This window comes from Bradyrhizobium sp. AUGA SZCCT0182 (assembly GCF_018130185.1).
GTDB lineage: Bacteria > Pseudomonadota > Alphaproteobacteria > Rhizobiales > Xanthobacteraceae > Bradyrhizobium.
The window spans coordinates 1-57,671 of record NZ_JAFCLY010000022.1 but is presented as its reverse complement, the minus strand read 5'-3'; the positions used below and the strand labels follow the sequence as shown (position 1 = coordinate 57,671).

47 protein-coding genes, 1 tRNA gene and 2 pseudogenes (1 of these 50 running past the window's edge) are annotated in these 57,671 nt (G+C 59.7%); 24 read left to right on the top strand and 26 right to left on the bottom strand.

The annotated features are described in order from the left end of the window. The 3 genes in view from glpK to JQ611_RS22825 are tightly spaced (each overlapping or abutting the next) and all read left to right on the top strand, a layout consistent with a single transcriptional unit that may run on beyond the window. On the top strand, nt 1-1,439 hold the 3' portion of the coding sequence (glpK, locus tag JQ611_RS22835) for a glycerol kinase GlpK (RefSeq protein WP_212264997.1). Its footprint begins 64 nt before the window's first position; 1,439 of the gene's 1,503 nt are visible here — the last part of the coding sequence; the start codon falls outside the window, past its left edge; its stop codon occupies nt 1,437-1,439. After that, on the top strand, nt 1,439-1,897 hold the full coding sequence (locus JQ611_RS22830) for a lipocalin-like domain-containing protein (protein ID WP_212466665.1): 459 nt from the start codon (nt 1,439-1,441) through the stop codon (nt 1,895-1,897). The genes glpK and JQ611_RS22830 overlap by 1 nt, the downstream gene beginning before the upstream one ends. Beyond that, a complete protein-coding gene (locus JQ611_RS22825; protein WP_212466664.1) occupies nt 1,894-2,487 on the top strand; it encodes a GNAT family N-acetyltransferase in 594 nt (197 codons plus the stop codon). Before JQ611_RS22830 ends, JQ611_RS22825 begins: the two co-directional genes overlap by 4 nt. A 131-nt stretch (nt 2,488-2,618) precedes the next feature. Here the strand turns inward: JQ611_RS22825 and JQ611_RS22820 are convergent, their stop codons facing one another. Further along, nucleotides 2,619-2,996, bottom strand: coding sequence for a DUF6636 domain-containing protein (locus JQ611_RS22820; protein WP_212466663.1), 378 nt, complete (start codon nt 2,994-2,996; stop codon nt 2,619-2,621). A 210-nt stretch (nt 2,997-3,206) separates the two neighbouring features. On the opposite strand from JQ611_RS22820, the gene JQ611_RS22815 reads away from it, so the two are divergent. Further along, on the top strand, nt 3,207-3,833 hold the full coding sequence (locus JQ611_RS22815; RefSeq protein ID WP_212466662.1) for a glutathione S-transferase family protein: 627 nt from the start codon (nt 3,207-3,209) through the stop codon (nt 3,831-3,833). 1,734 nt (nt 3,834-5,567) lie between these two features. On the opposite strand, the pseudogene JQ611_RS22810 reads toward JQ611_RS22815, so the two are convergent. Then, nucleotides 5,568-7,174 (bottom strand): annotated as a pseudogene (locus JQ611_RS22810) (GMC family oxidoreductase). 302 nt (nt 7,175-7,476) lie between these two features. On the opposite strand from JQ611_RS22810, the gene JQ611_RS22805 reads away from it, so the two are divergent. After that, nucleotides 7,477-7,553 (top strand) — tRNA-Met (locus JQ611_RS22805). A 919-nt stretch (nt 7,554-8,472) separates the two neighbouring features. Here JQ611_RS22805 and JQ611_RS22800 read toward each other — a convergent pair. Further along, nucleotides 8,473-8,640, bottom strand: a complete 168-nt coding sequence (locus JQ611_RS22800) for a hypothetical protein (RefSeq protein ID WP_212466661.1) — start codon at nt 8,638-8,640, stop codon at nt 8,473-8,475. Nucleotides 8,641-9,144: 504 nt separating this feature from the next. Here JQ611_RS22800 and JQ611_RS22795 point away from each other — a divergent pair. After that, nucleotides 9,145-9,516, top strand: a complete 372-nt coding sequence (locus JQ611_RS22795) for an H-NS family nucleoid-associated regulatory protein (protein WP_212267186.1) — start codon at nt 9,145-9,147, stop codon at nt 9,514-9,516. A gap of 165 nt (nt 9,517-9,681) precedes the next feature. On the opposite strand, the gene JQ611_RS22790 is transcribed toward JQ611_RS22795, so the two are convergent. Both JQ611_RS22790 and JQ611_RS42525 read right to left on the bottom strand, forming a co-directional pair. Beyond that, nucleotides 9,682-9,834 carry a hypothetical protein gene (locus tag JQ611_RS22790; protein ID WP_212267189.1) on the bottom strand — a complete coding sequence of 51 codons (153 nt, stop codon included), beginning with the start codon at nt 9,832-9,834 and terminating at the stop codon, nt 9,682-9,684. Nucleotides 9,835-10,479: 645 nt separating this feature from the next. Next, the gene (locus JQ611_RS42525; protein ID WP_283813447.1) at nt 10,480-10,605 is read right to left on the bottom strand and encodes a hypothetical protein; all 126 of its coding nucleotides are present in this window, start codon (nt 10,603-10,605) and stop codon (nt 10,480-10,482) included. A 230-nt stretch (nt 10,606-10,835) separates the two neighbouring features. Between JQ611_RS42525 and JQ611_RS22785 the strand changes: the two genes are divergently transcribed. Both JQ611_RS22785 and JQ611_RS22780 read left to right on the top strand, forming a co-directional pair. Then, nucleotides 10,836-11,252, top strand: coding sequence for a hypothetical protein (locus JQ611_RS22785; protein WP_212466660.1), 417 nt, complete (start codon nt 10,836-10,838; stop codon nt 11,250-11,252). Nucleotides 11,253-11,543: 291 nt separating this feature from the next. Next, on the top strand, nt 11,544-11,924 hold the full coding sequence (locus JQ611_RS22780; RefSeq protein ID WP_212466659.1) for a hypothetical protein: 381 nt from the start codon (nt 11,544-11,546) through the stop codon (nt 11,922-11,924). Between the two features lie 95 nt (nt 11,925-12,019). Here JQ611_RS22780 and JQ611_RS22775 read toward each other — a convergent pair whose 3' ends face one another. The 3 genes from JQ611_RS22775 to JQ611_RS42520 form a co-directional block, all read right to left on the bottom strand. Then, nucleotides 12,020-12,253, bottom strand: a complete 234-nt coding sequence (locus JQ611_RS22775; protein WP_212466658.1) for a hypothetical protein — start codon at nt 12,251-12,253, stop codon at nt 12,020-12,022. A 138-nt stretch (nt 12,254-12,391) separates the two neighbouring features. After that, nucleotides 12,392-13,132 (bottom strand): metallophosphoesterase family protein, encoded by a 741-nt coding sequence (locus tag JQ611_RS22770; protein ID WP_212267204.1) that lies wholly within the window; start codon nt 13,130-13,132, stop codon nt 12,392-12,394. A 576-nt stretch (nt 13,133-13,708) separates the two neighbouring features. Then, nucleotides 13,709-13,843 carry a hypothetical protein gene (locus tag JQ611_RS42520; protein ID WP_283816773.1) on the bottom strand — a complete coding sequence of 45 codons (135 nt, stop codon included), beginning with the start codon at nt 13,841-13,843 and terminating at the stop codon, nt 13,709-13,711. Nucleotides 13,844-14,043: 200 nt separating this feature from the next. Here JQ611_RS42520 and JQ611_RS22765 point away from each other — a divergent pair, with 200 nt between their 5' ends. The 4 genes from JQ611_RS22765 (at nt 14,044) to JQ611_RS22750 (ending at nt 18,721) form a co-directional block, all read left to right on the top strand. Continuing rightward, nucleotides 14,044-15,363: a UDP-glucose/GDP-mannose dehydrogenase family protein gene (locus tag JQ611_RS22765; protein WP_212267208.1), complete on the top strand. Its 1,320-nt coding sequence runs from the start codon at nt 14,044-14,046 to the stop codon at nt 15,361-15,363. 76 nt (nt 15,364-15,439) lie between these two features. Beyond that, a complete protein-coding gene (gene galE, locus JQ611_RS22760) occupies nt 15,440-16,453 on the top strand; it encodes a UDP-glucose 4-epimerase GalE (protein ID WP_212267291.1) in 1,014 nt (337 codons plus the stop codon). Between the two features lie 375 nt (nt 16,454-16,828). Next, nucleotides 16,829-18,262, top strand: coding sequence for an undecaprenyl-phosphate glucose phosphotransferase (locus tag JQ611_RS22755; protein ID WP_212391989.1), 1,434 nt, complete (start codon nt 16,829-16,831; stop codon nt 18,260-18,262). Nucleotides 18,263-18,337: 75 nt separating this feature from the next. Continuing rightward, a complete protein-coding gene (locus JQ611_RS22750) occupies nt 18,338-18,721 on the top strand; it encodes a hypothetical protein (RefSeq protein ID WP_212391990.1) in 384 nt (127 codons plus the stop codon). On the opposite strand, the gene JQ611_RS22745 is transcribed toward JQ611_RS22750, so the two are convergent. The 6 genes from JQ611_RS22745 to JQ611_RS22720 form a co-directional block, all read right to left on the bottom strand. Continuing rightward, a complete protein-coding gene (locus tag JQ611_RS22745) occupies nt 18,648-19,538 on the bottom strand; it encodes a hypothetical protein (protein ID WP_212466657.1) in 891 nt (296 codons plus the stop codon). The two genes, JQ611_RS22750 and JQ611_RS22745, sit on opposite strands and share 74 nt — an antisense overlap. Further along, entirely contained in the window at nt 19,522-21,774 is a 2,253-nt protein-coding gene (locus JQ611_RS22740) for a polysaccharide biosynthesis tyrosine autokinase (protein WP_212267222.1), read from the bottom strand. The genes JQ611_RS22745 and JQ611_RS22740 overlap by 17 nt, the downstream gene beginning before the upstream one ends. A gap of 8 nt (nt 21,775-21,782) precedes the next feature. Further along, nucleotides 21,783-22,349, bottom strand: coding sequence for a hypothetical protein (locus tag JQ611_RS22735; RefSeq protein WP_249133380.1), 567 nt, complete (start codon nt 22,347-22,349; stop codon nt 21,783-21,785). A gap of 440 nt (nt 22,350-22,789) precedes the next feature. After that, nucleotides 22,790-23,437: a transglutaminase-like cysteine peptidase gene (locus JQ611_RS22730; RefSeq protein WP_212466656.1), complete on the bottom strand. Its 648-nt coding sequence runs from the start codon at nt 23,435-23,437 to the stop codon at nt 22,790-22,792. A 160-nt stretch (nt 23,438-23,597) separates the two neighbouring features. Then, nucleotides 23,598-24,236, bottom strand: a complete 639-nt coding sequence (locus JQ611_RS22725) for a hypothetical protein (RefSeq protein ID WP_212415735.1) — start codon at nt 24,234-24,236, stop codon at nt 23,598-23,600. A 42-nt stretch (nt 24,237-24,278) separates the two neighbouring features. Beyond that, the gene (locus tag JQ611_RS22720; RefSeq protein WP_249133379.1) at nt 24,279-25,562 is read right to left on the bottom strand and encodes an O-antigen ligase; all 1,284 of its coding nucleotides are present in this window, start codon (nt 25,560-25,562) and stop codon (nt 24,279-24,281) included. A gap of 555 nt (nt 25,563-26,117) precedes the next feature. On the opposite strand from JQ611_RS22720, the gene JQ611_RS22715 reads away from it, so the two are divergent. The 6 genes from JQ611_RS22715 (at nt 26,118) to JQ611_RS22690 (ending at nt 32,874) form a co-directional block, all read left to right on the top strand. Beyond that, nucleotides 26,118-27,308 (top strand): acyltransferase, encoded by a 1,191-nt coding sequence (locus JQ611_RS22715; RefSeq protein ID WP_212267230.1) that lies wholly within the window; start codon nt 26,118-26,120, stop codon nt 27,306-27,308. Continuing rightward, nucleotides 27,305-28,657 carry a hypothetical protein gene (locus JQ611_RS22710; RefSeq protein WP_212466655.1) on the top strand — a complete coding sequence of 451 codons (1,353 nt, stop codon included), beginning with the start codon at nt 27,305-27,307 and terminating at the stop codon, nt 28,655-28,657. Before JQ611_RS22715 ends, JQ611_RS22710 begins: the two co-directional genes overlap by 4 nt. Nucleotides 28,658-28,751: 94 nt before the next feature. Beyond that, complete coding sequence (locus JQ611_RS22705; protein WP_212392011.1) at nt 28,752-29,810, top strand: acyltransferase; 1,059 nt, start codon at nt 28,752-28,754, stop codon at nt 29,808-29,810. A 124-nt stretch (nt 29,811-29,934) separates the two neighbouring features. Then, complete coding sequence (locus tag JQ611_RS22700; RefSeq protein ID WP_212267236.1) at nt 29,935-31,389, top strand: lipopolysaccharide biosynthesis protein; 1,455 nt, start codon at nt 29,935-29,937, stop codon at nt 31,387-31,389. A gap of 12 nt (nt 31,390-31,401) precedes the next feature. Continuing rightward, the gene (locus JQ611_RS22695) at nt 31,402-31,974 is read left to right on the top strand and encodes a serine O-acetyltransferase (RefSeq protein ID WP_249133378.1); all 573 of its coding nucleotides are present in this window, start codon (nt 31,402-31,404) and stop codon (nt 31,972-31,974) included. A 165-nt stretch (nt 31,975-32,139) separates the two neighbouring features. Next, nucleotides 32,140-32,874 carry a methyltransferase domain-containing protein gene (locus tag JQ611_RS22690; RefSeq protein WP_212267238.1) on the top strand — a complete coding sequence of 245 codons (735 nt, stop codon included), beginning with the start codon at nt 32,140-32,142 and terminating at the stop codon, nt 32,872-32,874. Nucleotides 32,875-32,977: 103 nt separating this feature from the next. On the opposite strand, the gene JQ611_RS22685 is transcribed toward JQ611_RS22690, so the two are convergent. Together JQ611_RS22685 and JQ611_RS22680 are read right to left on the bottom strand one after the other, a co-directional pair. After that, nucleotides 32,978-37,351: an RHS repeat protein gene (locus JQ611_RS22685; RefSeq protein WP_212466654.1), complete on the bottom strand. Its 4,374-nt coding sequence runs from the start codon at nt 37,349-37,351 to the stop codon at nt 32,978-32,980. After that, on the bottom strand, nt 37,335-37,760 hold the full coding sequence (locus tag JQ611_RS22680; protein WP_212466653.1) for a hypothetical protein: 426 nt from the start codon (nt 37,758-37,760) through the stop codon (nt 37,335-37,337). Before JQ611_RS22680 ends, JQ611_RS22685 begins: the two co-directional genes overlap by 17 nt. 210 nt (nt 37,761-37,970) lie before the next feature. Here JQ611_RS22680 and JQ611_RS22675 point away from each other — a divergent pair, with 210 nt between their 5' ends. Both JQ611_RS22675 and JQ611_RS22670 read left to right on the top strand, forming a co-directional pair. Continuing rightward, nucleotides 37,971-39,104 carry a glycosyl hydrolase 53 family protein gene (locus tag JQ611_RS22675; protein ID WP_249133377.1) on the top strand — a complete coding sequence of 378 codons (1,134 nt, stop codon included), beginning with the start codon at nt 37,971-37,973 and terminating at the stop codon, nt 39,102-39,104. Nucleotides 39,105-39,296: 192 nt separating this feature from the next. Further along, nucleotides 39,297-40,502, top strand: a complete 1,206-nt coding sequence (locus tag JQ611_RS22670; protein WP_212466652.1) for a glycosyltransferase family 4 protein — start codon at nt 39,297-39,299, stop codon at nt 40,500-40,502. A gap of 28 nt (nt 40,503-40,530) precedes the next feature. Here the strand turns inward: JQ611_RS22670 and JQ611_RS22665 are convergent, their stop codons facing one another. The 10 genes from JQ611_RS22665 to JQ611_RS22620 form a co-directional block, all read right to left on the bottom strand. After that, nucleotides 40,531-41,733 carry a hypothetical protein gene (locus tag JQ611_RS22665; protein ID WP_312012117.1) on the bottom strand — a complete coding sequence of 401 codons (1,203 nt, stop codon included), beginning with the start codon at nt 41,731-41,733 and terminating at the stop codon, nt 40,531-40,533. 304 nt (nt 41,734-42,037) lie between these two features. After that, a complete protein-coding gene (locus JQ611_RS22660) occupies nt 42,038-43,249 on the bottom strand; it encodes a glycosyltransferase family 4 protein (protein ID WP_212466650.1) in 1,212 nt (403 codons plus the stop codon). 58 nt (nt 43,250-43,307) lie between these two features. Further along, nucleotides 43,308-44,504, bottom strand: coding sequence for a glycosyltransferase family 4 protein (locus JQ611_RS22655; RefSeq protein WP_212267251.1), 1,197 nt, complete (start codon nt 44,502-44,504; stop codon nt 43,308-43,310). Nucleotides 44,505-44,779: 275 nt separating this feature from the next. Beyond that, nucleotides 44,780-45,979, bottom strand: a complete 1,200-nt coding sequence (locus JQ611_RS22650; RefSeq protein WP_212466649.1) for a glycosyltransferase family 4 protein — start codon at nt 45,977-45,979, stop codon at nt 44,780-44,782. A gap of 74 nt (nt 45,980-46,053) precedes the next feature. Next, nucleotides 46,054-47,241, bottom strand: coding sequence for a glycosyltransferase family 4 protein (locus JQ611_RS22645; protein WP_212466648.1), 1,188 nt, complete (start codon nt 47,239-47,241; stop codon nt 46,054-46,056). Nucleotides 47,242-47,593: 352 nt separating this feature from the next. Continuing rightward, nucleotides 47,594-48,814 carry a polysaccharide biosynthesis/export family protein gene (locus JQ611_RS22640; protein WP_212267257.1) on the bottom strand — a complete coding sequence of 407 codons (1,221 nt, stop codon included), beginning with the start codon at nt 48,812-48,814 and terminating at the stop codon, nt 47,594-47,596. A 534-nt stretch (nt 48,815-49,348) separates the two neighbouring features. Then, nucleotides 49,349-49,624, bottom strand: a complete 276-nt coding sequence (locus JQ611_RS22635) for a hypothetical protein (protein ID WP_212466647.1) — start codon at nt 49,622-49,624, stop codon at nt 49,349-49,351. A gap of 517 nt (nt 49,625-50,141) precedes the next feature. Beyond that, nucleotides 50,142-51,290, bottom strand: a complete 1,149-nt coding sequence (locus JQ611_RS22630) for a glycosyltransferase (RefSeq protein WP_212267261.1) — start codon at nt 51,288-51,290, stop codon at nt 50,142-50,144. Nucleotides 51,291-51,434: 144 nt separating this feature from the next. Continuing rightward, on the bottom strand, nt 51,435-52,523 hold the full coding sequence (locus JQ611_RS22625) for a glycosyltransferase family 1 protein (protein ID WP_212466646.1): 1,089 nt from the start codon (nt 52,521-52,523) through the stop codon (nt 51,435-51,437). Nucleotides 52,524-52,762: 239 nt separating this feature from the next. Beyond that, complete coding sequence (locus JQ611_RS22620; protein ID WP_212267298.1) at nt 52,763-53,041, bottom strand: hypothetical protein; 279 nt, start codon at nt 53,039-53,041, stop codon at nt 52,763-52,765. On the opposite strand from JQ611_RS22620, the gene JQ611_RS22615 reads away from it, so the two are divergent. The 4 genes and pseudogenes from JQ611_RS22615 to JQ611_RS22600 all read left to right on the top strand — a co-directional run. Continuing rightward, nucleotides 53,013-54,656, top strand: coding sequence for a type I secretion system permease/ATPase (locus tag JQ611_RS22615; RefSeq protein WP_249133376.1), 1,644 nt, complete (start codon nt 53,013-53,015; stop codon nt 54,654-54,656). The genes JQ611_RS22620 and JQ611_RS22615 overlap by 29 nt on opposite strands. A gap of 11 nt (nt 54,657-54,667) precedes the next feature. Next, nucleotides 54,668-56,047, top strand: coding sequence for an HlyD family type I secretion periplasmic adaptor subunit (locus JQ611_RS22610; RefSeq protein WP_212267267.1), 1,380 nt, complete (start codon nt 54,668-54,670; stop codon nt 56,045-56,047). 102 nt (nt 56,048-56,149) lie between these two features. Then, a pseudogene (locus JQ611_RS22605) lies at nt 56,150-57,180 on the top strand (NAD-dependent epimerase). 243 nt (nt 57,181-57,423) lie between these two features. After that, a partial coding sequence (locus tag JQ611_RS22600) for a phosphoenolpyruvate carboxykinase (ATP) (RefSeq protein ID WP_212466645.1) occupies nt 57,424-57,671 on the top strand: 248 nt, incomplete at its 3' end.

The following is a 57,671-nucleotide window of genomic DNA, read 5'->3' as shown; positions in this document are numbered from 1 at the left end:
ACATTTCGATCGCAGCCACCGCGCAGCAGGAATTCCCGCAGCATTTCCCGGCCTCGGGCTGGGTCGAGCACGAGCCGGAGGATATCTGGACCTCGACGGTGATGGTCTGCCGCGAGGCGCTGGAGAAAGCCGGCCTGAAGGCGAAAGACATCGCCGCGATCGGCATCACCAACCAGCGCGAGACCACTGTCGTGTGGGACCGCGCCACCGGCCAGGCCGTGCACCGCGCCATCGTCTGGCAGGACCGCCGCACCGCCGACATCTGCGCCAAATTGAAGAGTGAAGGCCATGAGCCTGCGATCTCGGCCAAGACCGGCCTGATCATCGATCCCTATTTTTCGGGCACCAAAGTCGCATGGATCCTCGACCACGTGCCCGGCGCGCGTGAACGCGCCGCGCGCGGCGAGCTGATGTTCGGCACCGTCGATTGCTATCTGCTGTGGCGTCTGTCAGGCGGCAAGGTGCATGCCACCGACGCCACCAACGCCTCGCGCACGCTGCTGTTCAACATCCACACCGGCGAATGGGACGACGAGCTCTTGAAACTGCTGCGCGTGCCGCGCTCGATGCTGCCCGAGGTGAAGGATTCCTCCGCCAGGTTCGGCGAGAGCGAACCAGATCTATTCGGCGGCGCGATCGCGATATCAGGCATCGCCGGCGACCAGCAGGCTGCCACTATCGGCCAGGCCTGCTTCACGCCCGGGATGATCAAATCGACCTACGGCACCGGCTGTTTTGCCCTGCTCAACACCGGCACCACGCCGGTGGCCTCGAAGAACAAGCTGCTCACCACCATCGCCTATCAATTGAACGGCAAGCGCACCTACGCGCTGGAAGGCTCGATCTTCGTCGCCGGAAGCGCGGTGCAATGGCTGCGCGACGGCCTCGGCATCATCAAGCAGGCGTCGGAGACCGGCCCGCTCGCCGACAAATCCGATTCCATGCAGAGCGTCTATCTGGTGCCGGCCTTCGTCGGCTTGGGGGCGCCCTACTGGAATCCGCGCGTCCGCGGCGCGCTGTTCGGCCTCACCCGCAACACCGGCCCGGCCGAACTGGCGCACGCCGCGCTGGAGAGCGTCTGCTACCAGACCTACGATCTGCGCGAAGCGATGCGCGCCGACTGGCCGGGCGAAAAAGCCGCCAACGTGCTCCGCGTCGACGGCGGCATGACCGCCTCCGACTGGACCATGCAGCGCCTCGCCGATCTGCTCGACGCGCCGGTCGATCGCCCGATGATCCAGGAAACAACGGCGCTCGGCGCCGCCTATCTCGCGGGTCTGCAGGCGGGTGTCTATCCCGAGCCCGCGAAGTTTGCAGACAATTGGCGGCTGGAGCACAGGTTCAAGCCGGCGATGAGTGCGGCGACGCGGGAGCGGAAGCTCGCCGGGTGGTCGCGGGCGGTGAAGGGATTGCTGGCGAGCGATGAGGGGGAAGGCTAATGGCGCAAGGTGCCGCCGGAAGACCGCTCAACGAGCAGCTTGCCGGCGCCTGGACCCTTGTCTCATGGGAGCAGACCAACGGTGATGAAACCAAACTGGAGCAGTTCGGCGAGAATCCCCAAGGCCTGGCCTTCTTCGATACGGCCGGCCACTACATGATTTCGGTCATGCGCTCGGATCGCGTCAACTACCAGATCGAGAACTTCGGCCAGATCGCGCAGATATCGGCGGAAGAGGCAAAAAAGACCGCACTTGGAACCATCACCTATTTCGGCACCTACGTCATCGACGGACCCCGCCGGGTTCTTGCTATCCACGTTGAAGCCAGCTCCTTTCCGAATTGGAACGGGACTGATCAGGAGCGGTTCTTCGAACTTTCTCAGGATCGACTGACATTGACTGTCCGCCTCCCGCGTGGCGGGCAGGTCGATGTGCTCTGGCAGCGAGCGAACGCATGATCCTCCCCGACGGCGACTTTGACGTTCCTCCGGGCAAGATCGCCACCGTCGTTACGCATCTGGAGATGACCGAACTCCCCGCGATCCCGTCCGACCCCAAGGGCGCCTGGACGCTGCGCCGCGCGGAGGCCCCCGGCCTCGACTGGTATCGCGAACTGTTCCGCCGCGTCGGCGAGGAATGGCTATGGATTTCGCGGACGCGGATGCCGGATGCCAGGCTCGCCGCGATCGTCCATTCACCGTTGGTGGAAGTCTACGCGCTCGAACATGAGGGCCGCGACGAAGGCCTGCTGGAGCTGGATTTCCGCGAGGCCGGCCAGTGCGAGCTCGCTTTTTTCGGCGTCACCGCAAAACTGATCGGCAGCGGCGCCGGCCGCTGGCTGATGAACCGTGCGCTGGAGCTGTCCTGGTCGCGGCCGATCGCACGGTTCTGGGTGCACACCTGCACGCACGATCATCCATCAGCGGTGGCGTTCTATCAGCGCTCGGGCTTTCGCGCCTTCCGGCGGCAAATCGAGATCGAGGACGATCCGCGGCTTGATGGGTCAGCGCCGCGTGACGCGGCGAGGCATGTGCCGGTGATTGAGTGATGGTGCGAACGCTCTCGCAACTCGTCATCACCGGGCTTGTCCCGGCGATCCACGTCTTGCTTACCTCTGCGCAACCAAAGACGTGGATGGCCGGGTCAAGCCCGGCCATGACGATGGAGTGATGCTTGGAGTCAAAACAAATCCTGCTTCGCCCGCGAAAGCGAAAACCCGCGCCTGTCCGCGTTGAAACACGTCACGCCCGTCTGCTCCGACGTGCAGGTAAAGCCACCGCGCTGCCAGACCTCGCCATAGGCCAGCATCGGCATCTTGGGGTCCATCACTGTATCGCCGTAGCAGAGGCGCACGGCGCTGCCCCTGGATCGCATCTCGAACGCCTTGCCCCATTCGAGATCGCAATCGGCCGGCCGGTGCGCCGTCACGGTGGCTTCCATGATGTCGCAGCGGAGCGTGTTCTGCTTGTCGTAGTCGAAATAGGCGCAGGCGATGTTTTTCGATGGCGACTGGAAGCCGGCGGGGCCGCTCTGGGCGTTGGCTGCGGCGGCGAACAACGCTTACAGCGTCAGGACGGTGAGGGATAGGCGCATGTCGGTCCTTCGGTCTCGAATGTCATGCCCGGACTTGATCCGGGCATCCACGTCTTTAAGGTCTGGCAGTAAGAAAGACGTGGATGGCCGGGAGCGCAGACAAGTGTACGCAGTCTGCGCAAGGCAGACTACTATGCCCGGCCATGACGAATAGCGAAAGGACGCAACGGCAACATGTTCCTGATCGGCCAATACGACTCCCCCTTCGTCCGCCGCGTCGCCATCGCGCTGCGGCTTTATGGCTTGCCGTTCGAGCACAGGCCGTGGTCGACCTTCGGCGATGCGGACAAGATCGCGCCGTATAATCCGTTGCGCCGGGTGCCGACGCTGGTGCTTGCCAGCGGCGAGGCTGTCATCGAGAGCGCCGCGATCCTGGATGCGCTCGACGAACTGGTCGGCCCGGAACAAGCGATGATGGCCGAGCGCGGCGATTTGCGCCGCCGGCAATTGCGGATCTGCGCGCTCGGCAGTGGCCTCGCCGACAAGGCGGTCAGCCTGATCTATGAGCGGGTGCTGCGCAAGGAACAGCTCGCGCTTTGGGTCGAGCGCTGCCAGACGCAAATCGGCGGCGTGCTCGAGATGCTGGAGAAAGAGCGCGAGGCGATCCCGACGCCATACTGGTTCGGTGAGCGAATCGGCCACGCTGATATCATGATCGCCTGCGCGTTGCGCTTCACGAGCGAAGCGCATCCCGCGCTGTTCGATGCGCGCTATCCGGCGCTGCAGGCCCACGCCGCGCGCTGCGAAGCGCTGCCGCCATTCCAGGAAATCCTGCAGCGACTCGACCCGCCGAAGGGATGAAGTTCGCTGTCCTTCCGGGCGCCATCATTTGCAGTCGCGGCAGATCGTCAGCTTGCGCCTGAGCTGCACATCTTCCGCGGAATCGGCCCACGGTTGCCCCGAGATGCTATCGGGCTCTTTCATGGGCTTCGACCGTTTGGCTGCGCGCGACAGGTCCGGTAACTTTGGAGCGGGCTCGTCCTCGATGCTTGTGATGAAGCCGTCGTGGTCGGCGGCTGGTTTCGGCGGCGGTGTCTCCCTCGGGGCCGGCGGCGCCGTGCGCTTGGCGGTCGCCCTCGGTGGAGGAGCGTCCTCGGTTGCCGCTGGCGGTGACGCGTCCCTGGCCACCGGCGGCGGCGCGCGCTTGGCCGTTGGCTTTGGTGGAGGAGCTTCGTCGGTTGCCGCTGGCGGGAACGCGTCGCTGGCGACCGGCGACGCCGCGCGTTTGGCGGTCGCCCTCGGTGGAGGAGCGTCCTCGGCTGCCGCTGGCGGTGACGCGTCCCTGGCCACCGGCGGCGGCGCGCGCTTGGCCGTTGGCTTTGGTGGAGGAGCGTCCTCGGTTGCCGCTGGCGGGAACGCGTCCCTGGCCACCGGCGGCGCCGTGCGCTTGGCGGTTGGCTTTGGTGAAGGAGCGTCGTCGGTTGCCGCTGGCGGTGACGCGTCCCTGGCGACCGGCGACGCCGCGCGCTTGGCGGTTGCCCTCGGTGGAGGCGCGTCCTCGGCTGCCGCTGGCGGCGAAGCCAGGATGACAGCCGGAGGCGGCGGCACAGCCTCGTCCGGCGATGGTGCCGGCCGGGCAAGCGAAAGCGGTGGAGCAAGCGAGGTTTGGCATCTCGCGCTGTCTGGCAGCCAAAAACTGACGGACAAAAATCCGATGGCAAACAGTGCCGCGGCGTTTTTTATTCGCATACCGAAAACCGCCGATCTGAAATCAATGATCGCGGGCCTCCGAGGGCACGCTTCGTATAAACTACCGATCCTATCATGGCGGTCAAAAATGACGGAAGTTCGATCCGTACTGCGAGGTCTTACCACCGTTCCCGGAGATCTTGCAGAAGGGATGAGCTTCTTTCTTACCCTTCAGGGGAGGGTAAGTGATCGCGCTGCGACAAATTAACCCGACGGGCAAAGTTCCGCTTCCCTCGTCGGGCAAATCAGCGGTTTGAATCGTCGCGTCCCGCCCGACAAGAGGGGCGTGCGCACGTCACGAACGCGCGGCGGGATGCGGTGGACGCTGGTTCACGTCTGACGACGGCGTGGATTAAGCGTACGGCAAAACCGTGTGGTCCTGGCGCCCGTTGCCGGCGTCAAGCTGTCGGAGAAGCGTGAGCGGAAACGATAGCGACGGAGTCAACCCAGAACTCGTCTCCGGGGAGATCACGGCATAAGCCGTAAAGCCATTGCGCAGGGAAGGCCGGGTGTTCTCCGCTGCCCTGTATGCTCGTGTGCACCTTGTTTTGTGCAAACCGCACGCGAGACCGCGGGTGCAGCGCGCACCCGGTCTTCCCTGCGCCCTCTCATTTGGGGAGGGCGGGAAGTTTCTGGCAAAGCTCGGGCGCAATGCGTCGCGAGAATAATTTTTGTCGTCCCGGCGAAGGCCGGGACCCATAGGCCGCGGCCCCTGTTATTGAAAAAGGAAGATGACGACCAGCGTGCAAAAGCAATTACCGCCTGTGGTTATGGGTCCCGGCCTTCGCCGGGACGACGGATAGTGATTGGCATACTGGAGCGCCTGTGGTGATGGCAGCTGATGGCTCACCCCGCCCGCATCTCGGCCTTGATCATGTCAGCCGCCTTCTCGCCGATCATGATCGTCGGCGCGTTGGTGTTGCCGCCGATCAGGGTCGGCATCACGGAGGCATCGACGATGCGCAGGCCTTCCATGCCGTACACTTTCAGCTTGGGATCGACCACCGCCATCGGATCGCCAACGCCCATCTTGGCGGTGCCGACCGGGTGATAGACGGTGTCGACACGGGCGCGCAGAAGCTTGCGGATGTCGTCGTCGGTGTGCACGCCCTCGGTGAACATGTCCTGTTTCTGCAGCGCGCGCAGCGCCGGCGTGTCCAGCAACCGTTTTGTCACCTTGTAACCGCCGACCATGGTTTCGAGATCGTCGGGATGGCCGAGGAAATTCGGATCGATCAACGGCGGCGCAAAAGGATCGGCGCTGCCGAGCGCGACATGGCCGCGGCTCTTCGGCCGCAGCTGGCAGACATGGAGCGAGAAGCCCGTGCCCTTGTGGCGCTTGCGGCCGTGATCGTCGGTCAGCGCCATGCCGAAATGCAATTGCACGTCGGGCACGTCGAGGTCAGGCCGTGTTTTCAGGAAGCCGCCGCATTCGGCGAAATTCGACGTCATCGGCCCGCGGCGCTCGCGCCGGTACTGGCGAATCCCCCGCAACAGGCGCGGCAGGGCCTTGAGCGAAAGGCCGTAAAAATTCGGATTGTCGGACAGGTAGCCGAACACGAAGTCAGGATGGTCCTGCAAGTTCTGTCCGACGCCGGGCAAATGATGCACGCTTGCGATGCCGTGCTTGCCCAGCGCCGCGCTGTCGCCGACGCCGGACAGCATCAGCAGCTGCGGGGTCTGGAACGCGCCGGAGGCGACGATCACCTCGCGCCGGGCGCGGAGCTGCTTCAACTCCTTGCCCTGGCGGTATTCGACGCCGACCGCGTGCTTGCCCTCGAACAGGATGCGCGTGGCTTGCGCGCCGGTCTCGACGCGCAAATTGGCGCGGCTATTCATATGCGGATGGATATAGGCGCGCGCCGCGCTCCAGCGTTCGCCGTTCTTCTGCGTCACCTGGTAGATGCCGAGGCCTTCATGGTCCTCGGCGTTGAAATCCTCGCGGATCCGGAATTGGCCTTCCTGCGCTGCCTGCAGGAAGATCTGCTGCACCGGATTTTCGGTGCGCAGTTTGTTGACGGCGAGCGGGCCGTCCTTGCCGTGATACTCGCCGTCGAAATCGGCGTTGTTTTCCGAGCGCTTGAAAAAAGGCAGCACGTCGGAGAACGACCAGCCGGCATTGCCGAGCGAGGCCATTGGTCGTAGTCGCTGCGGTGGCCGCGGATATAGACCATGGCGTTGATCGCGGACGAGCCGCCGAGCCCCTTGCCGCGCGGCTGATAGCCGATGCGGCCGTTGAGGCCGGCCTGCGGCACGGTGTTGAAGGCCCAATTGTTGATGGTGCCGGTCACCATCAGCGCCAGCGCGAACGGCGTGGTGACCACCCAATTGTCGTTCTTGCCGCCGGCATCCAGCAACGCCACCGACGCCTTTGGGTCCTCCGAAAGCCGTCCCGCCACCGTGCAGCCGCCGGAGCCGCCCCCCACCACCACGAAATCGAATATGTCCGTCACGCGCCGCCCCCGATAATGATGTTTTTGTGGACTTTTGTTGCGTCAAAGTTCCGCTTTTGCGCCTTTGATGGCAAGGGCGGCTTCCCGAGGCCGTTTCGTGCCGTTTTTGGCGTCACAAAAACCTCAAAAACTGCACCATGGGCCTTTCCAAAGCAGGCTTGCGTTGATACATACCCCTCGCACCCAGGGGCATTGCCCGGGTTGCCTTCTCAGGAAGCCTCTGGACGGGAACGATCGACGCCGAAAAGCGTTGGCCGCTTTCGCTTCGGGTTCGGTTTTGGGGAAGGCGCGCAACGGTTTAACGCGGGGTGGAGCAGCCCGGTAGCTCGTCAGGCTCATAACCTGAAGGTCATAGGTTCAAATCCTATCCCCGCAACCAAGTTAGCCCTTCCAGGTCATCGACCTGGAAGGGTTTTTCTTTGGGGTCGCCGATCCCGGCCATCGGGCCAATCCCGTGCGGGCGAATCGCGCGGCGTCAAATCGGTGGCTTCGATGCGCAGGCGATTGGCGGAAGGTCTCAACGCCTGCCTGATGTGTGCCGTGTGCCGCCACGGCGTTCCGACTCTCAACGAGCGAACGAATAGCGCCGGCCGATCTTCGCGCATATACGCTGTCGTGCTGCACCCGACAACTGTACTGCAAACCCCATCGCTATGAGTACTCAGTAAGCAATGCGCTGCCTAAATCTTCCGACGACAGACAATTCTTTCACCACGAAAGCGAAACGTGAAAAGGTTAGCATCACGCGGGGCCGCTTGGTGGGAGTGGTGCACGTGAGTTGTGAACGAAGAATCTTTCCAAGGCGATATCAGGCAAACATCGCACAGCCTTACACCCTCATCGGGTTGACGGTAGAGGAGACACGTGAGTTCGAACGGCTGGACCATCTTTCTATCGAAGGCGATTCAGGCAACGCCACCTGGACTCCGGATGGCGAGCCAACGACGCCCGAAGAAAGGCGATGGTTCGAGCTTTATCGCAAACACGAACTTGGCTGGAGTGCCTGGTTCGCAGCCGAAGGTGGGTCGACAGCGGCATTTCCCATTCGAGATCGCTCGGTGCTCTAGCATTCCGATTTGGATCTGGTGTCCCCGCGCATGGGGCGATTCGTCGGCTCTTATTTGAGTATGTCTGTTATTCATTGATTGCATGGGTCGGTTGCGTTGTTGCAGAAGCTCGCCGGGTGGCACGCCTTGTTGCTTTTTATTTTCTGTGCGCTGGAACCGCGCGCTTGTCGCTTTATTGTCGCAACTCTGCGCCAATACAGCCCGCCAAACAAAGTGGAATAGAAGATGAGTTCACCAATGCGATGTGATGACGATCAGGATTTTTCCGCCGGTGAACACCTTGGACGTGAAATTCAGCTGCAGGATTCCTCCCTCCGCAATATCTACGAGACGCGTTTGCAACTCGCCCAGCAGCTTGAGGAGAATCTGGCCTTGCGCCGCGCGATAACGCTTCGGCAACGGCAGTCACTGGCGCCCCTGGAGCCCAGCAGGGTTCGCGCAAACGGGCGAATGCGTTAGGGCATCGTTCGATCGTCGCTGTCGCTTGAAAACTCGGGAATGCGCGTTTCCGCACCCGATTGCGAGGTGCATGCCGACAGGTCCCATCACATGGGCGCCCAACTTTGCAGCGCTTCTTTTCGGGGGGGGCGCACATCGGTCGCGTACGCCGAAATGCCGGTGCCGGCTCACTGGCATTCAAAAGGTCCCGATCGGGAAGATGCCGAGCCCGATTCCGATTTGCACCGGCTCCGGCCAACTTCAAAAGATTGTATCAATAATAGGAGGCAACCATTGGATGTTGTGGCGGGCAAATTTGTCCTCCAAATTGCCTCCTGCGCGAAATTTTTTTGATGCGAACCCGTATTTCCCCTAATCAAATGTGGTAATTTTGCGAAGTATTGAATGGGAATACAACCTGAGCGAACAAATAAGTCGCCAGAAAAAATATTGCAGGGAGAAGAAATGAAGTTTCGCAAATTCAATCTCTCGTCATTTTCCATGGATGAGTTGTGGGCCCTCCATGAGCAAGTCGGCAATATCCTGGCCGAAAAAATAACGAGTGAAAAACGTGAGCTGGAGCAACGCCTTGCGAAGCTGAACAGCGGCATGATGGCGAAAATCAAACGGCCGGATCGGCAAGTGGCGGAACGGCGAGCCGCTCGCCGAAAATATCCTCCGGTGCTTCCCAAATTCCAGAATCCATCTGACCCGTCCGAAACGTGGGCCGGTCGAGGCAAGCAGCCGCGCTGGATGGTATTGCAGCTCAAGGCCGGCAAGAAGATGAATGATTTTCTGATTGATCGCGTCAAGCGCAAGCGCGCGAGCACCCGGTAGACCGCAGAAGTTCGGCCCCAACGCACGTTCGCCGCCGCGGACGTCATTCAGCGCGCCGCAAATCGGCCGGGCCATACGCTGGGCCTGCCGCGCAAGGGTGACTGCCTCGAGCGCGCGGCGGGTGGGCGCGCTGGAAGTCGTCTTCCCGCTTCGCCGGTCGACGGCCTAGCCGGCCAGTGCCACCTCGGCCAGTTCGAGCCATTTGGTTGCCATCTCGCGCAGCATCCGGCGCGATTGTTCATCGGTCGTCGTGGCGGCCAGCTGCAGGCAGTGATTGGCAAAATCCACATATCTGTCGCTCAGAGAAGCCTGCTGCATGATCGATCCGCGAATATCAGGAAGTTTTGTCCGTCGAGGAGAAGGCCAAACGGACTGAGATGCCATCTCGCGAGAGTTATCTTGCTGCCGGCATTTAAATAGATATTACTCCGATCAAATTTTAAAATTCAACTGCCCAAGCCACATTTGGATTAGGAATCAGATTTTATTTGATCACCGAGCTGATCGACATTTACTGAACACAGTGCGCCACTAGAGGGTGTGCCACGAGCTGATCAAGTTCAGCACCTCGTTCTCATTTCTCCAAACAAGCAGAGCGCGCCAAAATGCTGCAGCGGCCGGAAAGAATCCCGTTTGTTGTCAGGGCCAAAGAGAAGTTTTTCACGGGAGGATTCCTAGGGCTGATACTGCTGGTAATGGCGGTGTGGATGTACTTTCTGGGCTCCATCTTTTTGAACCTGGTGACCTGGTTTCTTTCCTGACCGACGGGATGCAGGGCCCGGTGAATTCGGATTCGATCGAATCGCTTTCCATGGGCGTCACGGGCGCGAGCGGCAGGCAATCAACAATCAAAGTGTCGGTGCCGCAAGACCGGCTGCACGGGCGATCGGAATTATGGGAGCGTAAATGGCGGACATTTTCCTGGCTAAGCTGTGGGACGGTGCGGTCGCGTCCTTTGTTCGCTCAGACGGTGAACACTTGATCGTCCGCGTCGAAGGCCATGAACGAAAAATTTCGCGGGACGTATGGCGAGAGCTCCCCGAGCAGCAGGATCGCGTCCATCATCGCGAGCATGGGCATGGACGGCACGGACCGGCAGATCCTGGCTTGCGCAGATCCGAGCAATGAATCGACGAGTGCCTTGAGTGGCATCGGTGCTTGCCGCGATCGTGCGAGCCGGACCTCAGATCAACGACATTTGAAGGGAAGATGCCCGATGCCCGCAGAGCTGTCCGCGAAATTAAATAATTATTAACCAGGTTCGAGTGACCTAGGGCATTATGCTGCCGTGGCGGCGCCAACGGGACGGGCATTAAACGATGTTTCAGCTGCTCTCACGGACTCGCGCGCAAAAGCATGCTGGCGATCGATCGGGCGACCGGGATTTCAGGGTTCGGTCGGCCGGACGTGATCTCGACACCGACCGGTTACGGGTGAGCTCCATTCTGGGCGCGCTGGATGCTTCCATTCGCGAGGCGGAGCAGGAGCAATCGGGCCTCAGCGGGCGCGTCGAAGACGTCCTTGCCCGTGCTGCGGTGACATTCGGAAATGGCACCGACGAGTACCTTGAGCGCGACGCACTCGACAGCCACCACCAGACCTTGTTCGGCAACGAGATCTCCAACGGACAGCGCCGGCTTCAGGAACTTGCGACAACGATAGCCCACTTCAAGTTTTTGAAGGCTGCTTTGCTTAGCCGCTTTCCGGACTTCAAGCCTCCTGCACCCGCCGCGTAAGTCTTGCGCGGCCGCAGCGCCATTTTCCAGGGACCAGATTCTGCCCGGTCAGTACCGGTCCCTCAAGACAACAGGCTTCGGATCGAGCTGTACGCCTTGCCAAAAGCCGTTGATCGCCCGGATCGGGTCTCGGTCCGCGACCGACTTGCCTTCGAAACTCCCAGGCTGCGCAGCAATCGACCATCGCCTTGGCGATCATTTGGACTCTCGCCGTGCGCCGGAGGACGCTACGATCGGCGCTTTACGAATCCCGATTTTAAACTGGAAAGGCATTGCCTGAGGGTTGATTGCATGGATCCAGAGGATTTCCGATATCGGGTTGCGGACGATGGACGGATTGCCATTGCCGGCCTCACTCTGGAGGAAACCCTGGAACTCGAAGCGCTGCTTCGGTGGCAGGACGTTGCGAGGGATTTGTCGCGCGAATTGCGGCTCCTCGAACTATATCTAAGACATCATGCGACCTTCACCGACAGGCGCCGGATCATCGACGCAGGCAGCAGCGAGTCGCTCCACGTGCGCCGGCCACGTGACGTCAGCTCAAACGGTCCTCGCCGAGCCCGGCGGATGGCTGGAATGTCTCCGCGCATCCAGGTGCTGCGAACGGCGCTCGCCATCGGCATGGTCAGCGTGGGAATGCTCACCGTCTACCTGGTCGTCGTCAGCCCATAGTCCGACGGCAGCACTGAAAAGCTGGCTGCGAACAACTTCGCGCCGGGCTCATTCCGGAACGGGTCTTCAGGCAAGGCGCCGCAACGCCAAGGCGTTCACAGGAACGCGAAGGTTTGAAGCGCCTCGATCACCACGCAGATAATCATTCCCCATAAGGCGAAGTTGATCTCGATCCCAACTCGCATAGGACATCCTCCCCTTTTTTGCCGCCCGATAGCCGTTGCTTCGCGCGTGATTATTTTAATCGTAATTGAAGAACGGTCAGCTTCCCAGCCTGACTTCTGAGCAATCCGCAGTTCCCTAACGGGGATGCCGTCTCGGTTCGGCATGAATCCGGCGCCAATCGCAGCCCATTGCCTGGATCAGCCATGGCCGCACCCAGCGAGCCCCAAGGCTGGCGACCCGGACGGCGCGACGGCTGGCCATCCGTAATTGCCTGGGACGCCGGTGCCCCGGGCAAGCGATGCTCAGATTGCCAGCAGGCTGGAACCCTGAATTGAGAGCAGCGTCAAATTGCCGGTGGCGTAGGCGCCCGTATCTATGTTGGCGCGGTTTGCCAAAATCTCTGCACTGCGAACCGGTGTATGACCATGAACAATATATTTGCTGAACCGCTTCTTATGCTGAAGAAAATCCTCTCGGATCCAAAGCAGGTCTTCCTCCCGCTGCTCAGCCAGCCGGATGCCCGGTCGAACACCTGCATGAACAAAAAAGAAATCCCCGCAAGAGAAGTTGAGACGCAAGCGCCCCAGAAAGTCGCGATGGCGCGCCGGCATTACCTCGGATAGCTCTCTCATTAATGCATGCTGCTCGTCGCCGTCCGGATTGACCGACGGGGAAAGTCCGTAGGACATCAATGTTTCCAGTCCACCGACCTGAAACCAATTCCCCATGCGGCCGGGATCGCGAAAGACGTCGTCAAGAAAGGCTTCGTGATTGCCCTTCAGGAAGACCGCGTTTCCACGTTGGGAACGTTCAATCAGGAGGTCGAGCGTTGAGCGCGAATCCGGCCCGCGGTCGATGTAATCGCCCATGAAGACTTCTATCGCGTGACGTGGCCTGCTGTGTGCAACGTCGGCGTCGATGACCCGGAGCATTTGATCAAGTAGATGCGCGCAGCCGTGAATATCGCTGATGGCGTAGATGCGAACCCCGTCCGGCAACCTTGGCTTCGCCATCGGCTTCGCATGACGCAGTGCTGACAACATCGGGATAATATACTCTCAAAGGCGTCCCGGGCTCGAGGCCGCGCGAATCCTCACCTTGGCATTAATCGCCTGGGATGAATATATATCATCCTGATACAGGTTTGGCAGGACGCCGGGCGAGTCCCGGGTGTTCGACGGCAAGCCGCGCAACGGCGTTGCCTCACTGGCGCGGCCGGATCAGGCCGCAGGGACAGGCTGGCTGACGTGCGTCCTGTGGTGGACTTGCAATCGCCCCTTATCGAGGATCAGGACTTCCGGACAACGACGACGCCGGCATGGGGCACCGTCCTGTCGGCACGGGGAGCCCTTGCGAAGGACTTCAACAGCGCTGTGCATGCGTATCCAACCTGGAGAAGCGCTGCGAAAACCACTATCGCTGAAATTGCCTGGAGCAGGGTCTGGCCCTGTGTCATCGAAATCGCCGCCAGTGAAACCGATCCAACGAAAAGAATGGGCACCAGAATCAGAAACCGGAAGCGAATTCCAAGAACCAATCCAATCAAGGTACTGCAAATGGCCAGTGTGGTCACACCACCTACTCCATACAAACTACTGTGTTTCCTAACGCTGGCCTCCCTAAAATTGGCTTAATTTAGCCATTGAAATTGCTTGAAATTCTGATGCCAGGCCGGTTGCCGGGGAGATGCTCGCCGACGGGCGCTCAGCGCGGTAAATTTTCTGGATCGCGTCGAACCGATCAACATTGCGCATTTAATTTCCGGCGTCCCTTGCTTCCAGACCTTTTGTTTCGTGTGAGTGCTGCGTTTGCAGGACAATCCCGGATTTTGCGCCGAGCGCTGGGAAATCGGGCTGCCTCCTTAATCGAAGGGGTAGGTTTGACCCGCTTCCATGGTTAATTTAAAGCCTTCGCTGTCGGGAATTAAATACCGGAAAAAGAAAGTGTTCAGCTCATGCGCGTTGTTGTTGTGGGAACGGGATACGTTGGATTGGTTTCGGGTGCCTGTTTCGCCGACTTTGGACACCACGTCACTTGCGTGGACAAGGACGAGGCCAAGATCGCATCGCTACAGCGCGGCGAAATTCCGATATTCGAGCCCGATCTTGACCGCGTTGTCCAAACCAACGCGCGCGAAGGCCGACTCGTCTTCACGACCGACCTTGCGGGACCGGTAGGCGAAGCCGACGTTGTCTTTATCGCGGTCGGCACGCCGTCGCGGCGCGGCGATGGTCACGCGGATCTCAGCTATGTTTATGCGGCGTCGCGAGAAATAGCGAAATCCGTCCAGGGTTTTACCGTCATCGTCACGAAATCGACCGTCCCGGTGGGCACAGGCGATGAGGTCGAGCGAATCATCGAGCAGGTGAATCCTTCTGCCGATGTCGCCGTCGCGTCGAACCCGGAGTTTCTGCGCGAAGGCGCGGCCGTGCGGGACTTCAAGCATCCGGACCGCATCGTCGTGGGCACCGAAGATCCGCGCGCGCGCAAGGTGATCGGCGAGATATACCGGCCGCTTTATTTGAATCAGGCGCCGATCATGTACACCGGGCGTCGTACCGCCGAACTCATCAAGTATGCGGCCAATGCATTTCTGGCTACCAAGATCACCTTCATCAACGAAATCGCCGATCTGGCGGAAAAGGTCGGCGCGGACGTTCAGGAGATTGCCCGCGGCATAGGCTTGGACAATCGCATCGGATCGAAATTCCTTCATGCCGGTCCTGGTTACGGTGGCTCGTGTTTTCCTAAGGACACCCGTGCGCTGATCAAGACTGCGCAGGACTACGACGTTCCGCTAAGGATTCTGGAAGCGGTGAATTCGGTCAACGACACCCGCAAGCGCGCCATGGCCCGCAAAGTGGCCGCGCCATTCGGTGGCAACCTTCGCGGAAAAACAGTTGCTGTCCTCGGCTTGACCTTCAAGCCCAATACCGACGACATGAGAGAGGCCCCCTCGATACCGCTGATTACGGCGCTCCGCGACTTGGGCGCGACGGTTCGGGCGTTCGATCCGGTGGGCATGGAACAGGCCCGATTGGAGATGCCTGACATCGAGTATCACGAAAACGCCTACAGCTGCGCCGAGGGCGCCGACGCATTGGTCATCGTGACCGAGTGGGAGCAATTTCGAGCCCTCGATCTTGATCGGCTAAAGCAGGAGATGGCGGCTCCGGTCGTGATCGATCTGCGAAACGTATACAATCCGGACGATCTGACCGGCAGGGGATTCCTGTACCAAAGCGTCGGGCGCCAAACGAAAGCAGCGGGCTAGCGTGAACGCGATACCAACTTCAGCCTGAAGGCAACTACCGCTTCTCAATCCAAGTACTGCTTTCGTGGAGAAACCCGTGTCCCAAGGCCCTGCCATTCTCGTGACCGGAGGAGCCGGTTATATCGGCGCACACTGCTGCAAGGCTTTGTCGGAGGCCGGCTACGTCCCGGTATGCTTCGATAACCTGTCGACCGGTCACCGCAGCTTCGTGAAGTGGGGTCCTTTTGTCGAGGGCGACGTCAGTGACACGGCGCGAGTGGCCGAAGCGATCGCGTCCCACGACGTCGTCGCCGTGATGCATTTTGCTGCATTCAGCCAGGTGGGTGAATCCGTCACCGCGCCCCAGAAATATTATCTGAACAATGTTTGCGGAACATTGTCGCTATTGAAAGCGATGCTCGAGCAAAAATGCCGCCGCCTGGTCTTTTCGAGTACCGGAGCGGTCTACGGCAATGCGGGTCGCGATCCGATCAGTGAGGGCGCCGCCGGCGTTGCCGTGAACCCTTACGGCGTCTCGAAATGGATGATCGAGCAAATCCTGGCGGATTATCGCTCCGCCTATGGCATGCATTCGTTCTGTCTGCGCTATTTCAACGCCTGTGGTGCGGAATTGTCGGGATCGATCGGCGAACTTCGTGATCCGGAAACCCATCTCATTCCGCGCGCGATGATGACCCTGCAAGGTCATGTCAGCGATTTTGCGATTTTCGGGGATGATTATGAGACCCCGGACGGTACGGCGATACGCGACTACATTCACGTGGTGGATCTGGCTGCAGCGCATGTTCGTGCCCTCGATGCCCTGCTGAACGGCTCTCCGGGCGGTCGCTACAATCTTGGTACGGGTTCTGGATTCTCGGTGCGTCAGGTGCTGGCGGCCATCGAGCGCGAAACAGGCCTTAACGTTCCACTGGTGACAAGGCCGCGTCGGCCCGGTGATCCGCCGATTCTGGTCGCCGATCCGTCGGCAGCTCGCGCTGATCTCGATTTTCGTCCCGCTTGCTCGGATCTGGCAACGGTTGTGAGGTCCTCGTGGGCCTGGCATCAATCGGCCCACCCCCGCATTGATGCCGAAACGCGATCTCGATAAGCGCACGAAGGGCGTGCTGCACCGGCGCCACATAATTATCAGGATTATGACGCGACACCGGAATTATGGCGCGGTGGGAAAAAATTGCCCTGTTTTTGATGGTCCATTGCGCATGTGGCGCGCATATTGAATATTTAAATAGCACGGGCTGATCATTTAATTGCCGCATTGACGCAATGCAAAAATACATTTGATTTTTTGGGTGCGGTGCCACACTCTCGCTTCGATTGGTTAGCACTCTCTCAAAGCGGTCGTCGAAGATCTTTCCGCGAGATTAATTCGACATCGCTCGTTGCCCTCCGATTATTTAAATCAACACCTCGGCGGTTGCAGCGATGTCGGCGGTTGCAGTGATGGAAGTGACGAGGGCCTGAGATGTCTGCAACAACATATGGTACCGAAGACGTCTCTGCGACGATTGCAAGTCGTGGCGCGTCCCTGCAGCGCCCTTTCCAGATTTTTCTCATCAGTGGCGACTTTCTGCTGATCCTGGTGAGCTATCTGGTGGCGGGTGTCGTCTATCGCCAGTTCATGGGAACGCCGGCCGATCAGGAAGTTCCGATTGGTGCGGGCCTGATCGTCGGTGTTGCGTTCGTCGCAATAGCGTTTTTCCAGCGCGTCTACGACAGCCATCGTCTGTTCAACGGAATGTGGCAGGCGCGGAAGGTTGTTTTCGTCTGGATGATGTCGCTGGCGATTCTGGCTCTCATCGCCTTTCTTCTGAAATCGACGACGAGCCTTTCGCGCGGTACGACCATCGTGTTCGCGATTACCGGGCTTGTCAGCCTGGGCGCGCACCGGGCGGCCTGGCGCATCGGCCTGGCGTCTTCGCTGGCAAAGGGTCATTTGATTGACCGCAGGGTCGTGCTGCTCAGCCTGAAACCGCTCGATTTTACTTCGAACCGCTTCAAGGACTTGCGCAAGAACGGCTTCGACGTCGTGCGTCATTTCGTGTTGAACGCGACGCAGGATGACGCGGCCCTCGACGCCGAGATTTTGAACATCATTCGGCAGTCGCGCACGACGAATGCCGAGGAGTTTCTACTGGCAATCGACTGGAACGAACTGCCGATGCTTCAGAAGCTGAGTCAGCGGCTGCGCCAGGTCCCGCAGCCGATTCGGCTGCTGCCTGATTTTCCGATCGCAGATCTGGTTTCGCGGCCGTTCATGCCCGTCAGCGGAACGATGGCGATCGAAATTCAGCGGCCGCCGCTATCGATCTTCGAACGCGCGCAGAAGCGGTGTCTGGACATCGGCCTCGCCTCGATTGCCCTTTTGATGCTGGCGCCTCTGTTGATCATTTCAGCGGTTTTGATCAAGCTCGATTCAGAGGGCAGCATCATCTTCCGGCAGTCCCGTCGCGGCTTCAACGGAAAGCCTTTCGAGATCTGGAAATTTCGCAGCATGAGCGTTGCGGAGAACGGCCACACCGTTACCCAAGCGACCAAGCAGGACAGGCGGGTGACCCGGGTTGGCCGCTTCCTCCGGAAGACCAGCATCGATGAATTGCCGCAGCTCTGGAACGTGCTGCGCGGGGAAATGTCGCTGGTCGGTCCGCGACCGCATGCGCTGGCCCATGACAATTATTACGACCAGGTGATCAGCAACTATGTGTATCGCCATCATATGAAGCCAGGCTTGACGGGCTGGGCGCAGGTCAACGGCTTCCGCGGCGAAACGCCGACCATCGACTTGATGGAAAAGCGCGTCGAGTATGACGTCTGGTACGTCAGCAACTGGAGCATTTGGCTGGATATGCGGATCATCATCCGGACCGCGATGGTCATGATGTATCAGGAAGCCTATTGAGCGGGACGGGGTGCGTCCCGCGCTCGGCTGATCCCGGGACTTTGCCTTTCGGGGCTCCTGGTCTAGGATTTTCCGATGCTGTTGGCATCATGCAGGGTCCTGTTTGCGGCACTTGTCTTTGGTGGCGTTTTTCCGCCTGAAGTCATGGCGCAGGTCGAGTCGGAGTCGGAACAGCCCGGCGAGCCCAGAATGTCTCGCGAGCAGTGGCTTGCCGATATTGAGGCCGCCCGCCGGCGTATCGAAGAAAGAAGGCGTGAAGGGCGGAGTTTTGCCCAGCCCACGCCATCCGATGCGGACGTCGCCCGCGAATCATTCCAAAGAATTCTGGAGGATGACAGTTTACGCGCTGGCGACATCGTCGCCACAAGCGGCGGCCTGCTGATGTTCAAGGGCCAGTCGTCCAATGAGCGAAGCCTGAACGATTTCGCGCCCGTCGCATGGGGGGCCGCAAAGCCGTAGCCCGTACGTCTTTTCGCGGTCGCCGTACATCGACGGCTGGCGCGGGACCTGCTGGATAGCAACGGTGGCGGATCTGCAATCCGCTCTCGGACACGAAATGAAGAAATACCAGTCGCTCGGTTTCCGCAGCGGCACAGGTTCGGTCGAGCAGTTTCGTTTGGGCAGTGGCGGTTGCCCCTTGATAGAGTATGGCTGCGCTTGGATATAGCCGGGCTTGAAAAATGTCTTCGAAATCCTGTGCGACCGCGTCCTGCAGAGCGGCTGGCAGGGCGTTGAAGCTCCGCAGCGCCAATGGCGCTCGAATGAGCTGGAGCCAGGCCTCGTGGGGCGCCTGGCGATAGGACTGGTCAAGAAGCGCCACCGCGCGCGGTCCGAACCCCTCCTGGCGGATACTGGACCAGTACATCCCGAGCCAGCCAAGGGATTCGGTGGATGCGCACGCAATCAGCGCCTTGCTCTGGGAGTTGACGCCGGCGGTGTCGGTGTCGGCCTGCAGCAGATTGGCGCTACGCACCGTTTCATCGGCTAGTCCGATCTGCAGGAGCAGCAACTCGCGCAGCGTCTTCGAATTGCATTGCCGCTCGGCGGCCGGGAGGTTCGCGGCAATCATTCCCCGCAGGAGGGCCGGGTCGTACTTCTCGCCGCGCGCGAGGCGGCTGGCAACGAGCGGAACCGCGGGATCGCCAATGTCGGGAAATACCCGAGCCGCCCAAACCAGTGCGGCGGCGCCGAGAATGATATTGGCGCCCAGCATGAGCCGGCGATGGAGGCGGCGGGATGGCCGATACGGCAGCGCCGCCTCAGGCGCCTTCGACATAGTAGCTATTGTAGTGTGAGCCCTTATAGGCCTCGATACGCTTGAGCATCTTGGGGTTTGCCCGGTTTAGAACTGCCCCGAGAAGTTTCTTTTGGATGGCCTCCGAGCTGGCCAGCGATTCCTGCAATGCGCTGCGCGTCGTCCGGCCCCACTCGATGACATAGACCATCGCATCAAGGAGGTGGCTGATCGCCTTTGCGTCGGTCACGGGCATCACCGGCGCGAGATCGATGATGATGTAGTCGTAATTGTCGCGCACCGTCGCCAGCATATCCGTCATCGCCTTGGAGGCCATCACGTCAGCCGAATTGACCATGCGCGAGACGACGAAGGACGGAAGGAAATCCAACCCGGTTTCCTTGCTGCGCTTGATGTGCTGACCCAGCGACTGGGGATCCCTGAGCGCTTCGAGCAAGCCGGTCTTGGCGTTCGGTGCCAGTTCGCGCGTCAGCGAGCGGGTGTGCAGGTCGCCATCGATCAGCAGGGTACGGTGACCGGTCAGGGCGATCAGGTGGCCAAAATTGGCGGCAACCGTGGTCTTTCCCTCCTTCGGCAACGAAGAGACGATGCCGATCACGCGGACGTCGCGGGTCAGCCGGGCGACGTCGATGGAAACCTTGATGTTCCGCAGGGTTTCGGCGTAGCGCGAAAACGGGTGGTCGACGACATAGTGGGAGAGGGAATCGTCCCGGCCCTTCGCTGCCGAACTATCGATCGGTAGCAGCAGGCGCGCCTTCTTCCCAGCCGGCTTCTGCGGATGTAAATCGGGAAGCACGCCGAGGCATTTCACGCCGAGCTCGTCCTCGACCTCGCCGGGAGACCGCAGCACGTCACTCATCAGCTCTTTCGAGAAGGCCGCGCCGAATCCGAAGCAGAGCCCGCCGACCAGGCCGCCGACCAGCGCCAGCAGGGTTTTGGGCGAGCTCTTCTTGTCGGGCTTGACCGCCGTGCCGATGATGCGCGCTTCGCTGATCGGGAAGCTCTGGTTTTGCGTCGCGTGTTGAAGCTTCTCGAGGAAGTTGTTGTACAGGTTGCGATAGGTATCGGCGGCACTTTCGAGATCACGCAGCCTTACCTGCGCCTGACCGGTGTTGCCGGCCTGGGCGACCAGTCCTTTCATGTTTTCCTCAAGTGAGGCTTCACGGCTCTTGGCGATGGCGTAATCGCTTCGGTAGGCGTCGGCGATTCGGCGGACCTCATCGGCGATCGCCTTGCGCAGCTCTTCCATGCGGTTGTTGAGATTGATCGATGCCTGATGGGTCTTGCCGTAGCGCGCCGACCAATCGGCATATTGGCCCGCCAGATCGAGATATTGGGCGCGAAGTCTGGTGATGACCGAATTGTTGAGGGCGTCGGTGACGGTCGGCTGAGCCAGATCCTTGTCCGAAATCGCCTCGATCCTGTCGAGACGAGCCTTGGCTTCGGCAGTGGCGGCGCGGGCCTGAATGAGCTGGGTATTGACGTCCGATAGCTGCTGCTCGGTCATCAAGCCGCGGCTGGTGCCAACGATGTTGTTCTCTGTCTTGAAGGTCTGGACGGCGCGGTCGCTCGCGGTCGCCTGTTCGCGCAGTTCGGCGCTGCGCTGTTGCAGCCACTCGCCGGCCCGCTTGGTTGACTGGTATTTCGCCTCGAGCGCGCCAACGATGTAGGCGTCGGCGATCGCATTCGCGATTCGCGCGGCCTTGTCCGCATCCTTGGAACGGTAGTTGAGGGACAGAACATAGGTCGTGAGTACGCGTTCGACCTTGAGGTTTTTTTGCACCGCCTCGACGGCCGCGCGCTCGATCCTCTCCTTCGAGGGCGGCCCGTCGGACCCGAACAGGGAAAGCGTCTTACCGATAATGATCGCCACTATTCCGGGATCGGATCCGTTGAATTCAGGGTCCTCCGTCAAGCGCAGCCGTCGCACGATCGACTGGATCAGGTCCTCCGAGCCGATGATCTCGACCTGGCTGTCTACAAATCCGGTGTCGATAAGGTTGCTGTTGATAGCGGTTTCCTTGTCGAGGACCTGGGTCTGGCGCGTATCCATCAGAATACGGGCATTCGCCGTATACATCGGCGTCGATACCAGCAGATAGATGACGACAAGCGCCAACGTGCCGGCGACGACCGAGGCGATGAGTGGCCACTGCCGGCGCACGATATCGATGGCACGCTCGACGCTCAGCGTCGTGGTGCCAATCTCGATGCCGTACTTCTTGAGCGCCTGGAACTGGTCTCTGGGTTGATACATCTGCAAGCTCAATTGTAGCGGGATTGGCTGAGCGGGACCGGTATCTTGGCAAACGGATCTGATATCTCGGTGTTCCATTCACCCGTCAGCAGACCGGAACCGGTATTGGCTGGCTTCGCAGCCTGAGCAGGTGCCGCCGCGCCCGACTGTTCGGACTCGGCCGCGTAGCCGATCAAGACCGCGCGGTCTCCCAGTTTGCGCACGAAATCATTTATCTTCCGAGACGCTTCAGGCTTGGTCGTGAGACAGCGTGACTCCGCTCTGTAAAGACCTGAGCCGATTGCCACGCGATCCTTGTCCGATGATTGGTTCACCAGCTTTTCCACGGCAGGGAGCAGTGACGGATCGGTGACCAGGTATCCGCTGAGCCGTCCGGCCAGTTTTTCCTTGTCGTTACGCAGCTGTTGCAACAGCGATCCGGGTGAGGTGCTGAAAGCCTGCAGGGCCGGCGGGGGAACGCGCTCAGCCAGCGCGACGCATTGCGCACGGCATGGTGCCGCGATCACCAGGAGCAGCGCTATGCCTGCCAGAAGCCTGAACCCAGCCACAAGAGTCTGTCGTCGAATCAAGGACATACCATTCATTCGTGTACCGCTGGCTGGTGGGGAAATACGGTTTAATCGAAGGTTCAGTGTTTAATCGCCGGTTCAGGCGTTTAATCACATCTGCAGGCATTTAATCACCTGTTCAAGGCAATGATGGCAAAGAACTGTGTCATCTTTTTGTGCAGTGCAAAAGAGTGTCCCCATGACTTTGAGGAACTAGCAAATTCCGGACCAGTGAAATGTCCCGTCCGTCCGGCGACCCATGACGGCCTTCATCCAGAAGCGGGCCTGGGCGGCCGCCGATGCCTGAGGGTGGCAAGATTTTTGAGGTATTAATAAGAATATAATCAATAAAGCGCGCGTTCTCACCCGACGGTGAGACGAACTGCAACCCGCCCGTGGCCTGAAGCCATCGATGGCGGGTGCAGGCTCACGGGAGGGCAACCATGCCGTGAGTTATCAATAAATGTTCACTGAAGCTGCGGCCTAACGGATGCAAGCCGGTTCGCCTGGAGGCGCTGGCCGTGGCTGCCGACAGCAACCCAAAAGCGCGGATTGTCGCTCGATTGCATCGATATCCACGTATAGCCCATGGCATTCCAGGGACGGACGTCGCGCGACAGGTTGTCGAGAACAACGTCGCCGTCGGGAAGCCGGGCGACCAGCACAAGGTGCCCCTGACCGCTGCTGGTCAGGACCACCGCCAGGCGCAGCGCGCTCTGGGGCCAACCCCTTGCAATCAATTGGTGCCGCTTGGTGACTGCGTAATCGTTGCAGTCGCCTGCGGCCGGCGAGACCGTCCAGTGCGCGGTTATCGGATCCGTGGACTTGCGCAGCGGTGATATCGCTTCGTTAACCGAGGCGTTGACGTCTCGCAGCATTTCCATCGCGCGGTCGGCGGTCGGCAATGCCTGCACGCCGGTTTCCGCGTCGCATTCAGCGCGGTAGTTCATGCAAAACTTCACGAACTGGAGCGGCGCGAGCGTGTTGTCGAACTCCTCGATGAAGGCCGTCCGGTTGGTCCGCGACACGTCGGTCGAGGCGTCGGTTTCGGCCCTGGCGGCGCCACCGGCAAATGCGATTGCGGTCGCCAGCATCGGTGCAAATAGCAGTCTCATGTCGTCCCCCGTCATTCTTTTTCTTGACGCAGGTACGGTGTCTCACGGAGTTGTTGGGTTTAGGTTCCGCCGTTAGTTAAAATTGAATCTAACCGCAGATGACGTTATCTGCCTGATGGATATTGGTTAATTCGCGATCAATCCAGGCGTTCCATGGCGCTCAGTTGGTCGGACTGACCGGCGTCAGAACGGATGGCGTTCCGGCCGCGGCTGTCGTGAAAAGCGTCGTTGTACTGGTGCTGGCGCCAGCGCCGCCGCCGAAAGTTGTGCTGCTGTTGCTCGAAACGGCGCCCGGCGACGGCGTCGATGTGGTGCCCTGTCCACCGCCGGCGGTGGTGTCGCCGTTCGGATCTGCTCCGGTGATCGCCTCGGTCGGAATATCCCCCGTGATGCTCACGAAGGCTTGAATCAGCGGCGGATTCTCAGCCTTCAGGACCACTTCCTGGATTTGCTGGGCAAAGGCCGGCTGCGTCAGCACGCACACGGCGGCGGCGGTGCCGAGACCGGCACCGATCGCACGGCTTTGATCGGCGGAACTGGCCTTGGAAAGCGATGCGATGCCTTCGAGCGTCTCGGGCCGGGTCATCAGCATGTCGCGGATTTGCGACGCGAGGCCGCCCTGACCGTCCTTGAACTGGCTCAGGAGCGCTTCAGGGTTCTCCAGAAAGGATGTCGCGCGCTCTGCCGACACCAGCGAGGAGTTCGGGACGCATCCGCCGCTGGCGGGTGCCGCGGCAACCGGGGCCGTTCCGCCGGCCACGAGCATCACGAGACAAAAACCCACCAAACGCATTGTCATTGCCCAATCAATCGCAATTAAAAACAGCCGATTTAAATTAAATCATAATTCAGTCGCCACAGCTCCGCCACCGTTTTTTCGCAATGACGACGGAAGGCACTGCGCCAGCCCGGCACCGGTGATCGCGGCGAAAAAAACCCCGTAACCGGCTATCTGCAGCGAAAAATCGATGCTGCTGTGAAGCAACCCCAGCGCGGCGACGCTGGCTCCGGTGACGGGGATGTAGCGATCGCGCCGCCGCAGCAAGCTGCCCCGGAACAATTGGTAAACATACCAAAGCACGGTCGCAAAGATCGGGATGGTCGCGGGCAGGCCAATTTCGACCGCGAGTTGCAGCGGCGTGCTGTGGGCGCGGTCCCAAATCCCGAGGCTGCCTAATTCGGCGGGCCGGTAGGCGGCAAAAGCCGCCTCGAAATTGCCCAATCCGACGCCGAACAGCGGATGGTCGCTGACGATTGCGATCGCGGCGCGGTAGGCCGCCAGCCGCTGATCGTCGATCAGGCCATAGGTGAGAATCCGCCCTGCCACCGCGCCGCCGATCAGCTGAAGAACCAGGACGGAAACGACCGCGGCTCCCGCCAGCAGCGCCCATCTTCGAAAAGTGCCGAGCTCAAGCGGCCACAGATAGAGTGTGCCGGCCAGCAGAAACGCGCAGATCGACAGCAGCAGCCCTGCGCGTGATCCCGTCATCGCGGTCGCCAGCGTGCAGACGGTAAATCCGACAGCGAGAGCCGCTGGTGCGGCGAAATAGTGCCCGAGCAACGCGAGCGGCCGATCTGACGGCGGGGCAGCGCGCTGGTCCCCGCGATGTAGCGAGCGCAACAGAGGCACCAGGAAGAGCAAGGCGCAACTGCCCCAGAATGTCGCGGCGGTGTTGCGATTGACGAATGTGCCGGTGGCGAAGCCGAGATAGGCCTCCTTCTGCCTGAATAACAGCGTATTCGGGTCGGCAAGCTGCGCCAGGACTCCGTAACACGCGTAAAGAAAACCCGCCCACGCCAATATCCGGAGAAGCCGTTGGGCCGCTGGCGCATCGGCTGCAAGAAGAAAGGCGCGCACGAACGCAAGCGACACCAGCAGAGGGGAGCCAAAAGCGAGCCAAGGGCCGGCCGCGGTCATCGAAATGCGAGCAGGGACATCGGCGCCGAGGAGATCGAGCGGAAGCTTCCAGACGGGATTCGTCCGTCCCACCAGCGGACCGGGCCATGTTTGCAGCATGACGATCGCGCTGATCAGCACCATCGTCATGAACAGCGGCAGCAACAGGCGAAAATCCTCGCGGCCGATGGCTTCCAGATCCGCCGTCAATAGACTGAGCGCGAGCAAGACGATCCAGATCCAGATCCAGACGAAATCCGCCGATCCAAGCGGAAATGGCGCCAGGACGAAAACAGCTATCGCGACAAGATTGGACGCTCCGCCCAGAATTTTCCTGATTGATCCCTTATGCGACGGCAGGTGCCAAACCCCATTCCTGAACTGACTGGAACTTGGGCGCGGTAAACGGCGGCGGCCGACCGGGCTGGTCCCAGGTTCCCGAATTTATCGATCTGCCTTCCAAAGAGCCAGCGATGCGAAGGGATTGTTTCACGCCCGCTTTAAAATGCGTCGTCTTCGTGGCCGCATCCATTTGCGGATATGCCGGCGCAGACGACGGCAAATACGATGCTTTTCGCCAGTGTATTTATTCTGGAGCCTGCCACACGGGACGATTAAACGTGCAGGGCGATTAAAAATGCGGCCGCGCTTCTACGAGGGCATTTATTTGCGGAGCTGCCATGCGCGGTCGGTTTTTCGCGGGAGGATTTTAAGGTTCGGGTTGAACGGAAAACGGAAGAGAGGCACTATGTTGCATCGCAACAATTCGGACATAATTCGATCGTGACGGGCCATCGCTCAAAAGAACACTATGTCCCGCTCGACAGCGTTCGCGGCATAGCCGCGCTTTGCGTCGTGGTCCATCATTTTGTCATTTCTCAACCGCTTGCCGCGGTCCTGCCGAACAGGGCCTGGATCGACTTTGCGTTTTTTCATAACGCCTGGCTGTTCGTTGATCTGTTCTTCGTTCTGAGCGGCATCGTGATTTCGATGAGTTACGTGCGAGGCGGCTTCGGTACTTTCGAGTTTCGGGAGTACATCGTGCGCCGGCTCGCTCGCATCTATCCGCTCCACATCGTCACGTTGCTCGCATTCCTCTCGTTTCGAATGATGAAGCTCGGCCTTGTGGGCACCGGCCTGATTCATTTCGCGCCGCCCGAGATGGCGGTCAACAACGGCTATTCGTTTTTCCTGAATGTGCTTCTGCTGCACGCGATCGGATTCGTTGATTATTTGAGCTGGAACGGCCCAAGCTGGAGCATCAGCGCCGAATTCTATACCTACCTCGTGTTTGGCGGCGTCGTGGTTCTGGCTCAAAAATTCCGGGACGTTCGCATTGTCTATGTGCTGTCGCTGTTTCTGTCGTTGGCCAGCTGGGCTTTTATCCTGCTGGTTCTTCGACAATATGCCCTGGACTTTCACACCTTTGGCATCGCGCGCTGCATACTGAGTTTTTTCCTCGGCGTGCTGACGCTCAGAGCGGTGGCGTCGGTGCCTCCTGCCGTGCGCCCGGCTTTGCAGTCGATCTGGCAGATCGGCGCCGCGATTGCGGCCATCGCCATTGTCTGCGTGGTCGGAATGTGGCCGATGTTGAGCTTTCTTGCCCCGGTCATTTTCGCCGTCCTGCTCGGATCGCTGATGGCGTTCCCCGGACGTGGCCTGCCGAACCTGCTGTCGGTCAAGCCGCTGGTGTGGCTCGGCAAGCGATCCTATTCGATCTACATGGTGCACGCGCTCGTGCTCGTATTGATCGAGTACTTCTCGCGCGGCGTTGGTATGCGAACCTTCCAGATGATTGATCAGTTCGGTTCGGGAATAGCTGCAACGTTACTGCTGTCGGGTTACGTCGTGGCCGTTCTTGCGCTGTCGAACCTGACCTATGCTAATATCGAGATCCCCGGTTCGAAAGCCATCGTCGGACTTTTGGCCCGCAGGCCTCGCGTTGTCGCGACGGCCGAAGGAGGGGGGCAATGACGAGCCGGTCGTCGTCATCTCTCGCAGCACCGGATTTCAAAGCTCCGGAGCCGTTGCCTCTAAACAACCAATTGCCGGAAATCGGCATCTGGAACGTCGAGGCGGTTGCGCTGCTTCTTTATTTCTATCGCGACGCGTTCGCCGGCGCCCTACGCTACTACCTGAGCATCGCTAAACTGGACGTCCTGTGGTTTCTTCCGGATATCTTTGCGCTGATGTGCATTCTGGCTTTTATCCAGCGCTACATCATCACCGGCAAGAGCCTGATCGCTGTCCTCACGCTGCTATACATCGCGTTCGCCTTATACGTCGGATTTGTTTTTCTGGGCTACTTCGCCGGCATGGCGTCGTCGTTCAAGATGATAGCGCCCGTGTTTGTGGGTTTTTGTTTTTGTCGGCGCGACTTTAGTCAGTACAAGCAGCTTCTTGCCCTGATCCATCCCATCTTCTTCATTACCATTTTCGGCATCTTCCTTTCATCACGCGTGCAGATGCCATGGGTTGGCTTTGCTTTCGAAACGCTGGGAGCCACGCGGCAGGCCACCAGACTTTGGTGGGCGGCGTCGGAAACGCGACTGGCGGGGTTTGCCGCCGACAGCACGATGGCCGCGTTTTTCGTGTTTATTACCTTCGTGTTGACGTCGGCTCGCAGAAGTCTGCTGTGGATCGCCATCTGGGCGCCGGTCGGCCTTTACGCCATCAAGCTCACGACCAGCAAGACCACGCTGGGGGTGATGATAATGTACCTGTTGTGCCTTGTTGTCATTCGAATGCTCCCGGAACGCGAGAAGTTTCCCATGCTGCGCCGGATGGCGGGGCTCTCCTTCGCATCGATCCTGGTTCCCTTCGTGCTGATGATGTTCTTCGCCGGCGACGGCCTCACCAGCATCTCTCGGGGATTCTTCAGCCTTCAGGATCGCGTCAATAACAGCTGGCAGCTCCCGTTTGTGTATATGCAAGAGCTCATGCCCGTGGGATTCGTGACCGGTTGCGGCCTCGGCTGCTTCAATTATCCGCAGCAGCTATTCTCGAACAAGCTCAGCTACTATGTGCCAGTCGATAATTTCTATATCGGCACGTATCTGATGTTTGGCCCGATCTTCGTCGTATTCATGATTTTCGCCATCGCCGCGGTCATGAGGACCAGGGATATCTACAAGCTGTCCGCGACGATCGCGATGAACCTCTTTACCATCACGGTACTGGCCTATGGCCCGGCCAGCGGGTTGATCATGATCGGTGCCGCCTTTAGCGACATGTTCGCCAAGCGAGGCGCGCCGAATCGGGATCTGGTGAGTTCTGCACCGATCGCGCCTGGCATCGATGGTCTGGCATCGCGGCCGGCATGATGAAAGTCTCGTGGCACTCACCGGCGCTGATAGTGCCTTTCCCCCGCGCGCCCCGCGTCCCTGCCATGGCTCCCTCTCAGAGGAGGGAGCGGTGATGAGCGCTCCAAAACAGGATTTTCTCCCGGCCATCCAGGGGCTGCGCGGCATCGCTGCGCTCAGTGTCCTGATCGTGCATCTTTACGACATGCCGCTGCTGGCGGGATTCATGGCGCCGATTTGGCCGTGGCTGGGATCGACCATCAATATGGGTGGACACGGTGTCGAGCTGTTTTTCATGATCAGCGGCTTCCTGATTCCGGCCAGCCTGGTACGCCACCGCAGCGTTGCCAAGTTCTTCTATGATCGCTGCCTTCGCATCCTTCCCGTCTTTGTCCTGCTCCATCTGACGCTATTCACGATCGGCCCGATCGTCGGCTACAAGTTCTTCAAGGGAATTGATGTTGGAACTTACGTCCAGTTGTTCCTCGTCAACCTTGCGTTCCTGCCCGACGCTCTGGGGCTTCCGATTGGCCAGCAGAATGCATGGACACTGAGCTATGAGTGGGCATTCTACATTCTGTTCGCCGCGACCTTTGTGGCCATCGTTCAGCAGAAAAACTGGATGCTGGCGCTGCCGCTGATCGCGTTGGCCGTCGCAGGCATATGGTTTCGGCCGATTGCCGCGTATTTCCTGGTTGGGCTGCTGTTCAGTGCCGTGGATCTGCCGATCCGGCTCGGAGGGTGGACCGGGTTGCTGGCCGGCGTGGTTTGCGGCGCCGCGATGTATGTCTCGATCGAATACCTGCACCCATTTATCGGTCTCGTGCCCGGTGTTCTGCTGTTCGGCATGGCCCTGACGCAAAACTCCGGTATAGCGACGGCGTTGAGTGCACCATCGCTGCAGTATCTCGGCAAGATCAGCTACAGCCTCTATCTGGTCCATCCCTTCGCCCTTTTTCCATTGCAGATGATCGGGGCGAAGCTTGCCGGACGCGGCGTGGATCTTTGGCTTCTTTCCGGGACCTTTGCGGTTCTGGGCTTCGTCCTGTCGATTGTCGCTGGAGCGATAAGTTACGAGCTTTGCGAGGTGCGTTTTCGGCGCTTTCTGGATGCCGCGTTTCGCCCCCGGCTGTTTCGGGCGCCCGATGGAGCAGGGCAGGGGCACCTCGCATGACGAAGTTGGCCTCAGGACGCGGTCTGGACACGTTACGATCAACCCGCCGGTTGGCGCTTTCGAATATTGCGCAGCCAGGTGTTGAGCGGATGCGGGGCTGGAAAAACAATATACGGATGACTTCATGATCCTGAAAAATCTGCTCTCGATGTCCGGCGTGAACATCGTGAAATCGGTCGTCCAGTTTCTGATGACGCTGCTGATGACCTATTTCGTCACCCCGGCCGAGTTCGGTCTGGTCGCCTTCTCGCTGCCGTTTGTCGCCTTCATAGCCCTTCTCACCGATCTTGGTCTGTCGAGCGCCATGATACAGCGAGGCTCGCTCTCGCGTGAGGAGACCGGAGCGGCCGTGACCATGATGCTGGCGATCGGCATCGGCTGTGCCGTGGTGCTGGCGGTTGTAGCGGGACCGCTGGCCGGGGCCGTGAAGATGGATGGCCTGTCGGGCGTGCTGACGGCGCTGTCCGTCTCCGTCGTCCTTTCCATAGCGGCGCTCGGACCGCGTGCGGTACTCGAGCGCGCGTTGCGCTACCAGACCGTGGCGAAGGTGGAGGCGGGCGCGTCAATCACCGCCGCGTCCGTGGGCGTCGTCGGAGCCGTTCTGGGCTGGGGGATCTGGGCGCTGATTTCATATTACGTCCTGATGCAGATCATTCGCGCGATCGCTTTCTACGCGGTTACGCGGCATCAGATCAGGCTCAACTTCCGATGGCGTGGTGTTGGTTCGATGCTCTCCTTCGGGAGCTGGATACTGGCCTCGAACATTCTCAATTTCGCCGCGCGCAACATCGGCAATCTGCTGATCGGTGCGAAGCTGGGCGCGGCCGCGGTAGGGCTCTTTGGCCTCGCCTTTCAGTTCATGATCTTTCCGCTGATGATCCTTTCGTGGCCAGGCGGCGGTGTCTTGATGGCGACGCTGAGCCGCATGTCCGGAAACGGGCGGCACGCGGAGCAGAACGCGGCGATCTGCGCGATGCTGAGTGTCACGGCGATGATTACCTTCCCCGCGATGATCTATCTGACGTTTGGACTCTACTACCCGGTGACGACATTCCTTTCGCCGCATTGGCAGGACGTATTGCCGCTGGTTAGCGCGCTTGCGCCGGCGGGGGCCGCGCAATCCATTGCTGCCTATGCCGGTCCGATTCTGCTCGCGCGCGGGAAAGCCCGTCTGCAGTTCTGGATCAGCAGCGCCAACAGCATCGCCATGATCCTGTCTTTCGTGGTGGCGCTGCCGTTCGGTCTCAAGGCCGTTGCTATCGTGTATCTTGTCACCGCGATTATCGTGTGCACCTTTATGCTGGTGGTTGGCAGCCGAAATACCGGGTTGCCTTTCATGTCGATCGTCAAATCCCTGCTTCCAGCGACCATCGCGACCCTGGCCGGGACCGTCGTGGCTCTCGCGGCGACGTCGGCCGATGTGACAAGCATGAAGCATTGGCTGCTTGCAACCAGTCTATATCTGGTGGTCGTGCTGTCCTGTTACGTCGCATTCAGGCATCAGATTCGCGGCAGCGTGCGCTCGTTGCTCGGCCGATCAATTGAAGCGCAACCGTTAGACGTTCCCTCGGCGACGTGAGAGATCCTTGATATGAACGCGCATGTCGAACCAGATAAAATGGTGAGGCGCGAGCCTCCCGAGGCTGCGTGGCGGGCGGATTTGCTGGCGAACACCGGGAACTCCGGCGTCGTTGCTGCCGCGGTTGCCTTGATCACCGATCCCGGCTTTACGGTGATTGCCTGGTGGCGCGCTGCCAAGTGGCTGCGCTTCAACACACGTTGGGGGCACGGCATTACCTGGCTGATCGTGCGCTCACTGGCGCGGCGCGGCTGCTTTATCTCGGTGCTCGCGGAAATCGGCCCGGGACTCAAACTTCCACACCCGACCGGGCTTGTGATAGGGGAGGGCTCGCATGTCGGGAGTGGGGTTACGCTCTATCATAACGTGACACTGGGTCGACATGCCTGGAACGAACCGGGCTGTCCGCGCGTTGGAGACGGTGTCGTCATCTACGCCGGCGCTGTCATCATTGGGCCCATCAAGATTGGTGAAGGTGCAACGGTAGCAGCAAACTCGGTGGTCAATCGGGATGTATTGCCGAAAGCGGTGGTCGCGGGGATTCCAGCCAAGTCGATGCGTTCCGCATCGTCGTCTTCAAGGTGATGCGGCGGCTAACAGCAAGGATACGCCGTCGCTCCGGCCAATGAGATCACTTTCGTTTTCGTCGAAGATCGTCAGGCCCGTCCTGGCGTGACAGCCTGGTTTAAATCGCAGTTCTGAGCGTTGATCGGCGATCGTTCACTGGAACCAGTCGACGAGGGGATCAGCATGTCGTCAATCATGACCGACTTTACGGGCATTTTTCCATATCTTGCAGGTACGAAGTTCAACGAGAACATGGCCGTGACTTACGGCGGCAAGACGGGTGTCAGGTACCGAAGTGACGTGTTGATCGACATGTGCCGCGGCAAGCGGGTTCTTCATGTCGGATGCTGCGATCACGTTCCTCTCATCAAGAAGAAGATCGATCACCGGGATTGGCTCCATGGTCTGATCACGGAGTGCTCCGAGTATACGGTCGGTGTCGATATCGATGCGGACGCGGTGCGGGAGGCGAGCCGAATTTCCGGACTGGACAACATGGTGTCCGGCGATGTGACGTCCGGCCAGAAGATTGACCAGATCTCCGGCCGGAAGTTCGATATTGCCCTGTTCGGTGAAGTGGTCGAGCACATCCCGAATCCGGTGTCCTTTCTCGGGCGATTTAGGGAGAACTATGGTGACGCCGTCGAGAAAATCGTGATTACCGTGCCGAATGCTTTCAGGGGCGGAAACATCAAGGGAATCCTGAACAACACCGAAACGATCAATTCCGACCATCGCTTCTTCTTTACGCCTTACACGATCGCAAAGGTTGCCCTGGATGCCGGATTTTCTCCGGAGGAAATCCAGATGGCGACGTTCAAGCGGGCCGGCATGATGAAGACGATGTTGCTGCGGCGTTTGCCTCTACTGGCCGAGGACATCATCTTCACCGGCTCGGTGGCGCCCGGCCGGGCGTGACCCGGTCCGGCTTCTAGCGATGCAGACTTGTCCCGTCGACCGGGATCCGCCGCGATCCCTGCCTTGAGAAAGCCGATGCGCTCACGGGAGAGCGCATCGCCCCTCAGACGAACAGGAAGTTGCTGTGATCGAGGTTGGTTGCGTAAACATTCTTCAGTGTGATCGAATCCGTGGCTGACAGGTGGATCAGCGTGTCGGCTCCCGATTGCGTAAACTGAAGGTGACTGTAGTCGGCCACCAGCGACGCTGCGATCTTGATCATGTCATGATTGGCCGCGGCGCCGGCCTGGAAGCTGTTGATCTGGTCATTGCCATGGTCGAAGACGATCGTCGTCGATCCCGGGGCGGCTGAAAACAGGTCGTTTCCGTTTCCACCCTGAATCGACTGACCGGTGCTGACGGCCGTGACGGTGTGGGTGCCGTTGTTGTTTTGAACGTCGATCTGCAGGAGAGTACCGCCCGCGGTGTAGCTTTCGTGCTGGGTCGCGCCCGGGTTGCCGCTGACAACGTATTTGTAGACGTCCTTGGTACCGTCGGCGTTGTTGACGATCTCCTGGGTTTTGGATCCGGTGCTGTCGTACAGATCGGTCACCTTGCTGCCGTCGGAGTTGATGACCTGCTTGTAATCCAGCGAGCCGTCGGCATGCAGGCGGGTGTCAGAGGTGATCTTGCCCGCGGCGTCGACATGCTGGATCTGGGTCGTGTAGGTCTGGCCGGTGATGTTGTAGTAATAGTTGTCATCGCTGCCGTCGGCGTTGCTGACATACATCTTCATCTTGACGCCGGACGAGTACAGCGTGTTCGAGGACGAGCCATCCGTGTTCTGAACGTAGTCGCTGGTCAGGTTTCCGGCCGAGTCGAACAGCTTGCTTTCCTTGAAACCGTCCGCGTTGGCGACGTAGATCGAGGCGATGACGCCGCCCGAATAATTCGTGGTGGTGACGTCACCCCCGGCCGTCTTGACGACGTCCTGAACCAGCGCGCCCGATGAGGCATTGTAGCTGTCCGTCACGGTGGACCCATCCGTGTGGTGTGTGATCTCGGTGAGCTTGTGCCCGGTGCTGTCGTAGAGGTCCGTCACCTTGGTGCCGTCGCCGCTGATGACCTGGCGATATTCGAGCGTGCCATCGGCGTGCCAGCGGGTGTCCGCCGTCATCTTGCCGGCGGCATCGTAGTGCTGGGCCCGGGTGGTATAGGCCTGGCCGGTGATGTTGTAGTAGGTATTGTCGTTGCTGCCGTCGGCGTTGGTGACATACATCTTGGTCTTGATGCCCGCGGAGAACAGCGTGTTCGAAGACGAGCCATCGTTGTTCTGGACCAGGTCGCTGGCGAGCCGGCCGGCGCTGTCGTAGATCTTCGTTTCCTTCGAGCCGTTGGCATTGACGATATAGACCGAGGACAGCTCCGACCCGTTATAGTTTGAGGTCGTTACGTTGCCGGCCGCGGTCTTCACGACCTCCTGGATCAGGTTGCCCGACGTATCGTACTTCTCGGTCCTGGTGGCGGCCGAATTCCAGCGGACCACGGTGGTTTTGTGACCGGTCGCGTCATACAGCGCTGTCACCTTGCTGCTGGCGTCGCTGCTGACGTCCTGGTGGTAGTCGAGCGAGCCGTCGGCATGCCAACGGGTTTCCGCGGTCATGACGCCCTTCGAATCGTAGTGCTGGCTCCGGGTGGTATAGCTCTGGCCGGTGATATTGTAGTAGGTGTTGTCATCGCTGCCGTCGGCGTTGCTGACATACATCTTGGTCTTGACGCCGGCCGAAAACAGCGTGTTCGAGGACGAGCCGTCCTTGTTCTGCACCAGATCGCTGGAGAGGCGACCCGCGCTGTCGTAAATCTTCGTTTCCTTCGAGCCGTTGGCATTGACGATATAGACCGAAGACAGCACCGACCCGTTATAGTTGGAGGTCGTTACGTTGCCGGTAGCGGTCTGCACGATCTCCTGGACCAGATTGCCGGATGAATCGTACTTGTCGATCGTGGTGGCGGTCGAATTCCAGCTCGTCACGGTAGCCTTATGGCCGGCCGCGTCATACAGCGTCGTCACCTTGCTGCTGCCGTCGCTGCTGATCACCTTGGTGTAGGCGAGCGTTCCGTCGGCGTGCCAGCGGGTATCCGCGGTCAATACACCTTTCGAGTCATAGTGCTGTTTCTGGGTCGTATAGGACTGGCCAGTGATGTTGTAGTAGGTGTTGTCATGGCTGCCGTCGGCGTTGGTGACGTACATCTTGGTCTTGACGTTGGCCGAATACAGCGTGTTCGAGGACGAGCCGTCGGTTTTCTGAATCAGATCGCTGGCGAGGCGGCCGGCGCTGTCGTAGATCTTGGCTTCTTTCGTGCCATTGGAGCTGGCGATATAGACCGAAGACAGCACGGACCCCTTGTAGTTGGATGTCGTCACATCGCCGGTGACCGTGTGCACGATTTCCTGCACCAGGTTGCCGGACAAGTCGTATTTGCTGGTCGTGGTCGCAGCGGAAGTCCAGGCGATGACCGTGGTCTTGTGGCCTGTCGCGTCATACAGCGTTGTCAATTTGCTGCTGCCGTCGCTCGTGATCACCTGGGTGTAGGCGAGCGAACCGTCGGCATGCCAGCGGCTATCCGAGGTCAATTGTCCGGTCGGGCTGTAGTGCTGCGTCTGGGTGGTGTAGTTCTGGCCGGTGATATTGTAATAGCTGTTGTCATGGCTGTGGTCGGCGTTGGTGACGTACATCTTGGTCTTGACGCCGGCCGAGTACAGCGTGTTCGAGGATGAGCCATCCGTGTGCTGCACCAGGTCGGCGGTGAGCTTGCCGTTGACCGGATCGAACGACTTGGTTTCCCTGGAACCGCTCGCCGCATCGACGGTGACCTGCTGCGTGGCCACGCCCGCGGTATAGAGGGTGCTATCGGTTGATCCGTCCGCAAATACCGTCGATTTGCTGGTAATGAACCCGCCGAGGAAGTTGGAAGTGGTGGTCGATTGCAGGTTTGCGGAGGAATCGAAGACCTTGGTTACGCTCCAGGCGCTGGTGGAGGTCGTAACCGAAAACGAATAGCCGCCCTGGATGGCTGAAAGCGCATTGCCATAATGCGAGATCATGTACTTCATCGTCGATTCGGAGGCGACCGGAAGCACGTGGGTATCGGTCAAGGTAATCGTCTGGAGCGATTCGTTGGTGTTCAAGTCCGACAATTGCAGCGCGATTTCCGCGGCCGTCCCGCTGACATCGGTCGGCAGCGGCTCTTCGGGCGCAGGCGACAGCGGCGCGTCGATCTCGATGATCAAGGGATGATCGCTGAGCGGGACGGTGATCTGGCTGACGTCGGTATAGGTCGCGATCGGGGTTGTGCCGCTCAACGGATCGTAGACGCTGACCGTATGGTGCACGCCTCCGAGATTGACGGTGACAGGTTGAGAAGGGTTGGAGATTTCGGTGTCGGTGGCGTCGTTCCAGACTTTCGGCTCGGCCCAGATCACGAGTTCGTAGGCGCCGTTGCTCTTGCCGAGGACCATGCTGTTGCCCGTATCGGGCATGTTGCTGAGTGAGTAACCCAGCTGCGCGGTCGGTTGGTGGCCACCGGTGCCGTCGTCGCTCAGGATGGTCGTGAGATTGTGAACGGCGGTGGCGGCCAGCTTCGGCGCCCCATCGCTGTTGAACAAGCCGAAATGCATCTCCGGATCGTTGCTGACGCCGCTCGCACCGGCGTCAAGCAGCTGGTAGAGATATGTCGTACCAACTCCGCCCTTGAAGGCATCGACCAGGGTGTTGAGGATCGACTTGGCCTGCACGTTTTCGCTGGCGCCGATGTAGGGGGTGTCGCTCTGGGTCGTATAGCCGGTCTCGGTGATGACGGCCGGGTTGCCTGACGATACGGACTTGGCGTTGGCCAGCATCAACGCCAGAGTGGCCTGCGGCGTCGTGCTCGTGCTGACATAGGCGTGCGAGTTCGCATAGTCGGAAGCGCCCGACAAGTCGCCCAGCTTGGCGTAGTCGGTCGTGTCATTGTAGCCCAGCGAGAGATTGTAGACGGCGATGTTGGCCAGGGCGGCGTTGCCGTTCACGGCGGAAAAATAGGCCGCCTGGAACTGGGCCGCGGCTTCGATGGTGGAACTGCCGTTGTAGCTGAATGCCTGAAGGTTGGCTTCGTTCAGGCCCTCCAGCGCAATAACGCTTCCCGCATGAGCTGTGCTGAACTGTTCCACCGTGGCCAGGTACTGCTGCAGCGCGGCGCTGCCGCCGGCGGGTACGCCGGACGGAACAACCAGATCGAACTTATAGCCGTCCGCAGCCAGGCCATTCAGGACAGGTTGCGCCTCCGGAATGTTGGTAAGCCCGTCGCGCAGTTTTGTGACACCGAGATACTCGAGGCTGTCCTGCAGCAAAGCGAGATTGTCGTACGAGCCCCAGGAGTACCCCACATGCGTGTTCACGCCGATGGAACCAACGAAGGAACTTGCGGAGAGGATGGTCTGGTCAGCGGATGTGGTCATCTATTGCCCGGCTGTTGGAAGGGGAGAGTTGTGCGAGATTTAGCTGCCAGTTTTCTCTTTTGAGTATTTGATTTGGATAAAAGTCGAAGCAACAAGGGGATTTTTCATTGCTAAGGATTTCCCGGCGTTTTGTTTGCGCGACGTCTGGAATGGGAACCAGAATCGGCAAGCTTCGATGATGACCGCTTGGTCTGTTCTCATGATGACGGACTGAAGGCGGCGGCTGCCTTGCGTTGCCTACTTGGAATGCTCGGCTGCTTGCCAAGCAGGCAATCATGCACTTCGGGAACGGTACAGATCGAAATAATACGGGTTTATCTGGAGCGGTTAATCGGAGGTTGGTGTAACGCCCTGCATTCGGCAGATATTGAAAGCTGGAGCGGATGCCCTGATGGCGCTGAATGGGCATAGTTTGGGCGCGTTACGACCAAACGATCAGATTAAATCAGCTATTAAATGCCGGCCGCATCTGCATTCGGTTCCCGGGCTGGACCCGACTTTTGCGGCGCGCTAAAGCAAAAAGCCTTACCGCGGCAAATCGCAGCAACGGCATGTGTAGGTCGGGTTTCGCATGCTCCTTGCTTTGTTTCGAAAAGCCAAGGCGTCACAGAAGGTGATCATGATGAGCGTTGTAAGGGCAACTGGGATTGAGCGGACGGCCGCATCGACCATCGCGTGGAAATTGGGCCTTTCGCTCCTTGTCCTGGTTGCGGCCACGATCAATTCGTTTCGCGCGGACGCCCTGGAGTGGGGCACCAACGGGCCATCCGCCATCAGGGCGAATTTGGGGCCCGCCTTTAAGGTCATGAAAGAGCGTGGCCTGACGCAATTCAGGATAGGTGTGAATCTGACCAAGGACACCGAACCGACCGAAGCCCCGATGTTGAGGCGGGCGATCGCACAGGGCAAGGCTCACGGGATAACGCTGCATCCCGTGTTCGGCTTCGCCTTCCGGTGGGGAGATCGCACGGATGCGGGCAACTATCCGAAGGGCGACCGTGACGCGCTGTATCGCCAGGGCTTCAACCGGACCTACGATTTCGTCAACCAGTTCAAGCACGATATCAAGGACTGGGAACTGGAGAACGAGTTGAACCTCCTCGCGCTCGGTCCGGATGGCAAGAGATTGTTCGGGAGCGGCGGCACGGCGGAAGAGTTCGAAAAGCCCATCATGGAAGATTGGGCGGCCGTCTTGCGCGGGGCTTCAGACGCGATCGACAAGATCAACAAGGAAAACGGACTTCATTTGCGCAAGGTCCTGAATACGACATCGACGATGTTCGGCTTCCTGGACTTCATGGCCGCGCGCGGGGTCGGGTTTGACGTGATTTCCTACCACTATTACGAAGTGCTGGGAGAGAATCCGAACAGAGCCTGGAATGGCCGCAATCCGCGCTTCAACCTGTTCAAGAAACTGGCCACCTATCAGAGGCCGGTCATATTCAATGAGATCAATTGCGGCGAGATCTACAAACCGGACTATGGCAACAAGCCCGGCGACCATATGACGGAGCGTTGCCTGAAGAGCCTGAACGACACGCTCACCGCGCTGAGGGACCAAAAGGATATCGTCGTCGAGAGCATCAGCATCTATGAGCTGCTCGATGAACCCGCAAAAGCCCCGCCTGAAAACCGGTTCGGCCTGATGTACGATCTCAAGACGCCGAAGATCGCGATGTACCTTGTTTCCCGGTTTGCGGGGGTTGCTCTCTCGCCGGAAGAGGCCGCCGAACTGGAAAAAAGAGGGCTTTGAGGGGGAGGCCGGCCGGCGTATACCGCCAATCCCGGGCCTTTGCTTCGCGAGGCATTTAATTTGCTATGCGTTCGGCCCGCATCTTGCACGCATAAAATGCAGGCGTACGAGGGAGATCCGTCATCGATCGGAACTGATTTCCAAGCTAAACCCCGCCTTATGTTTCACGAGATCGAGTAGAGAGATAAATCGATGACCGAGGTCGCTTCCGGCAGCGCCAATGTCCTGTTTCTGGTTGAAGTGGTGAATTGCAACGACGGCATTGCTTCGTATTGCGAGACGCTTGCGACCGGCCTGCAAGGTCGTGGCGTGCAGATCTATCTGGTTTCCGGCGAAGTTCGCTCGGACGAGAAGTCCGAATACAAGCGCAAGAAACTGACCGCGGCCGTCAGGGAGTGGCATGAAATTCCCGGACTGGGAAAACTGCCGTCGCCGGCGATATTCGTTCGGCTGCTGAAGCTGATCCGGGAACGCAAGATTACGGTCATCAACGTCCATGGTCTCGGCATGCTGTTGTGGGGCAGGTTGTTGTCTCTCCTGACGGGAGCCCGTTGCGTTGCGACCTATCACCCGTCCGTTCTGGGCAATATCGAAAATGCCCAGAACGCGCCGAAGTCAAAGTTCAGCCTGAAGCAGATCCTGTTCTTCAACGCCTTCTTTCCCCACAAGCTGATCCTGATGTCCGAAGAATCGCGCGAGCACCTGAGCCGATATCTTTTGCTTCGGAAGGATGGAATTGCAAAAGTCTATGGCGGCGTTGACACCGATCATTTTTGTCCGCCTTCGGCAGCTGACCGGCAGCAAGCGCGGAAAAGATTCGGTCTGGCAGAAAGCGACTTCATGTGTCTGCTCGCGGCCCGTCTCGCATGGGTCAAGGGACACGACCTGCTCATCAAGGCGGCGCGAAAGCTACGCGACCGCGGCGATCCCCCGTCGCTCGATTTGAAGTGCTTCTTTGTCGGGAGCGGCGGCGCCGACCGCGAAAAGGAGATCAAATCGTTCGCCTATGCGGGCGATGAAAAGGATAATCAGACGTTTAAATTTCTGGGTTTCATGGGCGACGTCCGCGAGGCGCTATGGGCCGCCGACGTGTTTGTGCTTCCCAGCCGCTTCGAGGGGTTTCCATTGGGCGTTGCCGAAGCGATGGCGACAGGACTGGTTCCGGTCCGGACGCCGGCCGGCGGCGCCTCGGATCAGATCATTAACGGACAAACCGGCTTTGTCGTTCCGTTCGAGGACGTGGATGCCCTGGCCCAGGCGATCGAAAAGCTGGCTGATCCCGCCCGGCGGCAGGCAATGGCACGAAACTGCATCGCACGAGCCCAGCAGCATTTCGGTGTCGGTCCGATGGTCGATCAAACGCTGCAGATCTACGGATTGGCTCCGGCGCAGTCGTAACCATTCGGGAGGCCGGGAAGATCACGCTCTAACGTGGTGGATCAATCTCTGTCCGGGCGCCCTGGTCCGCTCGTCTGGCCGACAGAAACTCGCCCTGCCAGGCGACAAGCGCGACGGCCACGGCCGCGACGACAATTTTGCCGGCCAGCCAGAGCATGGGTTCGGAGGGAGCTGCCGCGAATGCTCCAATCAGGACGGCTGCAACAAGCGATGCGCCCAGCAGGAGCCATCTCGGGACCACTCCGAAACGAATGATCGGGCCACTGCCGCACAATATGACGATTGCCGTTGCAACGGAGGCGCTCGCGACCTGAGCGGCTATGGACAGGCCCAGCAGGGCTGCAATCATCGATACAACCGACACCAGCGCCAGCTGGCAGGCAGCGACCACCACAAGCCTGGTTGCGGATTTTCTCAAGTGCGGGATCACCGCAAGCGTGGCCTGGAGATGGGTATGAAGAAAGTAAAACACGGCGGCTGCCGGCGCCACCGCCATGAAGCTCGTCAGGAGATCGGCCGGAACGAAAAGCCGGCTCGCATCCGGCAGAAAGCCGATCAGGCCGCCCAACATGACCGTTGTCGCGCATAGAATGAAGTCAAGCAACCGGGACGTCGCCCGCCGCGCCTGCTCGTCGGTGCCGCGCTCGAACTGGATCACCACGTCAGGATAACTCACCGTGTGTATCGCGGCCACGAGAACCGAGAATGGCCGCTGCAGCAAATCGATCGCCATCAAAAAGGCGGCGGTCGCTGTGGAGGCTGCTGCTCCCAAACTGCTGACAACGATGAAGCGGATCATCACCGGAACCGAAAGATGGATCACCGATGCTCCGGCGGCCAGCATTCCGTAGCGGGAGAAATCCATCCAGTCTGTCAACATGATACGATAGGGTACCCATCGCAGCGGCGTGCGATGCGCAAACAGGCCGGCAACCAGGCATGTCGTATGGCCGCATACGATGCCAAGGAGAGTGGCTTCGGCCGTACCATAGATGCTCGCGCCGGCAACCGCACCAACAAGCAGGAGGCTGGCTCGCAGGATCAGGAGGAAGGCCGCCGTACCAAGCCGATCCGATACGCGGATCGCCATGAAATACATGTCGGTGAGTCCCTGCAGAACCGCGATCGCCAGCCCAAGCGCGACGACGCGGGGTGCGAGAGTGCCGATCAGCGAGGCGGCACTGCCGACTGAAACCAGCACCACGGTGCTCAATAATCCCGCGGCGAACAACGAGGACCGCAATCTCGCGGCGTCTTCGCCCTCCGCCGCCGCGAGAAAACGAACGCCGGCAAGTTGCAGCCATTCGAACATGAATACGCACAGCAGCTGGCTTGACGCCAAAGCGAGCGAAAACGAAGTATAGCTGGCGGGCGGCAGGAGATGGCTGATGGCGAAAATGAGCGCGATGGCGGCCGCACTCTGGAAAACATAGCCGCCGAACGCGAGGAGCCGAATCATTTCAGACCGAAGTGAGTTGGCGGCCGGCCCGGGTATCGGGCCGGGGCGTAGCTCTCAGCCGCTATGGCCGGGACCATCATGATCTGGCCATTCCCCGGGATTGCCTGACGTGCTCGAACGCGTCGCGATATCTGGCAACGACGTCGACGAAGGTCCATTTGTTGAGTCCAGCTCTTAACCGTTGGCTGATATCGGAAATCTGCCGGGGGGACTCAATGATCTGCAACAGGCTCTTGGTCAGAGACCCGGGGTCAGGCGCCGTCAGCCATCCCGTAACATCCTGTTCGATCACTTCCTGTATTCCCCCGAAGCGGGTCCCGAGCAGCGGTTTTCCGGCCGCCTGCGCGTCGGCCACCACCAGCGGGCTTGGGTCTTCCCAAACTGACGGAACCACCACGACATCGACCTGTTCATAGAATTCCCTGGGTGCGACAAAGCCCAGGAAATCAATTCGGGCGTTGGGCGCCAGCGATTTGATATGCGCTCGCTGGCTTTCCGTTGCATGGCCGGCGACGACAAGCCGCATCAGGTGAGATGGAATTGCCGCAACCGCCTGGACGAGGTTGTAGATGCCCTTCTCCTGCGTCAACCTTCCGATAAATCCAAAGGTAACCACTCCGTCGGGACTTTCCGTGGCCTTGTCACCGACATCGGCAGTCGAAGCATTGCGAATGACGGTGCGCAATGGCGTATCGGCAAACAGCCCGAACTGGGTATGGATATCAAGGATACGTTGGCTCACGCCCACGACTGCGTCGAGATGCTTTGTCGTGCTGCGTCGGTTGACCGTCAAAATCTTGCAACTGACGCAGGTGTGAGCACACGCGCTTCCGTTCGAAAAGCGAGAGCACCGCGGGCAGGTCAGGTAATAGTCGTGAAGGGTATGAAGAACCGGAACGCGCAGGTCCGAAGCAGTTTGCCATACCCCTGTCGTCAATCCCGAGAGATTGTTGGAGTGCAGGATATCGGGCTTGAAGGCCCGTATACGTTCGGCAACCAGTTGCGAGGTCTGCTGCCAGTCTTCCACCGCATGCCAGACCGCCCGGATCGGCGCGCTATGAGGTTTGCTGAACGGGAAATACACATTCTTTACCGGCGCCGAATAAACGTCGATGCCGTTGCACGTTTCCATCGTTTGGTTGGGAGCGGACGCGGCGCGGATCACTTCCACGCTGTCACCCTTGTCCACCAGGCTTTCGGCAAGTCGACGCACGAATATTTCCGCGCCGCCCACGACTTTTGGAGCTCGCGGCGTTGAATAGATGGATGACGTAATAAGAACTCTCATTGAAGGAGTCTCGTCCCCAAGAACAATAAAAAAAATGGATGCTTGAAACTATTCCCGGTCAGGGAGCTTTCGAATTGCCGGCCGAATAAACCTCCATGTATTGCCGCGTGACCGACTCCGGCGAAAATTTATCTGCAAAGTCCGATTGTAGCGGCTGCGTCATTTTCCATCTCGTTGTGTCGTTGACCGCCTTCACCATGAGTTCGGCCAACTGACGAAAATTGTTCGGCTCGTAGGAGCCCACCATATTTGAAAATCCCGAAATCTCCGGAATCCCTCCTGCCGTCGAGCAAATGGTTGCGCGGCCGGCATTGATGCTTTCGATCAGCGTCCGCGGCAGCGGTTCCGGCCAGACCGAGCTGACGAGGCAGACGTCGATGCTGGCGTAGAAATTCGCCGCTTTCGTAAAGCCAAGCCATTCGATGCGATCGTTCTTCTGCCCGGCCTTCAGGCCGCCTACGTACTGCTCGAGCCCCTTTCCGGCAATCTTCAGCCTCCAACCTGCGTCAGGCAGCAGTTCGGCCGCCTTCAGTACGACCTCGATACCCTTTTCGGCTTCGATCCGCCCAATGAAGCCGAACACCAGATCGCCGGTGGCGGGCGGTGAAACCGGAGCCGCCTCGCTGACGTCGGCAATATTGAAGATGACCTTGCCCGGGATGTTGGCGAAATAGCCAAGTTTCTGGTGCTGATCCAGCACAAACTGGCTGTTCGAAACGACGGCGTCGACCATACGCGAAGCAATCAGGGAAGGGGCGGTCATGGTCGCGCAGGCCGGGCACCGGCGGGCACATGTCTGTCCGTTGCGGAACAGGGTCGACCTTTTGCAGATCAGGGAATAGTCGCGCAGCGTGTGGACGACCCGCAGCTTGCGGCGCCTGGCTTCCGACCATAACGATACCGAAAATCCCGTGAGATTGTTGGTGTGCAAAACGTCGGGCGCCTCAGCATCGAGAACCGCGCCGAAGCGTTTGGCCGCCTCGCGATTCCAGGTGTCACGCAAATGCCATTTAAGTCGTCGCAGCCGCGACGGCTTTCGATCCTGGTCGAACGGCCAATAGTCGTTGTCGATCTGCAACCTGTATACGCGAACACCCCTGATCTCGCTGATCGAGGTTTCCGCCGCCTTGTGAAGGCAAATCACGGAAACCTGGTGACCCCTGAGGGCCAGTGCTTCCGCCAGCAGAGAAACGGAAACTTCAGCGCCTCCCATGATTTCCGGAGGGTAAAGGCTGTTTACGAGAAGTATCTTCAACTATCGCCTCATCGGTGTCGATCGATTGCCGCCGGTGCCTTGTTGCGAAGCAGGTCCTGAACGATCGACTCGTTCGACCTTACCTTCCACCAAGCGGTGCTGCCAGCCGAAACGCGCGGCACTGCGCGCAACAACGTGTGCAGTATTAAATGTCCCCTTGCTGAAGGACGTCAGGAAATTAAATCCCTGTTAACGGGCGCCGGCGGGAGGGTTGGCTGCTCAGCTGGCGGCAGGATACTGGAGAAATCGGAGCCGCATCGTTCCCCATCACACGGCTAGTTCTCACGGCGGCGCAGCTGCTCGAAGACCGCGCGGTATTCGGCGACGACTTCCGAGAATGTACGTTGACTGTTCTTGTCGGCGAACTTTCGGGTCATTGTTGTTACTTCGTCAGGATTCGACAACATCTTCCTGATGCTTTCGGCCAGCGAGTCGGGATCGGGCGCCGTAAGCCATCCGACCGCGCCCCGTGCGACGGCCTCCGGTATGCCTCCGAAGCGGGTGCCGAGGAAGGGCTTGCCGGCGGCCTGGGCATCAGCGACCACGATGGGGCCGGGCTCCTCCCAGATCGGCGGAATCACCACGACGTCGATTTGACGATAGAACGTTTCGGGGGCGACAAATCCCAGGAATTCGATCTGGGCTTCAGGTGCCAAGGCACGCAACCGCTCCTTCATCTCGGTGCTGGCAGAGCCTGCGATCACCAGCTTGACGGAGTTTGGCGGCAACGAGCCGACAGCCTTGACGAGATTGTAAATGCCTTTCTCCTCCGTGAGGCGCCCGATGAAACCCAGCGTCAGGAGGTCGGCCGGGCGTCTGGGCTCGGGCGCGACCGGGGGAAGTGCCGAAGCGTGTCTGATGACCTTGCGAAGCGGGGTGTCTGCGAAGAGGCCCAACTCCGTGTGAATATCCAGAATGCGCTGGCTCACGCCAACGATCGCGCTGAGCTGCCTGGTCGCGGTGCGGCGGCTTACGGTTAGTATCTTGCAGCTGAAGCAGGTGTGCGTGCAGGTGCTGCCGTGGGAGAAGCGCGAACATCGCGGGCACGTCAGGTAATAATCGTGCAAGGTGTGGACGATGGGGACGCCGTGGTCGGATGCGGCCTTCCAGACCGCCGTCGTCAGGCCCGACAGATTATTGGAATGCAGCACGTCAGGCCTGAACGCCTTGATCCGGTCGGCGACCAATTTTGTCGATCGTCGCCAATCCTCGACCGCGTGCCAGAGTCCCCGCATTGGTGCGCTGTGCTGTTCGGTGAACGGCAGATAGATGTTACTGACCGGCTCGGAATAGATATCGACATCGTCGCATGATTCCGTTTGCTGGTTGGGGGCTGACGCGGCGCGGATCACTTCCACACTGTCCCCGCTGGCGACGAAGCCCTCGACCAGTTTGCGTACGAATATTTCCGCGCCGCCGATGACCTTTGGGGCCAGCGGCGTCGGATAGAGGGATGTTGTAACAAGGACCCTCATCAAAAATGAGCCGTCCCGGTGCAGATCGTATAGCGATTGGTTGCAATTGCTCTCATTGATACAGAACTGTCCCCCTAGCTGTCGGCCGAATACATCTCCAAATATTCGCGTGTAATGGTCTCAGGCGTGAACTTCTCCGCAAAGTCTGGTCGCGGAGGCAGGCTTTTTTTCCATCGAGCGGCCTCGTCTATCCCCTTCAACATTAGTCCGGCCAGCTCGCGGTGATCGCTTGGTTGGTACATACCGATAAGGTTGGAAAACCTCGATATCTCCGGTATCCCACCCGCAGTGGAACAAATTGTGGCGCGGCCGGCGCTAATTCCCTCGATCAGGGTGCGCGGCAGCGGCTCCGGCCAGACCGAGCTGATCAGGCAGACGTCGATACCGGCGTAAAAATCCTGAGATTTGGCAAAGCCCAGCCATTTCACCCGGTCGCTCGGGTGACGGGCTTTGAATTCCCGGACATCGGACTCGAGCCCTCTGCCGGCAATTTTGAGCTGCCAACCGGTGTCGGGCAGCAATTCTGTTGCCTTGAGCACGACATCGATGCCTTTCTCGGCTTCAATCCGCCCGATGAATCCAAATGTCAGGTCATGCTCATCGGAGGGAGCCGCCGCAGGGGCGAGCGCGCTGGTGTCGGCAATGTTGAAGATCACGCGATCCGGAATTTCGGAAAAGTATCCGAGACGCTGATGCCGATCGAGCACGTACTGGCTGTTGGAGGTGACTGCATCGACCAGGCGCGAGGCGAGCCGGGACGAAGCGGTCATGGCGGCGCAGGACGTGCATCGGCGCTCGCAGGTAGCGCCATTCCTGAAAAGCGTCGACCTTTTGCAGAGCAGCGAGTAGTCGCGCAACGTATGCACGATCCTGATGTTGCGGCGCCTGGCTTCCGACCAGAGCGCCACTGAAAATCCCGTCAGGTTGTTGGTGTGGACGACGTCAGGCTTTTCAATATCCAGGATTTCCGCGAACCGTTTCGCGGCCTTCCGGTTCCAGGTATCACGCAAGTGCCATTTCAGGCGTTGCAGTCGCGATGGCTTTCGATCCTGGCCGAATGGCCAGTAATCATTGTCGATCTGAAGTCTGTAGACGCGGACGCCCTTTAAATCGCTGACCGAGGTCCTCTGCGCGTCATGCAGGCTGACGACGGAAACCTGATGGTGGTTGCGGGAAAGGGCTTGCGCGAGCAGCGACACGGAAACTTCAGCGCCCCCGATGATCTCCGGAGGATAAAGCGTATTGACGATGAGTATTCTCAAGGATCGCCTCAGGTTGGAAGCTTACCGGTGCGAGAGTTCCATTCGCCAAGGGAAATTGAAGGCGAGGGAAGTCGGGCCATCTGCATCAACCGGCAGCAGGGTTCCGATGCGGCATGCCGTTCCGGCACTTGGCTTCGGTGTTTGATCGGCAGAGATAGGTAGTCTCGCTATCGGCTGCCATGCCTTTTCAGTTGCAGGGCATGTCGGAACAGCGTGCGGGTCCTGGCGCCCGATGTGTTCCGGCTCTTGATCAAGACAAAGGGTCTCGTCCATGGCGCGATTGCGAGCAATCGATTGCCTGAACGCGTCTATCCTCTCTTGTTGCGGTTCGAGTTGGGCGATGCTCCCTGGTCTATCTCGAGTTCGCAATGGTGGCGCTGATATTTGCCGCGTTCGTGGTTGCCGCGTTCAGCGGATTCATCAGCTTGATGAACTCGGTCGACGGCGACTCCGCGACCGAAATCACGTCGTGATCGCGCATCCGGAATGAGTCCGCGTGGAACCAGCCATCGGGCTTGCTCATGTCGAACTTGTAGATGGCGGGCGCCAGCTGGGTCGGGAACTGAGATACCTCCAGTCCGATCTTCTCCAGCAGCGGCTTTGGTTCGAAGCGATAGACGAAGATCGATTTGGCATCAGCGCGGATGCCGTCCAGACCGCCGGCTTTCGCCAGCGCTTCGGCCAACGTCATGCTGTCGTTTTCGAAGGTGAAACGGCGGTTGTTGGTGCCGCCGATCGAGCCGGGCGACGGTGTCGAGCCGAAGACCATGAACACCCTCGGAATTCGCGTCAGGAAGACGACGTCGCCGGGAGCGAGCAAGATGTCTTCGCCGGGATGACGGACGACGCTCGACATCGACTCGTTGTAGGTACGGCCGCTTCGTTTGATCGTGATGGTGGATTCGTAAGAGGGGTATTTGGGACCGCCCGCGCGCGCGATGGCGCCCATCAGCCGAATGCCGCCGGGGTCGACCGGGAAGCGCAGCGGCGTGTTGACCTCGCCAAGCACGCTAACCTGATTGCCGCGCTGCTCAGCAACGCTGACGACGGCTTGTGGATCGATGGCGCGATCCTTGAGACGTTCGCGAATGATATTGCCCACCGCGCGCGGGGTCAGGCCGGATACCTTGATCGCACCGGCATACGGGATGTTGATATTGCCCGACTGGTCGACCTGCTGACGTGGAATGTCGACGAAATTACCCGGCCTCACGCCCGCTTCGCGCGGGATGAACAGACCGCCGGCCTGGGCCTCGTAAACGGTGACGGTAACGATATCGCCGACACCAATGGTCACATCGCGATAGTTCCCGCCAGGCAACCGGGAAAATACCAACCCCGTACCGTCGGTAAAGGAATTGGTGGCCTGCAACACCACCGGATTGATCGGCATCAGTATGTAGGGAAGCGGTGCCGATGGCTGCGTAACGATCGCCGCGTTCGAATGCGTCGCTGATCCATCCGGCGCATCCGTCGGAATAAAGCCCGCGCAGCCGCCAAGGCCGAACGCCAGTGCCGCAAAAAGAGCAGAAGAACAAATCAGCCCTTTTGCTTTTGTTCTTCCTTTAATCACTGCAGCACCCTCGTGATACGCTTGGTCCAATTTAAAACTCTTCGTCCCATTTAACCGTAGCAATCATCCGGATCCGAAGTCACTCCCGAGCGGCCGCCTTCCGAGGTAAAGCCTCGGCCATGTGACCTTCTTGCAACTTGCACTGAGAGGGTTCTGAGCAAAACCTGGCTAAAGTTTGAGCATGGCGTGTATTGTCAGTAAATGCGTCATTTTCTCGTCACTATCTCGCCTTCATGCCCGGCTGGGAGAATTAAATATCGTATTATTCGTCGCTATTTAATATCAGGGCGACGGCGCGCATACGCTGTGGCGGGTGACTGAGGTGCCTGGTGGATCAAGGTCGACATGCAAGGTTGAGCGGCCGGCCGGGGGGATCAGCCGAACGATCCCTGGGACGCCGGGCTTAAAACTGCGGAAAGACCAGGCGCGGAACGCCGCTCGGCGCGCTTGCCGAGCGCCCGCCCAGGGGTGGTACAGGCGCCCAGGACAGCCGTCCCGGATCGGCTAGGGCTGGCGGACGCAGGATTTGAACGGCTAGGTGGGTTCTTGCTTCGCGGCGATCGATGAGCGAACGCGGTCGCTTAACCAGTGGCCAAAGAACAAAACCCTGGTGACGATGGAATGGCCAGGTCCACCGGGCGATTTAAACAGCAATGGACGCCCGCTCGCGGCATCGGATGGATCCGCAGCGTGAGATTTGGCCGGGTTATCGGCTGAGGCAGTTGGCCGGATCGGTCGGAAGTACATTGCTAGGGCGAAAATGATATTAAACACGAACCAGCCTGCCAGAACGTACAGCAGCGTTTCCAAATGGAAGCCTCCTTTAGGGGGCGTTCGCCACTTATACATGAGTTGGCACGGGGAACTCCCCGCAAATCGATGCCGCAGCGCAACAATATTTCGCGCGGCGCGGCGAAAGCCGGTTGTCCAATATTTGTTAGGGATTTCAGCCGTTAAGCACGAGTCTCCTGGATTGACGTAACTACTTACTAATTCGGGCCCCCTAGCTATACTCGCTTCAAACGAGAAAAGGGAGGCAAGCGAAATGGATGCCCTACCGGTGGCATTGTTGGCGTTCACCGCGGGTTTTTTGACCTGCGCGTTGCTCGTCGCTGTCCTGATACGGTGGTCGTTCTCCGACAGGCGCGAGCGCGGGAACGAGTCCGCCGCCAGCGATGACCAGAAGCCGCGCGGAGTCGACTTTCTGTGGCTGGGCAGGTGATTTGACGGGGCCCGGCCGCCAGCCGTTCGACGAGGCGTCCAGGCTTTTGAAAATTAATGCCTTTGAAAATTAATGTCTTTCGGCGCCGCAAGGCAGCGGCTGCGATTAGAAATTGTTCGGCAAATCCGATTGCAGTTCGGCTTGTTGCCGGGACCGGATGTGATCGCCTCGTCCGAGGTCGACATAGACCTGGCTAAGGACGCGATGCGTCTTCTCGATGTCATAAAGCTGTCTGAAGCGCTCGTAGCCTCGCAGACCGACCGCAGGCAGATCGAGCTTCAGCGCGCGCCGAAACCCTTCAACGAGTTGGGCGGCGGAAGCCGGCTCACAAAGCACACCCGTCACGCCATCTTCGACGATTTCCGGCAACGCGCCGATGCGAAAGGCAATGATCGGTTTGGCCGCCCGCATCGCCTCGAGGGCGACGAGGCCGAAGGCCTCCCAGCGTGAGGGGATGACGACGAGATCCGCCTTCTCGAGCTGGGCCTCGATCTGGTGTCGATCCTGCCAGCCCAGCAACGAGACGTTGGAGGGAAGCGCACGCCCCTCATCCTTGTATTTGCCGATCACCGAAGCCCCGACGATCCGGACGTCCACCTGGTCCTCGAGCGCGCGGGCGGCTTCGGTCAGGAGATCGTACCCCTTCTGGCGGTCGAGGCGGCCGATGAACAGAACCTTGGTCTTTTCCGAAGGCCATATCGCCGAGACAGTATCGAGCAGCGGACGGTGTTTCGAAATACCGTTGTGCACAAGAACCAGGCGATCGGCTTCAATTCCGGCCTGAACCCCCTCTTTGTACTCATCCCTCGAAATGCAGATGATCCGATCCGTGATCCTGGCCAGGATACCTTCCGTGATCTTGGTGACCTGATGGCTCAGCCGGCCCGTCTCGCGAGAGAAAGCCCAGCCGTGCGGACAGTAGACGACCCGCGGCCGCTTGCGCCTCAGCAACAGGAACGGGCGGAGAACCAGTCCGGCAAACGAGGAGTGCAGGTGAACGACATCCGGTTGCTGGCGGTGAACAGCGCGCAGGGTCGCCACCAGCATCCGGAACAGGCCTGAAATACCCCGGTCCGAACGGCCGAATTCCGTGATTTCCGCGTCTTCGATCCCAACCAAATCGGCCCGATGACCGGATGGTATCACATAGTGCACGTTGCCGGCGCCGAGGCTGGTCCGCTGGTGGGGGTGCAGCTCGTTGAGATAAGTCGCGATGCCGCCCCGGATCGTTTCGGCGACATGCAGAACTCTCATGGTTCTAACCTGACTGCTGGGCACCCTTAATCCTTCATTTTCTTCACGCCGATACGACAAACTGATCTCCAATACGCAGCAATAATTGGGCCGCGATGTGGTGGGCTCCTGCCTTTGTTCAGGTTTAATACGTTTATTTAAATTTTAAACTGGGGATTTTTCGAGAAAACGCAACATGGCGGTAGCGGATTTAGCCCACGAATAGGCTGCCAGGCGCGCTTCCTGTTTCTGCCGCTCGGGGCCGGATATGCCTCCTGCTGCAATTCTTTCGAGCATGCGTTGATGCAGCTCGTCCACGTTGAGCGGGTCGAAATAAGCGGCGGCGTCGCCGCAGGTTTCGCGTACCGCCTCTGCCGTACTCGCTATCACCGGACAGGCGAAGAACATTGCCTCCAGCGGAGGCACACCGAAGCCTTCATAAAGGCTGGGGAAAATAAATGAATTTGCACGCGAAAAGAGCGCCGCGATCTCTTCGTCGCTGAGCCGGCCCGCCATCACAACCCCGGCCTTTGCGGCGGTGGGGCCGTCCGAAAACACCTTGCTGTTGTCGCCGCCGACCACGACGAGCGGAATATCCGCGCGGCCCAGCCGCTCCGACGCCCGAATGGCCAGCGAAACGTTCTTGTTCTTCGTCATCGACCCGACGAAGAGAAAGTAGCGGTGGGGCACGAGGCCCAACCGGTCGATCACGCGAAAATCCCGCACTGTTGCCGCAAAATGCTCCGCGCTGTTGGAAAACACCGGAATGGCCGACGGTGCCAACCGCAAGGCGGCGGCGAGTTCGCGCCGCGAGAATTCGGAAACCGTGGCAATTGTCGCGGTTCGGGCCAGCAGATGGCCCAGCGTCCGGTGCAGCATCAGATAGCTCCGGCTGAAGAAATCCGGCCGGCGAAACACCTGTGCGTCATGCAGGACGACGAGGTGATTACGGTGAAGAACCGGCCCGGAGTTGGCGAGGCTGATCAGCCGGCCACCCGCCGACGCCCGCGCAAGGTCGATCTGATCCCAGGCATGCCCGGTCCGCCGGCCTACCTGTCTGGTCCTGATGACGGCGAGGTCGAGCTCGGCCTTCGCGTTGGGCGGGGTGAGGAGCTGCCATTCCGCCGCGAGCAGGGGCTGCGCGGCTTGCCCGGACGCCAGCAAGCGATCCATGGCCTTAACCATTTCGGCGGCATAGCGCTGAACGCCCGTGAGCGATTGCGACAGGAATCTACCGTTGATGAAAATTTTCAAAGACGATCTTCTTCAGCTTTCACGCACCCAGTGTTGGCTGCTGCCTTGTTAGTGGGCACGGGGAGTGAGTTCGAGTTCTGCCAAGTCTGGCATGGCGAAGTCTGGCATGGCGAACCATCCGTGGGAACCGTTCCGCACGCATGCTGCCTCCGTTAAATCACTAGATGCCGTGCTGGCAAGAGAGGCTCAATCAAATGCAAACCAAACGAGCATGTCGGCTTCATGAATCTTGCAGCGTGCTAATTATTTAGGAACGAATTTGGTTTGATGTGATCAGGCGCGCGCTGTCGGCTGGATTTAATTGAGTGGAGATGGAACTCAGCGCGCAACAAAAAGCACACATTCTGCGCGCATGGGATTTGTGCGGGCATGTTTCCTTGTTGGATCAGCGCGGAATGGTGGAGCGGGATTTTCGCAATGGCTGGGTCTGGTCCAATTAAGGCAAGCACCGTTCTCGTCAACGGCGTGAAGTCGTGCGTTCCGGCAGTCATGACGACGGTGGTTTTCAGCTTCTTCATTAATCTGCTCGCATTCACCAGCCCGCTTTATATGCTGCAGATTTATGACCGGGTGATCGGCAGCCGCAACGAGACCACGCTGCTCGGCATCACGCTGCTGGTCGGTTATCTCCTGATCATCAATGCGCTGCTTGAGATGCTGCGCTCGCGCCTGATGGTTCAGGCCAGCCTCGCGGTCGACAGCAAGCTGGCCGGCTCGGTCTTCGATGCAACGCACTCCGCCGGCCTGCATTTCCCCCGTCTTGCCCAGGGACAAACGCTGCGGGACCTCGATTCGGTTCGCGAGTTCATCGCCGGTCCGGCGCTGATTGCGCTGTGCGACTTGCTGTGGATGCCGATCTTCATCGTGACCTGCTTCTTTCTTCACCCCTGGTTCGGGGCGATCGCGCTGGTCGGCTCGGCCCTTATCTTCCTGTTGACGGTTGCCAGTGAGCTCGCCACCACGGGCCCGATGAGCCAGGCCTCCAAGTCGTCGATCGCGGCCAACCAGAAGGCCGTATCTGCCCTGCGCAACGCCGAAGTCATTCACGCCATGGGCATGCTCGATGTCCTGCGCGAGACCTGGATTGCGCAACACGCCCATGTGCTCAATCTTCAGGCAATCGCAGGCACACGGTCGGGGTTGATGGCGGCCGCGTCCAAGTTCGTCCGCATGTTCCTGCAATCGATGGTACTTGGCCTTGGCGCCTATCTTGCGATCCACAATCAGATTTCTGCGGGCATGATCATCGCCGCTTCGATCTTTGTCGGGCGGGCGCTTGCTCCCGTCGAAGGCGTCGTCGGAAACTGGAAGGGACTGACCAACGCGCGCAACAGCTGGAGCAGGCTTGTCAAACTGTTCGCTGTCGCCGGCGAGGAGCCGCAGCGGGTGAGCCTGCCGCGGCCGGTCGGCCATCTGACGCTCGAGGCGGTCACCGCGGGACCTCCGGAACAGTCGCGCAGCACCTTGCGGAATATCTCGTTCGAAGCCCGACCGGGCGAAGTCGTGGGCATTGTCGGCCCGAGCGCCGCCGGAAAATCCAGCCTGGCTCGGGTGATTACGGGCGTGTGGCGACCGTCGTCAGGCAATGTGCGTCTCGACGGCTTCGATTTTTCGCATTGGAATCCGCGCGAACGCGGTCGCTACATCGGTTATCTGCCGCAGGACATCGAGCTGTTTTCCGGAACCGTCGCGCAGAACATCGCGCGGTTTCAAGAGGTCGACAGCGAAGCGGTGATCGAGACCGCCAGGCTTTGCGGATGTCACGAGATGATCCAGCTCCTGCCGGACGGCTACAACACCGCGGTCGGCGAGGGGGGCGCCACGCTGTCGGGCGGCCAGCGCCAACGCATCGGGCTGGCGCGGGCGTTCTTTGATCGTCCGGCCCTGGTCGTTCTCGATGAACCCAATGCAAGTCTTGACCAGGGTGGCGAGGAAGCGCTGGTCCAGGCGATCAGCCGATTTCGCTCGTTCGGCACCACAATCGTTCTGATTACCCACAAGATCAGCGTACTGACCGTGGCCGACAAGATTCTCGTGCTGGAGGGCGGCATGGCGCAAGTGTTTGGTCCCCGCCACGAAGTGCTCAAGCATTTGATCGCTCCTCCAGTGCCCGTTCGGGCTGCGGCAGGCTGAGGTCAGTCATCATGTTCAAGGTTCGTTTCTCAATTCCTGCATGGTTTTCAATTCCTGCGCGCTTCAAGGCAGGTATTCCCCGGCGCGTCCCCAGTTCGCTGCCATTCGCAAATGCGCAAGGCAAAACGGCAATCGCCGGATACACGCTGATCATTTTCACCTTCGGTGTCATGGGAGGGTGGGCGGCTGTCGCACCGCTCGACCGCGGCGTCGTTGCGCAGGGCGTTGTCATGATCGAGGACAGCCGCAAGGTGGTGCAGCACCTCGAAGGCGGCATGGTGAGCGAGATTTCGGTCAGAGAAGGGCAGTCCGTCGTTGAGGGGCAATTGCTGGTCAACCTGTCGCCGCTGCAGGCGAGCTCGGGGCTCGAGACGGTACGTAGTCAACTCGACGGCGCGCTCGCGCTCGAAGCGTCACTGGTTGCCGAAATCGATCGCCGCGATCGCATCACCTTTCCTCCGGAACTGCTGGAGCGGCAGGCCGCTTCACCGGTCCTGGCCAGGATCGTCCAGGACCAGACGCTGCAATTTGAAGAGCGCAAGCGCTCGCGCGCGACCCAGATCACGCTGATCGAATCCAAGATTCAGCAGCTCGGGTGGGAAATGGAAGGCATCGGCGTCGAGAAGTCGTCGACCGAGAAGCAGATCGGTTTCCTCGACGAGGAGTTGACGGGCCTTCGTTCGCTGAAGGAGCGGGGGTTGATCCCGATCACGCGCGTGCTTGCCATGGAAAGGGAGCGCACGCGCCTTGAGGGCATCGTCGGCCGGGCCATCGCGGATACGGCGAAAGCGACCAACGGAATCAGCGAAGCGCGCCTGCAGGTGATGCAGCTGGAGCAGAAATTCCAGGAGGAAGTCTCGGCCCAGCTGCTGGAAACACGCCAGAAGATCAACACCGCGAAGGAAAAGCTGATCGTGGCGCGGGACTTGTTCACCCGCCTCGATATTCGCGCGCCGCGAGCGGGCACCGTACAGAATTTGAAAGTGTTTACGGTCGGGCAGGTCGTTCGTGCCGGCGAGTCGCTGATGGAGATCGTTCCGAGCAACCAGAAGCTCGTCGTCCACGCCCAGCTTCCCGTCAATTCGATCGAACATCTCAGCGTGGGGCAGACCGCCGAAATTCGTTTCCCGGGACTCCGCGCGCGCGGCATTCAAATGATGACCGGAAAGCTGGCATCCATTTCGCATGACAGGCTGGTGGACGACGTTACCAAGCAGCCCTATTTTCTCGGCCTCATCGATCTCTCCGATGCCAAGCTCGATGCACGCTACCGCGACAAGCTGATCGCGGGCATGCAGGCCGACGTGGTGGTCGCGACCGGCGAGCGCACGGCGCTGGAATATATCGTGTCGCCGCTGACGGATGCCCTGCATACGTCTTTCAGGGATTGAACGCGCAAACGGCGATTTAAATACGCTGCACGCGAATTTGGCAGATTGCGCTTGAAGCGTGGCGAGTTGCCTTACGCTGTTTAATGCGCGGACCGAGTGAGGATGACCGTGTCGACTTTGGGACCTGTGATTGTCACTGGGGCCGCCGGATTTATCGGCATGCAGGTGTGCGAACGGCTGCTCGCGCGCGGTGAGCAGGTTGTCGGCATTGACGCGCTCACACCCTATTACGACCCGGCGCTGAAGCGCGCCCGGCTAAATTACCTGACGCAGCACACCGGCTTCGCATTTCATGAAACGGATCTTGCGGATTCCAGCGCGACGAAACTTGCTTTCGATGCGGTCAGGCCTGATCGCGTCGTGCATCTTGCCGCACAACCCGGCGTTCGCGCATCGATCGACGATCCGATCGCCTGCATCCGGGCGAATTGCGACGGGTTCGTCACCGTGCTGGAGAGCAGCCGCCGCCACAACGTGAAGCACCTGGTTTTTGCTTCGTCGAGTTCCGTTTACGGCGCCAACCGCACGCTTCCGTACGCGACGGAGCAATCGGTCGATCATCCGGTCAGCCTCTACGCCGCAAGTAAAAAAGCCAACGAGTTGATGGCGCACACCTATGCCCATGTGCACCGGCTTCCGGTCACCGGCCTGCGGTTCTTTACCGTGTATGGCCCGTGGGGAAGGCCCGATATGGCGGCCTATCTCTTCACGCGCGCAATTTTCGAAGGCAAGCCGATCAAGATTTTCAACCACGGCAACATGCGGCGCGACTTCACCTATGTCGACGATATCGCGGAGGGTGTGATCCGCACCCTGGATCGTCCGGCTGCGCCGAATCCGGCCTGGGATGCGGAGCAGCCTGAATCTGCCACAAGTGCGGCTCCGTATCGCGTGTACAACATTGGCAACAACCGGCCGGTGAATTTGCTCGATTTTGTCTCGACGCTCGAGGAGATCATTGGAAAGCCGGCGGTTCGGGATCTCCTTCCGATGCAGGCGGGGACGTGCTCGAGACCTGTGCCGACATCTCGGCGCTGCAACGCGATGTCGGGTTCTCGCCTTCGACGCCGTTGGCTGAAGGCCTGCGGCGATTTGTCGAATGGTATCGCGGTTACCATGGCGTGGCGGGCTGACCGGCACGGCCCATCCGGGCGAGAAAAGAAATGGTTGCGGCCGGACTCACCGGCGAACTGCCCGGAGATCTCACGCCCCGCGACTGCAATTTGGGCAAATTGGGTCGGGCATGATGCTGTCGCATGCCTGCCCGTCGTCTTGAATAGGTAAGCCCCAGATCGTGGCACTATTCTTGCGTTTCATTGTCATTCGCATTTCGTGATCGACCGCTAGGTCGTGCGGTGATTGATGGGAGATCCTTCGTGCAAGAGACAGGCGTGCGTAACGGTGCCTTTGGCGCCGATAAATTTGGCTTAAAGAAACTCAAGGAGGTGCATTGGAACCTCGGAGCGCCGCAGCTCTACCAATATTCGCTGTCATCCGGCGAAGCTGTGCTCTCCGCCGATGGCGCGCTCTGCGCCGACACCGGCGAATTCACCGGCCGCAGCCCGAAGGACAAGTTCACGGTGCGCGACGCCTCCACCGAGAAGATGTGGTGGGCCGGCAACCA

Excerpts from the sequence above, each read along its gene's own strand:
- JQ611_RS22690 (WP_212267238.1), top strand. The coding sequence starts at position 32,140 with ATGTCGTCAATCATGACCGACTTTACGGGCATTTTTCCATATCTTGCA.
- JQ611_RS22695 (WP_249133378.1), top strand. The coding sequence starts at position 31,402 with ATGAACGCGCATGTCGAACCAGATAAAATGGTGAGGCGCGAGCCTCCC.
- JQ611_RS22830 (WP_212466665.1), top strand. The coding sequence starts at position 1,439 with ATGGCGCAAGGTGCCGCCGGAAGACCGCTCAACGAGCAGCTTGCCGGC.
- JQ611_RS22755 (WP_212391989.1), top strand. The coding sequence starts at position 16,829 with ATGTCTGCAACAACATATGGTACCGAAGACGTCTCTGCGACGATTGCA.
- JQ611_RS22750 (WP_212391990.1), top strand. The coding sequence starts at position 18,338 with ATGCTGTTGGCATCATGCAGGGTCCTGTTTGCGGCACTTGTCTTTGGT.
- JQ611_RS22630 (WP_212267261.1), bottom strand. The coding sequence starts at position 51,290 with ATGAGAGTTCTGCATGTCGCCGAAACGATCCGGGGCGGCATCGCGACT.
- JQ611_RS22700 (WP_212267236.1), top strand. The coding sequence starts at position 29,935 with ATGATCCTGAAAAATCTGCTCTCGATGTCCGGCGTGAACATCGTGAAA.
- JQ611_RS22730 (WP_212466656.1), bottom strand. The coding sequence starts at position 23,437 with ATGAGACTGCTATTTGCACCGATGCTGGCGACCGCAATCGCATTTGCC.
- JQ611_RS22680 (WP_212466653.1), bottom strand. The coding sequence starts at position 37,760 with ATGCCCATTCAGCGCCATCAGGGCATCCGCTCCAGCTTTCAATATCTG.
- JQ611_RS22650 (WP_212466649.1), bottom strand. The coding sequence starts at position 45,979 with ATGAGGGTCCTTGTTACAACATCCCTCTATCCGACGCCGCTGGCCCCA.
- JQ611_RS22765 (WP_212267208.1), top strand. The coding sequence starts at position 14,044 with ATGCGCGTTGTTGTTGTGGGAACGGGATACGTTGGATTGGTTTCGGGT.
- JQ611_RS22705 (WP_212392011.1), top strand. The coding sequence starts at position 28,752 with ATGAGCGCTCCAAAACAGGATTTTCTCCCGGCCATCCAGGGGCTGCGC.
- JQ611_RS22825 (WP_212466664.1), top strand. The coding sequence starts at position 1,894 with ATGATCCTCCCCGACGGCGACTTTGACGTTCCTCCGGGCAAGATCGCC.
- JQ611_RS22770 (WP_212267204.1), bottom strand. The coding sequence starts at position 13,132 with ATGTTGTCAGCACTGCGTCATGCGAAGCCGATGGCGAAGCCAAGGTTG.
- JQ611_RS22615 (WP_249133376.1), top strand. The coding sequence starts at position 53,013 with ATGACGACGGTGGTTTTCAGCTTCTTCATTAATCTGCTCGCATTCACC.
- JQ611_RS22745 (WP_212466657.1), bottom strand. The coding sequence starts at position 19,538 with ATGTCGAAGGCGCCTGAGGCGGCGCTGCCGTATCGGCCATCCCGCCGC.
- JQ611_RS22790 (WP_212267189.1), bottom strand. The coding sequence starts at position 9,834 with ATGCAGCAGGCTTCTCTGAGCGACAGATATGTGGATTTTGCCAATCAC.
- JQ611_RS22660 (WP_212466650.1), bottom strand. The coding sequence starts at position 43,249 with ATGAGAGTTCTTATTACGTCATCCATCTATTCAACGCCGCGAGCTCCA.
- JQ611_RS22775 (WP_212466658.1), bottom strand. The coding sequence starts at position 12,253 with ATGCCGAACCGAGACGGCATCCCCGTTAGGGAACTGCGGATTGCTCAG.
- JQ611_RS22735 (WP_249133380.1), bottom strand. The coding sequence starts at position 22,349 with ATGTCCTTGATTCGACGACAGACTCTTGTGGCTGGGTTCAGGCTTCTG.
- JQ611_RS22780 (WP_212466659.1), top strand. The coding sequence starts at position 11,544 with ATGGATCCAGAGGATTTCCGATATCGGGTTGCGGACGATGGACGGATT.
- JQ611_RS22725 (WP_212415735.1), bottom strand. The coding sequence starts at position 24,236 with ATGACAATGCGTTTGGTGGGTTTTTGTCTCGTGATGCTCGTGGCCGGC.
- JQ611_RS22670 (WP_212466652.1), top strand. The coding sequence starts at position 39,297 with ATGACCGAGGTCGCTTCCGGCAGCGCCAATGTCCTGTTTCTGGTTGAA.
- JQ611_RS22795 (WP_212267186.1), top strand. The coding sequence starts at position 9,145 with ATGAAGTTTCGCAAATTCAATCTCTCGTCATTTTCCATGGATGAGTTG.
- JQ611_RS22675 (WP_249133377.1), top strand. The coding sequence starts at position 37,971 with ATGATGAGCGTTGTAAGGGCAACTGGGATTGAGCGGACGGCCGCATCG.
- JQ611_RS22620 (WP_212267298.1), bottom strand. The coding sequence starts at position 53,041 with ATGAAGAAGCTGAAAACCACCGTCGTCATGACTGCCGGAACGCACGAC.
- JQ611_RS22740 (WP_212267222.1), bottom strand. The coding sequence starts at position 21,774 with ATGTATCAACCCAGAGACCAGTTCCAGGCGCTCAAGAAGTACGGCATC.
- JQ611_RS22685 (WP_212466654.1), bottom strand. The coding sequence starts at position 37,351 with ATGACCACATCCGCTGACCAGACCATCCTCTCCGCAAGTTCCTTCGTT.
- JQ611_RS22610 (WP_212267267.1), top strand. The coding sequence starts at position 54,668 with ATGTTCAAGGTTCGTTTCTCAATTCCTGCATGGTTTTCAATTCCTGCG.
- JQ611_RS22815 (WP_212466662.1), top strand. The coding sequence starts at position 3,207 with ATGTTCCTGATCGGCCAATACGACTCCCCCTTCGTCCGCCGCGTCGCC.
- JQ611_RS42520 (WP_283816773.1), bottom strand. The coding sequence starts at position 13,843 with ATGCGCAATGTTGATCGGTTCGACGCGATCCAGAAAATTTACCGCGCT.
- JQ611_RS22710 (WP_212466655.1), top strand. The coding sequence starts at position 27,305 with ATGACGAGCCGGTCGTCGTCATCTCTCGCAGCACCGGATTTCAAAGCT.
- JQ611_RS22785 (WP_212466660.1), top strand. The coding sequence starts at position 10,836 with ATGTTTCAGCTGCTCTCACGGACTCGCGCGCAAAAGCATGCTGGCGAT.